Origin of the sequence: Saccharopolyspora sp. NPDC000359 (assembly GCF_040300525.1) — a bacterium.
In the GTDB taxonomy this organism is placed as follows: Bacteria; Actinomycetota; Actinomycetes; order Mycobacteriales; family Pseudonocardiaceae; genus Saccharopolyspora.
The window spans coordinates 1-56,812 of record NZ_JBEPDU010000028.1; the positions used below are offsets into that span (position 1 = coordinate 1).

General features: G+C 72.5%; 49 protein-coding genes, 2 pseudogenes and 1 riboswitch (1 of these 52 cut by a window edge). Of the genes and pseudogenes, 22 read left to right on the forward strand and 29 right to left on the reverse strand.

Annotated elements, in window-relative coordinates:
• The 4 genes from ABT324_RS18730 to nac form a co-directional block, all read right to left on the reverse strand.
• On the reverse strand, positions 1–584 hold a 584-nt coding region (locus ABT324_RS18730), incomplete at its 3' end, for an alcohol dehydrogenase catalytic domain-containing protein (protein ID WP_351178705.1).
• A 16-nt stretch (positions 585–600) separates the two neighbouring features.
• Entirely contained in the window at positions 601–1,371 is a 771-nt protein-coding gene (locus ABT324_RS18735; protein WP_150068717.1) for an SDR family oxidoreductase, read from the reverse strand.
• Positions 1,368–2,366 (reverse strand): 2-hydroxyacid dehydrogenase, encoded by a 999-nt coding sequence (locus tag ABT324_RS18740; protein ID WP_351178708.1) that lies wholly within the window; start codon positions 2,364–2,366, stop codon positions 1,368–1,370. Before ABT324_RS18740 ends, ABT324_RS18735 begins: the two co-directional genes overlap by 4 nt.
• A 137-nt stretch (positions 2,367–2,503) precedes the next feature.
• Positions 2,504–3,409, reverse strand: a complete 906-nt coding sequence (gene nac / locus ABT324_RS18745) for a nitrogen assimilation transcriptional regulator NAC (protein WP_350942414.1) — start codon at positions 3,407–3,409, stop codon at positions 2,504–2,506.
• Positions 3,410–3,719: 310 nt separating this feature from the next.
• Here nac and ABT324_RS18750 point away from each other — a divergent pair, with 310 nt between their 5' ends.
• From ABT324_RS18750 to ABT324_RS18780, 7 genes are read left to right on the forward strand one after another with little or no spacing between them, the layout of a single operon-like run.
• On the forward strand, positions 3,720–4,505 hold the full coding sequence (locus tag ABT324_RS18750) for a LamB/YcsF family protein (protein ID WP_150068715.1): 786 nt from the start codon (positions 3,720–3,722) through the stop codon (positions 4,503–4,505).
• Between the two features lies 1 nt (position 4,506).
• Positions 4,507–5,217: a 5-oxoprolinase subunit B family protein gene (locus tag ABT324_RS18755; protein WP_150068714.1), complete on the forward strand. Its 711-nt coding sequence runs from the start codon at positions 4,507–4,509 to the stop codon at positions 5,215–5,217.
• Entirely contained in the window at positions 5,210–6,214 is a 1,005-nt protein-coding gene (locus ABT324_RS18760; protein ID WP_351178712.1) for a 5-oxoprolinase subunit C family protein, read from the forward strand. Before ABT324_RS18755 ends, ABT324_RS18760 begins: the two co-directional genes overlap by 8 nt.
• Positions 6,211–7,521 (forward strand): MFS transporter, encoded by a 1,311-nt coding sequence (locus ABT324_RS18765; RefSeq protein ID WP_150068712.1) that lies wholly within the window; start codon positions 6,211–6,213, stop codon positions 7,519–7,521. The genes ABT324_RS18760 and ABT324_RS18765 overlap by 4 nt, the downstream gene beginning before the upstream one ends.
• Positions 7,522–7,567: 46 nt before the next feature.
• Positions 7,568–8,311, forward strand: a complete 744-nt coding sequence (locus ABT324_RS18770) for an SDR family oxidoreductase (RefSeq protein WP_150068711.1) — start codon at positions 7,568–7,570, stop codon at positions 8,309–8,311.
• A 14-nt stretch (positions 8,312–8,325) separates the two neighbouring features.
• Complete coding sequence (locus ABT324_RS18775) at positions 8,326–9,534, forward strand: aspartate transaminase (protein ID WP_351178715.1); 1,209 nt, start codon at positions 8,326–8,328, stop codon at positions 9,532–9,534.
• Between the two features lie 22 nt (positions 9,535–9,556).
• Positions 9,557–10,228 (forward strand): 4-carboxy-4-hydroxy-2-oxoadipate aldolase/oxaloacetate decarboxylase, encoded by a 672-nt coding sequence (locus tag ABT324_RS18780; RefSeq protein ID WP_350942403.1) that lies wholly within the window; start codon positions 9,557–9,559, stop codon positions 10,226–10,228.
• A gap of 43 nt (positions 10,229–10,271) precedes the next feature.
• On the opposite strand, the gene ABT324_RS18785 is transcribed toward ABT324_RS18780, so the two are convergent.
• From ABT324_RS18785 to ABT324_RS18795, 3 genes are all read right to left on the reverse strand, one after another.
• Positions 10,272–11,786 (reverse strand): MFS transporter, encoded by a 1,515-nt coding sequence (locus ABT324_RS18785; RefSeq protein ID WP_351178718.1) that lies wholly within the window; start codon positions 11,784–11,786, stop codon positions 10,272–10,274.
• Positions 11,787–12,106: 320 nt separating this feature from the next.
• Entirely contained in the window at positions 12,107–12,952 is an 846-nt protein-coding gene (locus tag ABT324_RS18790; protein ID WP_351178721.1) for a metallophosphoesterase family protein, read from the reverse strand.
• A gap of 45 nt (positions 12,953–12,997) precedes the next feature.
• Positions 12,998–13,270, reverse strand: coding sequence for a nucleotide disphospho-sugar-binding domain-containing protein (locus ABT324_RS18795; RefSeq protein WP_502949763.1), 273 nt, complete (start codon positions 13,268–13,270; stop codon positions 12,998–13,000).
• A 484-nt stretch (positions 13,271–13,754) separates the two neighbouring features.
• Between ABT324_RS18795 and ABT324_RS18800 the strand changes: the two genes are divergently transcribed.
• Genes ABT324_RS18800 through ABT324_RS18820 form a run of 5 tightly spaced genes read left to right on the forward strand, consistent with a single transcriptional unit; the run spans position 13,755 to position 20,923 of the window.
• Positions 13,755–14,261, forward strand: coding sequence for a hypothetical protein (locus ABT324_RS18800; protein WP_351178724.1), 507 nt, complete (start codon positions 13,755–13,757; stop codon positions 14,259–14,261).
• On the forward strand, positions 14,231–15,640 hold the full coding sequence (locus ABT324_RS18805; protein ID WP_351178727.1) for a hypothetical protein: 1,410 nt from the start codon (positions 14,231–14,233) through the stop codon (positions 15,638–15,640). The genes ABT324_RS18800 and ABT324_RS18805 overlap by 31 nt, the downstream gene beginning before the upstream one ends.
• Entirely contained in the window at positions 15,637–16,998 is a 1,362-nt protein-coding gene (locus tag ABT324_RS18810) for a VWA domain-containing protein (RefSeq protein WP_351178730.1), read from the forward strand. The genes ABT324_RS18805 and ABT324_RS18810 overlap by 4 nt, the downstream gene beginning before the upstream one ends.
• A gap of 50 nt (positions 16,999–17,048) precedes the next feature.
• A complete protein-coding gene (locus tag ABT324_RS18815; RefSeq protein WP_351178733.1) occupies positions 17,049–18,161 on the forward strand; it encodes an ATP-binding protein in 1,113 nt (370 codons plus the stop codon).
• Positions 18,162–18,166: 5 nt separating this feature from the next.
• The gene (locus ABT324_RS18820) at positions 18,167–20,923 is read left to right on the forward strand and encodes a DUF5682 family protein (protein WP_351178736.1); all 2,757 of its coding nucleotides are present in this window, start codon (positions 18,167–18,169) and stop codon (positions 20,921–20,923) included.
• 45 nt (positions 20,924–20,968) lie between these two features.
• Here ABT324_RS18820 and ABT324_RS18825 read toward each other — a convergent pair whose 3' ends face one another.
• The 7 genes from ABT324_RS18825 to ABT324_RS18855 form a co-directional block, all read right to left on the reverse strand.
• A complete protein-coding gene (locus ABT324_RS18825) occupies positions 20,969–22,117 on the reverse strand; it encodes an esterase-like activity of phytase family protein (RefSeq protein ID WP_351178739.1) in 1,149 nt (382 codons plus the stop codon).
• Positions 22,118–22,195: 78 nt separating this feature from the next.
• Positions 22,196–22,381: a hypothetical protein gene (locus ABT324_RS18830; RefSeq protein WP_351178742.1), complete on the reverse strand. Its 186-nt coding sequence runs from the start codon at positions 22,379–22,381 to the stop codon at positions 22,196–22,198.
• Between the two features lie 175 nt (positions 22,382–22,556).
• Positions 22,557–22,961, reverse strand: a complete 405-nt coding sequence (locus tag ABT324_RS18835; protein ID WP_351178745.1) for a VOC family protein — start codon at positions 22,959–22,961, stop codon at positions 22,557–22,559.
• A 22-nt stretch (positions 22,962–22,983) separates the two neighbouring features.
• Positions 22,984–23,964: a LysR family transcriptional regulator gene (locus tag ABT324_RS18840; RefSeq protein ID WP_351178748.1), complete on the reverse strand. Its 981-nt coding sequence runs from the start codon at positions 23,962–23,964 to the stop codon at positions 22,984–22,986.
• A gap of 25 nt (positions 23,965–23,989) precedes the next feature.
• On the reverse strand, positions 23,990–25,186 hold the full coding sequence (locus tag ABT324_RS18845; protein WP_351178751.1) for an acyl-CoA dehydrogenase family protein: 1,197 nt from the start codon (positions 25,184–25,186) through the stop codon (positions 23,990–23,992).
• Positions 25,183–26,394: a CaiB/BaiF CoA transferase family protein gene (locus tag ABT324_RS18850; protein ID WP_351178754.1), complete on the reverse strand. Its 1,212-nt coding sequence runs from the start codon at positions 26,392–26,394 to the stop codon at positions 25,183–25,185. The genes ABT324_RS18845 and ABT324_RS18850 overlap by 4 nt, the downstream gene beginning before the upstream one ends.
• Positions 26,391–27,722, reverse strand: coding sequence for an MFS transporter (locus ABT324_RS18855; protein ID WP_351178757.1), 1,332 nt, complete (start codon positions 27,720–27,722; stop codon positions 26,391–26,393). Before ABT324_RS18855 ends, ABT324_RS18850 begins: the two co-directional genes overlap by 4 nt.
• 225 nt (positions 27,723–27,947) lie before the next feature.
• Here ABT324_RS18855 and ABT324_RS18860 point away from each other — a divergent pair, with 225 nt between their 5' ends.
• Positions 27,948–29,375: a phytoene desaturase family protein gene (locus tag ABT324_RS18860; protein WP_351178912.1), complete on the forward strand. Its 1,428-nt coding sequence runs from the start codon at positions 27,948–27,950 to the stop codon at positions 29,373–29,375.
• An 81-nt stretch (positions 29,376–29,456) separates the two neighbouring features.
• Here ABT324_RS18860 and ABT324_RS18865 read toward each other — a convergent pair whose 3' ends face one another.
• On the reverse strand, positions 29,457–31,025 hold the full coding sequence (locus ABT324_RS18865; RefSeq protein ID WP_351178760.1) for an alkaline phosphatase D family protein: 1,569 nt from the start codon (positions 31,023–31,025) through the stop codon (positions 29,457–29,459).
• Between the two features lie 525 nt (positions 31,026–31,550).
• On the opposite strand from ABT324_RS18865, the gene ABT324_RS18870 reads away from it, so the two are divergent.
• Both ABT324_RS18870 and ABT324_RS18875 read left to right on the forward strand, forming a co-directional pair.
• On the forward strand, positions 31,551–33,413 hold the full coding sequence (locus ABT324_RS18870) for an HSP90 family protein (RefSeq protein WP_351178763.1): 1,863 nt from the start codon (positions 31,551–31,553) through the stop codon (positions 33,411–33,413).
• Between the two features lie 36 nt (positions 33,414–33,449).
• Positions 33,450–36,239 carry a tetratricopeptide repeat protein gene (locus ABT324_RS18875; protein ID WP_351178766.1) on the forward strand — a complete coding sequence of 930 codons (2,790 nt, stop codon included), beginning with the start codon at positions 33,450–33,452 and terminating at the stop codon, positions 36,237–36,239.
• Between the two features lie 134 nt (positions 36,240–36,373).
• On the opposite strand, the pseudogene ABT324_RS18880 reads toward ABT324_RS18875, so the two are convergent.
• Positions 36,374–36,658, reverse strand: a pseudogene (locus ABT324_RS18880) (class I SAM-dependent methyltransferase); the annotation flags it as partial.
• A gap of 423 nt (positions 36,659–37,081) precedes the next feature.
• Here ABT324_RS18880 and ABT324_RS18885 point away from each other — a divergent pair.
• Together ABT324_RS18885 and ABT324_RS18890 are read left to right on the forward strand one after the other, a co-directional pair.
• The gene (locus ABT324_RS18885; RefSeq protein WP_351178769.1) at positions 37,082–39,763 is read left to right on the forward strand and encodes a sugar-binding protein; all 2,682 of its coding nucleotides are present in this window, start codon (positions 37,082–37,084) and stop codon (positions 39,761–39,763) included.
• Between the two features lie 102 nt (positions 39,764–39,865).
• Entirely contained in the window at positions 39,866–40,984 is a 1,119-nt protein-coding gene (locus ABT324_RS18890; protein WP_351178772.1) for an ROK family transcriptional regulator, read from the forward strand.
• Positions 40,985–41,738: 754 nt separating this feature from the next.
• Here ABT324_RS18890 and ABT324_RS18895 read toward each other — a convergent pair.
• A complete protein-coding gene (locus tag ABT324_RS18895) occupies positions 41,739–42,317 on the reverse strand; it encodes a TetR/AcrR family transcriptional regulator (protein WP_351178914.1) in 579 nt (192 codons plus the stop codon).
• 108 nt (positions 42,318–42,425) lie between these two features.
• Between ABT324_RS18895 and ABT324_RS18900 the strand changes: the two genes are divergently transcribed.
• On the forward strand, positions 42,426–43,091 hold the full coding sequence (locus ABT324_RS18900) for a nitroreductase (protein WP_351178775.1): 666 nt from the start codon (positions 42,426–42,428) through the stop codon (positions 43,089–43,091).
• Positions 43,092–43,239: 148 nt separating this feature from the next.
• Here the strand turns inward: ABT324_RS18900 and ABT324_RS18905 are convergent, their stop codons facing one another.
• Both ABT324_RS18905 and ABT324_RS18910 read right to left on the reverse strand, forming a co-directional pair.
• On the reverse strand, positions 43,240–44,298 hold the full coding sequence (locus tag ABT324_RS18905; RefSeq protein WP_351178778.1) for a polyprenyl synthetase family protein: 1,059 nt from the start codon (positions 44,296–44,298) through the stop codon (positions 43,240–43,242).
• A gap of 370 nt (positions 44,299–44,668) precedes the next feature.
• A complete protein-coding gene (locus ABT324_RS18910) occupies positions 44,669–45,211 on the reverse strand; it encodes a GNAT family N-acetyltransferase (RefSeq protein WP_351178781.1) in 543 nt (180 codons plus the stop codon).
• Between the two features lie 170 nt (positions 45,212–45,381).
• Here ABT324_RS18910 and ABT324_RS18915 point away from each other — a divergent pair, with 170 nt between their 5' ends.
• A complete protein-coding gene (locus tag ABT324_RS18915; protein WP_351178784.1) occupies positions 45,382–45,714 on the forward strand; it encodes a putative quinol monooxygenase in 333 nt (110 codons plus the stop codon).
• A 57-nt stretch (positions 45,715–45,771) separates the two neighbouring features.
• On the opposite strand, the gene ABT324_RS18920 is transcribed toward ABT324_RS18915, so the two are convergent.
• Together ABT324_RS18920 and ABT324_RS18925 are read right to left on the reverse strand one after the other, a co-directional pair.
• The gene (locus ABT324_RS18920) at positions 45,772–45,996 is read right to left on the reverse strand and encodes a helix-turn-helix domain-containing protein (protein ID WP_351178787.1); all 225 of its coding nucleotides are present in this window, start codon (positions 45,994–45,996) and stop codon (positions 45,772–45,774) included.
• A 57-nt stretch (positions 45,997–46,053) separates the two neighbouring features.
• Positions 46,054–47,010, reverse strand: a complete 957-nt coding sequence (locus tag ABT324_RS18925) for a helix-turn-helix transcriptional regulator (protein ID WP_351178790.1) — start codon at positions 47,008–47,010, stop codon at positions 46,054–46,056.
• 60 nt (positions 47,011–47,070) lie between these two features.
• Between ABT324_RS18925 and ABT324_RS18930 the strand changes: the two genes are divergently transcribed.
• Positions 47,071–49,299, forward strand: a complete 2,229-nt coding sequence (locus ABT324_RS18930; RefSeq protein WP_351178793.1) for an ATP-binding cassette domain-containing protein — start codon at positions 47,071–47,073, stop codon at positions 49,297–49,299.
• Here ABT324_RS18930 and ABT324_RS18935 read toward each other — a convergent pair.
• Together ABT324_RS18935 and ABT324_RS18940 are read right to left on the reverse strand one after the other, a co-directional pair.
• On the reverse strand, positions 49,296–50,015 hold the full coding sequence (locus ABT324_RS18935; protein ID WP_351178917.1) for an alpha/beta fold hydrolase: 720 nt from the start codon (positions 50,013–50,015) through the stop codon (positions 49,296–49,298). The two genes, ABT324_RS18930 and ABT324_RS18935, sit on opposite strands and share 4 nt — an antisense overlap.
• A gap of 93 nt (positions 50,016–50,108) precedes the next feature.
• Positions 50,109–50,342: pseudogene (locus ABT324_RS18940) on the reverse strand (QsdR family transcriptional regulator); the annotation flags it as partial.
• 32 nt (positions 50,343–50,374) lie between these two features.
• Here ABT324_RS18940 and ABT324_RS18945 point away from each other — a divergent pair.
• Positions 50,375–50,881 carry a Rossmann-fold NAD(P)-binding domain-containing protein gene (locus ABT324_RS18945; protein ID WP_351178796.1) on the forward strand — a complete coding sequence of 169 codons (507 nt, stop codon included), beginning with the start codon at positions 50,375–50,377 and terminating at the stop codon, positions 50,879–50,881.
• Between the two features lie 13 nt (positions 50,882–50,894).
• On the opposite strand, the gene ABT324_RS18950 is transcribed toward ABT324_RS18945, so the two are convergent.
• The 5 genes from ABT324_RS18950 to ABT324_RS18970 form a co-directional block, all read right to left on the reverse strand.
• Positions 50,895–51,524 carry a transglycosylase SLT domain-containing protein gene (locus ABT324_RS18950; RefSeq protein WP_351178799.1) on the reverse strand — a complete coding sequence of 210 codons (630 nt, stop codon included), beginning with the start codon at positions 51,522–51,524 and terminating at the stop codon, positions 50,895–50,897.
• A 72-nt stretch (positions 51,525–51,596) separates the two neighbouring features.
• A complete protein-coding gene (locus ABT324_RS18955) occupies positions 51,597–52,301 on the reverse strand; it encodes an energy-coupling factor transporter transmembrane component T family protein (protein ID WP_351178802.1) in 705 nt (234 codons plus the stop codon).
• Positions 52,298–53,737, reverse strand: a complete 1,440-nt coding sequence (locus ABT324_RS18960) for an ABC transporter ATP-binding protein (RefSeq protein ID WP_351178805.1) — start codon at positions 53,735–53,737, stop codon at positions 52,298–52,300. The genes ABT324_RS18955 and ABT324_RS18960 overlap by 4 nt, the downstream gene beginning before the upstream one ends.
• Positions 53,734–54,330: an ECF transporter S component gene (locus ABT324_RS18965; RefSeq protein WP_351178808.1), complete on the reverse strand. Its 597-nt coding sequence runs from the start codon at positions 54,328–54,330 to the stop codon at positions 53,734–53,736. The genes ABT324_RS18960 and ABT324_RS18965 overlap by 4 nt, the downstream gene beginning before the upstream one ends.
• Positions 54,323–54,435, reverse strand: a riboswitch (TPP riboswitch). (Overlaps the previous gene by 8 nt.)
• A 159-nt stretch (positions 54,436–54,594) precedes the next feature.
• Positions 54,595–55,287: a helix-turn-helix transcriptional regulator gene (locus ABT324_RS18970; protein ID WP_351178811.1), complete on the reverse strand. Its 693-nt coding sequence runs from the start codon at positions 55,285–55,287 to the stop codon at positions 54,595–54,597.
• A 177-nt stretch (positions 55,288–55,464) separates the two neighbouring features.
• Between ABT324_RS18970 and folE the strand changes: the two genes are divergently transcribed.
• Complete coding sequence (gene folE, locus ABT324_RS18975; protein WP_351178814.1) at positions 55,465–56,064, forward strand: GTP cyclohydrolase I FolE; 600 nt, start codon at positions 55,465–55,467, stop codon at positions 56,062–56,064.
• A gap of 10 nt (positions 56,065–56,074) precedes the next feature.
• Here folE and ABT324_RS18980 read toward each other — a convergent pair whose 3' ends face one another.
• A protein-coding gene (locus ABT324_RS18980; protein WP_351178817.1) for an ATP-binding protein crosses the window boundary here: on the reverse strand, positions 56,075–56,812 show its 3' end. Its footprint extends 2,496 nt past the window's final position; only the last 738 of its 3,234 coding nucleotides appear in the window; its start codon lies beyond the right edge, outside the window; the stop codon is at positions 56,075–56,077.

A 56,812-nucleotide genomic window follows, 5' to 3' on the forward strand; every position in this document is an offset into this window, starting at 1 on the left:
GCCCCGGCGCTCTTCAGCGCCGCCGCCGTCAGGCACCCGATCGGCCCCGCGCCGGTGACCAGGACTCGTCGACCGGTCACCTCGCCCGCGCGGCGCACGGCGTGCAGGGCGACCGACAGCGGCTCGGCGAGGACGGCCCGGCGCAGGTCCAGCCCGGCGGGCAGCGGGCGGACCTGCGCCGCGGGCACGACGATGCGCTGCGCGAACCCGCCCTGCACGTGCGGGGTGCGGGCCGCGCTGCCGAGGTAGCGGCTGTGCGCGCACACGTTGCGGTGGTCGCGGGTGCACTCCGGGCAGGCGCCGCACGGCGTCGCCGGGTGGACGGCGACCGGCGTGCCGATCTCCAGACCGTCCACATCGGATCCGGTGGCGGCCACCCGGCCGACCACCTCGTGGCCCAGCACCATCGGTTCGCGGACGTGGAAGTCGCCGACCGAACCGCGGTGGTAGTAGTGCAGGTCCGATCCGCAGATCCCGCCCAGCGCCACCGAGATCTCGACGTCGCCGGGACCCGGCGCCGCCGGTTCGCGCTCCTCGATGCGGAGATCGCCTGCTCCGTGCACGACGCACGCGCGTGTGGACATCGCCCCTCCCACGGGATCAGAGAACGGAGGTCATGCCGCCGTCGACGTGCAGCAGCTGGCCGTTGACGAAGTCGGAGGCCGGGGAGGCCAGGAAGAGCAGGGCGCCGACCAGGTCCGGCACCCGCCCCCACCGGCCCGCCGGGGTGCGACCGCGCACCCAGCGGCTGAACTCCTCGTCGGCGACCAGTGCGGCGGTCAGCTCGGTCTCGAAGTAGCCGGGCGCCAACCCGTTGACCTGGATGCCGGACGGGCCGAGGTCGGCGCACATGCCCTTGGTCAGCTGCTTGAGACCGCCCTTGGTGGCCGAGTACGGGGCGATGCCGGGGCGCACCAGCTCGCTCTGCACCGAGCAGATGTTGACGATCTTGCCGCTGCCGCGGGGCACCATCCGCCGGGCGACCTCCCGCCCGACGAGGAAGGCGCTGGTGAGGTTGGTGTCGAGCAGCCGGTACCAGTCGGCGTCGGCGAACTCGGTGACCGGCGCGCGGTGCTGCACCCCGGTGTTGTTGACCAGGACGTCGATCGGGCCCGCCAGCTCCTCGGCGCGGGCGATGCCCTCGGCGACGGCAGCCGGATCGGTCACGTCGAAGGCGAGCCCGTGCACGGTCCCGCCGGTTCGCCCGGCCAGTTCGTCGCGCGCTTCGGCCAACCTGGACTCGTCGCGCCCGTTGAGCACGACCGTGCACCCGGCTTCGAGCAGGCCTTGGGCCAGGGCGTGGCCGATGCCCCTGCTGGAGCCGGTGACGACGGCGACGCGTCCGCTGACGTCGAAGACCGGGTGGCTCATCGCGCGACCTCCGCGGCGCCCGGAACCGCTGCGGTGCCGGGCAGCGGGGTGCGGGCGGGGCGACCGGACAGCACCGCGAGGATGTTGTCCACGGCCAGGTCGACCATCGCCGCGCGGGTCGCCTCGGTGGCCGAACCGACGTGCGGCAGCGCCACCAAGCGGGACTGCTCGACGAGGTCGGCGACGTCGGCACCGCGCGGCTCGCGCTCGAACACGTCCAGCCCGGCGGAGTGGATCACCCCGTCGCGCAGCGCGGCCAGCAGCGCCGCCTCGTCGACGACGCCGCCGCGCGACGTGTTGACCACCGTCGCGGTCGGCTTCATCGCGCGCAGCTCGTCGGCGCCGATGAGACCGCGGGTGGACTCGGTGAGCGGCACGTGCAGCGAGACGATGTCGGACTCGGCGAGCAGCGTGCCGAAGTCGACCGCCCAGGACAGGTTGTCGTCCTCCGGCGCCAGCGGGTCGTGGTGCAGCACGCGCATCCCGAACCCGGCCGCCCGCCGGGCCACCGCGCGGCCGATCTGGCCGTAGCCGACCAGGCCCAGCGTCGCGCCGAACACGTCCAACCCGAGGTCGTCGTGCATCCGGAAGACGTCCCACTGCCCGGCGTGCAGCCGGTCGAGGGCCGCGCCGAGGCGGCGCCGCGCCATCAGCACCAGGGAGAACGCCAGGTCGGCGGTGGTCTCGGCCAGCACCCCGGGGGTGTGGGTGACCACCACGCCGCGCTCCGCGGCGGCCCGCCGGTCGACCGCGTCGAACCCCATGCTCGCCAGGCCCACCACGCGCAGCGACGGCCCGGCCGCGGCCAGCAGCTCGGCGTCGACGGAATCGTTGCCCAGGGCCAGGATCGCGCTGACCCCGGTGGCGAGCTCGGCCAGCTCGGCCGGTTGCGGTCTGCCCGCGCCGGTCCAGCGGACGAGTTCCACTTCGGACCCCAAGCGGGCCAAGCCGTCGCCGGGGAGTTCCCCGCGGGTGCTGAGCACGCGATGCCTCATCATTCGCTCCTCGTCGAGACCGGTCGCGGTCCGCGACCAGCTCGCGGCACCGCCCGGCCAGAACGCTAGGCAGCGCGGCGGGGGAGCGACAAATACCGGATTCGCGTGACGCTATCGGCGGCGGGAATGCTTGCCGGTCAGGCCGCGAATTCCGCGATCAGCTCGTGGAACAGGTCCTGCACCGCCAGGGCCGGTTCGGACAGCGGCTGGTGGTCGGAGGTGCACAGCGAGAGCTTGACCTCGATCTCGGGTTCGACGATCCGCCGCGCCACCAGGTTCTGCACGTCGATGATCGCGCTGGCCGCCGACCACGGCAGCACGGTCGCCCCGACACCCGCGCGCACCGCGCTGACCAGCGTCGGCGCCGACTCGATCTCGCCCACCACCTTCGGCTCCAGCCCGGCCTGCTGGAAGGCGGTGTCGACGACCTGGCGGATGGTGTGGATCCCGCTGGGCAGCAGCAGCTCCACCTCGCGCAGCTCGGCGACCGCGACCTCCTCCCCGGCGGTGTCCGGGGCGATCGACGGGGCGGCGATGAGGAACAGGTCCTCGGTGCGCATCGGCTCGAACCGCACCCCGCGGATCGGGCGGCCCGCGTCGTAGATGAACGCCATGTCCATCCGCCCGGTCATGATCGCCTCGCTGATGACGCCGCCGAAGTTCTCGTTGATGTGCAGCAGGATGTTCGGGTAGCGCTCGCGCACGGCGCGCAGCAGCGGCAGCGCCAGCGCCGCGCCCGCGCTGTAGGGGGCGATGCCGACCGACACGCTGCCCGCCGGGGCGTGCCCGGACACCGAGACCGCGGCGTGGGCCTGGTCGACCTGGCGCAGGATGAGCTGCGCGTGGCGGTAGAGCGCGCGCCCCGCTTCGGTCGGCGCCACGCCGCGCTTGCTGCGGATCAGCAACTGCTGCTTGAACTGGGTTTCCAGCGCCGAGACCTGCTGGCTGAGCGCCGGTTGGGCGATGCGCAGGATGTCGGCGGCTCGGGTGATGCTCCCGGCGTCGACGATCTTGACGAACGAATAGAGGCGCCTGGTGTCCATCTGCCGCCCTTTCCAGCCCGGGAGCGACACATCATACGTCCGGCGCGCGAAGTCGCTGAGCTGTGGAGATACCGGTGACGCGGGGGATCGGCGCGACTACCGGGCGCAGCGGTCATAAGGAATCGCGATCACGTCACGCGCAACGCGTATTTGTCCGCCGCGGCGGGACCGGATTAGGTTCGCTGAAACGCAGCGCGGCGAAGCGGTGATTTCGAAATCACCGCGGCGAATTGCGGAATTGCCGATCGATTCGCCGAAATTCGCCGACGGCCGCTGACGAAGAATTCGGTGGACGCCCCGGGAGGACGAAATGACGCACCTGGTCGATCTCGTCGCCGACCTCGGCGAGGGGTTCGGCGCCTACACCGCGGGCGACGACGAGGCGCTGCTGGACGTCTTGACCTCGGCGAACATCGCCTGCGGCTTCCACGCCGGGGACCCGCGCACCATGGACGCCACGGTCCGGTCCTGCGCGCGGCGCGGCATCTCCCCGGGCGCGCACCCCAGCTTCCCCGACCTGGTCGGGTTCGGTCGGCGCGCGATGGAGCTGACCGCCGACGAGGTTCGCACCGATGTCCTCTACCAGATCGGTGCCCTGCAGGCCTTCGCCGCCGCGCACGGCACCCGGGTCAACCACGTGGCCCCGCACGGCAGGCTGGGCAACCTCGTCGCCACGCGGGCCGATTACGCCGCGGCGGTGGCCGACGCGGTCGCCGCCGTGGACCCGGGGCTGATCGTGCTGGCGCAGGACGGAGAGCTGGCGGAGGCGGCCCGGGCCCGCGGCTTGCCGGTGGGCATCGTCGGGATCGCCGACCGCGCCTACGCCGACGACGGAACACTGGTGCCCCGGGCGCAGCCCGGCGCGGTGCTGCACGATGCGGCCGAGATCGCCGAGCGCACGGTCCGCATGGTGACCGAAGGCGTCATCGACAGCGTCGGTGGCGAGGCGATCCCGGTGGAGTGCGACACCGTGCTGCTGCACGGGGACAGCCCCGGTGCGGTCGCCGTGGCGCGCACCGTGCGCGAGCAGCTGCTCGCAGCCGGGGTGACCATCGCGCCGCTGCCCGAGGTGCTCGACCGCAAGAGGGGTTCCTGACATGCGGCAGCACGTGGCGATCCTCGACTGCGGCGACTCGGCCGTGGTCGTCAAAGCGGTGCACGACGACGCGGACCACCGCTGGCGGGCCGTGCACGCGCTGGCCGACGCGCTAGAGGAGGCCGACCTGGCGGGGGTGCACGGGCTCGTGCCCACCTACGACTCGCTGCTGGTGGAGTTCGACTGCGCCGACACCGACCACCGCAGCGTGCGCCGGTCGCTGGAGGCCGCGCTCGACCGGCTCGGCGAAACCCCGGAGGAGCGGCCGTCGAAGCTGTTCGAAGTCCCCGTCGTCTACGGCGGCGAGCACGGCCCCGACCTGCCCGCGGTCGCCGACCAGCTCGGGCTGACCGAGCAGGACGTGATCGACCTGCACAGCGGCGCCGAGCTGACGGTGCGCTGCCTCGGCGCGCCCGTCGGCGCACCGATGATGGACGGCCCGGCGTTCCCCGCACCGGTCGCCCGGCTGTCCTCGCCCCGGACGAGCGTGCCGCCCGGCTCCGTCGCGGTCGCCGGGAAGCAGGCGGTGATCTGCCCGATGCGCTCTCCGGGCGGGTGGCCGCTGCTCGGCCGCACCCCGCTGCGGGTGCTCGACCTGCACTCCGAGCGCCTGGCCCCGTACCGGCCGGGCGACCGCTTCCGCTTCGTGCCGATCCGCCCCGAGCAGTGGGGCGAGCACGCCGGTGCACCGCTGGGGGCCGCCGATGGCTGACCACCTCGTGATCCACCGGGCGGGCATCTCCGCGGTGCAGGACCTCGGCCGGTTCGGGCGTTCGCGGTTCGGGCTGCCGGTCAACGGCGCGCTCGACCAGTTCTCGGCGCGCGCGGCCAACGTGCTGGTCGGCAACGGGGAGGGCGACCCGCTGGTGGAGGTCGCGATGCTGGACTTCAGCTGCACGCCGAGCACCGACGTCCTGCTCGCCGTCACCGGCGCGCCCGCCGACCTCACCGTCGGCGGTGTCCCGCGCCCGCAGTGGGAGCCCACCGCGGTCCGCGCTGGCGAGACCGTCCGCATCGCGGGCATCCGCCGGGGCGCGCGGGTCTACCTCGCGCTGCACGGCTCGGTCGAAGCACCGTCGCTGCTCGGCAGCTGCGCACCGGACACTATCCTCGGGTTCGGCCGGTCGCTGCGCGACGAGGACGAACTGGCGATCGGCCGCGGCATCGCACCGATCGACCACCCGGTCCTGCGCCACCCGGTGTTCCGGCTCGGCGTGCCGGTCCCGCCCTTCCCGGAGGAGTGGACGATCGACGTCACCGACGGCCCGGACATCGCCGAGTTCGGCACCTCGGCGGCCAAGCTGTTCGACGCCGAGTACACCGTGAGCCCGCAGAGCAACCACATCGGCCTGCGCATGCGCGGCGACGTGCCGCAGCGGGAGGCCCGCGGCGAGGTGCTCTCGCGCGGCGTCCCGGTCGGCGCGGTCGAAGTGCCGGCGGGCGAGGAGCTGCTGGTGCTGCACCGCGGCCGCGGGGTCACCGCCGGGTACCCGGTGCTGGCCGTGGTCACCGCCACCGGGCTCTCGGCGCTCGGCCAGGTGCGGCCCGGACAGCGCGTCCGGTTCCGCAAGCGCAGCGTCGAGGAAGCGGTGGCCGCCTACCGGGCTCAGCGCAACACCTTGCGCGCACTCCGAAAACGCGTGTCGACGGTGTTCGACGCGCTCCGCATCCCCACCACCACGCCCGCCCCAGCAACGGAGGCACTATGAGAACCGTGGCCGCCAAGGCCGTGCCCAACCAGGTCGACGCCCGCACCGCACGGCGCATCACCCTCGCCGGGTGCGTCGGGATCTTCGCCGAGCTCTACGACAACGGCATCTTCGGCTTCATGGCCGGGACGCTGGCCCTGGTGTTCTTCCCGGACTCGCAGAACGCGGTGCTGCTGGTGTTCGTGGGGTACGCGATCTCGTTCTTCTTCCGGCCGCTGGGCGGCATCATCTGCGGCCACCTCGGCGACCGCATCGGCAGGCAGCGGATGCTGGTGTTCGTCATCATGCTGATCAGCGTCGCCACCGCGGCCATCGGCATGCTGCCGACCTACGCGGCGATCGGCGTCGCGGCACCGTGCCTGCTGATCCTGATGCGGATCCTGCAGGGCTTCTCGGTCGGCGGTGAGGCCGCGGGCGCGATGACCTTCCTCGCCGAGCACGCCCCGGAGGGCAAGCGCGGCCTCTACACCAGCTACGCGCAGATCGCCTCCTTCCTCTCGCTGCTGACCGGCACGCTGATCGCCGCGGCCATGACCAGCGGCCTCGGCCCGGAGCGGATGGAGTCCTTCGGCTGGCGCATCCCGTTCCTGCTGGCCATCCCGCTGGGCATCACCGGCATCTACATCCGCCGCAAGATCACCGACACGCCCAACTTCACCCGCCTCAAGGAGGAGGGCGGGCTGTCGAAGAACCCGCTCAAGGAGGCCTTCGCCTCCGCCGAGCACCGCCGGGCGATGTGGTTGGCGCTGCTCATCCCGCTGATGAACGGTTCCGGCTACTACGTGCTGTTCGCCTACATGCCCACCTTCATGTCCACCGAGCTGAAGTTCAGCACCGTCGACGGGCTGCTGGTCACCGCGGCCAGCCTGGTGGCGATCTCCGTCGCGATCCCGTTCATGGGCGCGCTGTCGGACCGCATCGGGCGCAAGCGGGTGATCGCGGGCGCCGCGGTGGCCATGGCGATCGCCGGGATCCCGTGCTACGCGCTGATCAGCACCGGCAACGTGGGGCTGGCCGCGCTCGGCGCCAGCATCATGGCCGTGGTGTTCGCCGGGCACACCGGCGTCATCCACATCCTGCTGGTGGAGCTGTTCCCCACCCGCGTCCGCTACTCCGCCTACGGCCTGGGCTACAACATCTCCTCGGCCGTCTTCGGCGGCACCGCCCCGCTGCTGATGACCTTCCTCATCGGACAGACCGGCAACACCTACATGCCCGCGTTCTACGCGGTGGTCACCGCCCTGTGCACGCTCGCCGCGGTCTCCCGGGTGACCGACCGGGCCCACCTGCCGCTGCAGGACGCGTAGCCGGAACACCGGCAAAGCACCACGAACTCTCTAGGAGCGAACGAAGATGCCCTTCTCCGACTACAGGACTGCGCTGGTCACCGGCGCGTCGACCGGGATCGGCGCGGTCGTCGTCGAGCGGCTGGCCAAGCAGGGCCTGCAGGTCCACGCGGTGGCGCGCAACGCCGAGCGGCTCGCCGAACTGGCCGAGCGCACCGGGTGCACGCCGCACGCGGTCGACATCACCGACACCGCCGCGCTGACCCGGACGCTGGACGGGCTGGAGATCGACGTGCTGGTGAACAACGCCGGGGTCTCCCGGTCCGGCAACATCCTCGACGCCGACGAGTTCGGCATCGACGAGCAGATCGCGGTGAACATCCAGGCGGTGCTGCACCTGGTGCGGCTGATCATGCCGGGCATGGTCGAGCGCGACCGCGGGCACATCGTGAACATCTCCTCGATCGCCGCGATCTACAACTTCGGCGGCAACACCATGTACCACGCGACGAAGTCCGCCGTGCACACGCTGTCCCGGCAGCTGCGCGTCGACGCCTACGGCCGCCGGGTCCGCGTCACCGAGATCTGCCCGGGCCGGGTGGAGACCGAGATCTTCGGGCGGCTGCTGGGCGACATGGAGGAGGCGCAGCGCCGCTTCTACGACGGCTACGAGTCGCTCAAGCCGGAGGACATCGCCGACGCCATCGAGTACGCGATCGGCACGCCGCGGCACGTCAACATCGGGCACGTGGAGATCCTGCCGACCTTCCAGGTGCCCGGCGGGCTCAACTTCGAGCGCCGCGCCGACTGAACCCGGGAGCAGGGATGAGCGCGACACCGACCGCCCGGCGGGTCGACCGGATCCAACCCTCGCCGAGCACCGCAGCCGCCCAGCGGGTGCGCGAGCTCAAGGCCGACGGCCACGAGATCCTGGACCTGACCGTCGGCGAACCGGACTTCGACACCCCCGAGCACATCAAGCTCGCCGCGATCGAGGCGATCGAGCGCGGCGAGACCAAGTACACGCCGGTCAACGGCACCCCCGAGCTGCGCGAGGCGATCGCGGCGAAGCTCGCCCAGCGCCACGGCGCGCACTACTCGCACGCCCGGATCGCGGTCGGCGGCGGGGCGAAGCAGGTCATCTTCCTCGCCCTGATGGCCACTGTGGACACCGGGGACGAGGTGATAGTGCCCGCGCCGTACTGGGTGTCCTACCCGGACATGGTGCTGGCCAACGACGGCACCCCGGTCGTGGTGGAGTGCGGGGAGGACAGCGGGTTCAAGCTCACCGCGCAGCAGCTGGAATCCGCGATCACGGCGCGGACGCGGTGGCTGATCCTCAACGCGCCGAGCAACCCCACCGGCGCCGCCTACACCGAGGCAGAGCTCCGGTCGCTGGCCGACGTCCTGCTGGCCCACCCGCACGTCCGGGTGCTGACCGACGAGATCTACGACGAGATCTGGTACGGGACGGGGCAGGCGCCGACCCTCGTCGGCGTGGAGCCGCGGCTGCAGGAGCGTGTGCTGATCACCAACGGCGTCTCCAAGACCTATGCGATGACCGGTTGGCGCATCGGCTACGGCGCCGGTCCTGCGGACCTGATCGGGGCGATCAACAAGCTGCAGTCGCAGATCTCGTCGTGCCCGTCCTCGGTGAGCCAGGCGGCCGCGGTCGCCGCGCTCACCGGCAAGCAGGACTTCATCGCCGAGATGGTCGAGACCTACCGGGGCCGCCGCGACGAGCTCCTGCGGGCGCTCGACGGCGTCCCCGGGATCTCCTGCACCACCCCGCAGGGCGGCTTCTACCTGTTCGTCAACTGCACCGGGCTGCTCGGCAGGCGCACCCCGCAGGGCGCGGAGATCAGCACCGACGAGGAGTTCTGCCGGTACCTGCTGGAGTCCCAGCAGGTCGCGGTGATCCACGGCGCGGCCTACGGCTCACCGGGCCACTTCCGGATCTCGTTCGCCACCTCGAACGCGGTCCTGCGGGAAGCCGCCGCGCGCGTCGCCCGGGCCTGCGCCGAACTGTCCTGACCGCGAGAAGGAGGAGCGCAGCATGCGCGTCACCACCAAGATCGACCGCCCGGACCCCGAGCTGGTCGAGCAGCTGAGCCGGTACTCGTCGGCGACGATCCACGAAGCGCAGGGCAGGCTCGGCGCGCTGAGCTCGCGGATCAAGCCGGTCGACCGGGACATGTCGTTGTGCGGACCGGCGTTCACGGTGTCCTGCGCGCCGCGGGACAACCTGATGCTCCAGGTCGCCATCGCCCACGCCCGGCCCGGCGACGTGCTCGTCGTGTCGGCGGGGGACTACACCGAGGCCGGGCAGTTCGGCGACGTGCTGGCCAACGCCTGCCAGGCCAAGGGGATCGCCGGGCTGGTCACCGACACCGGGGTCCGCGACACGCAGGAGCTGCGCAAGCTGGGCCTGCCGGTGTTCTCCCGCAGCGTGTCGATCAAGGGCACGGTCAAGGAGACCCTCGGCCCGCTCAACGAACCGGTGCTGATCGGCGGCGAGATCGTCCGGCCCGGCGATGTGGTCCGCGGTGACGCGGACGGCGTCGTGGTGGTCCGCCGCGAGGACCTGGCCGAGGCGATCCGCAAGTCCGGTGAGCGGGAGGCGGCGGAGGCCGCCTACATCGCCGACTACCGGGCGGGCAAGAGCGTCATCGAGGTCAGCGGCCTCGCGGCCAAGCTGGAGGCGAAGGGCCTGGTCGTCGAGGACTGACACGGGGGCGTCGCCGGAAACGGTCCCGGCGACGCCCCCGCTGCTAGTTCGCCCGGCGGCGCAGGAACACGACGGCGAGAACGGCCAGGACGGTCGTGGTGATGGCCGCTGCGGTCGAGACCGCGTTCAGCCCGGTGGTGTGCGCCTCGCGCGCGAGGGCGAGCAGCTCAGCTGCGAGGCCGCTCGGCAGGTGTTCGGCCGTCGTGAGCGCGCCCGCCATGGTGTCGCCAGCGCGTTCGGCCAGCTCGGGCGGAACGCCGTCGGACATCTCGCTGCGATAGGTGAGCGCGCCGAGGCTGCCCAGTCCCGCCGTTCCGACGGCGACACCGAGTTCGGTCGTGGTCTCCGACATCGAGGCCGCCGACCCGGCTTTCTCCGGTGGGGCCGACGAGATCGCCAGGTCGGTGCCGAGCACGTCGGCGGGCCCGCTGCCGAAGTAGGCGATGGTCAGGCCCAGCACCACCAGGGCTGCGCCACCGACCTGCGCCAGGACCGCGAACCCGGCCGCCGACACCAGCAACCCCGCGCCGACGACGCAACCAGGCCCGACCCACCGGGCAGCCGCGGGCGCCAGCATCGAACTCGCGACCAGTGCTGCGGCCGCGGGCAGCAACCACAGCGCGGCGTTCAGCGGCGAGAGCCCGACCGCCATCTGCAGGTGCTGGCTGACGAACATCGTGATGCCGCTCGTGGTCGCCGCCGCGAGCAGCAGGACGAGCAGCGCGGTGCGGAAGGACCGGTCGCCGAACAGCCGGAGGTCGAACAGCGGGTCCGCCGACCTCAGCTGCCGCCGCGCGAACACCGCCCCGGCGAGCAGCCCGGCCAGCAGGGCGAGCACCGAGGTCACGACGTCGCCGCCCCTGGTCAGCTCCTTGAGGGCGTAGACCGGCGGCAGGACGGTGGCCAGCGACAGCCCGACGCTGATCAGGTCCAGCCGACCGGCCGCGGCGGCGTGCTGCTCGGGAAGCAGCACCGGGCCGGTCACCAGCAGCAGCGCCATCACCGGCACCGCGGGCAGGAACACCGAGCCCCACCAGAACACCTCCAGCAGCACGCCGCCGACGACCGGGCCGACGGCGATGCCCGCCATGAAGGTGCTCGACCACCCGGCGACGGCGATCGTGCGCTGCCGGGGATCGCGGAACATCTTGCTGATCAGGGCCAACGTGGTGGGCATCAGGGTCGAGGCGACCGCCCCTTGGAGAGCCCGCGCGGCGATGAGCGCTCCGGCGTGCGCGGAGAAGGCGGCCAGCACCGAGGTGGCGCCGAAGCCCGCGGCGCCGATCAGCAGCAAGCGGCGGTGACCGATCCGGTCGCCCAGGTTTCCCGCGGTGAGCAGGAAACCGGCGATCGCGAAGCTGTAGCTGTCGGTCACCCACAGCAGTTCGACGCTAGTGGCGTCCAGATCCGCGGCCAGGTGGGGGAGCGCCAGGTACAGCACGCTCATGTCCAGCGCGACCAGCAGGGTGGGCAGGCTCAGCACGGCCAGCCCGAGCCATTCGCGCAGGCCTGCCCGGGGTGCGGGCGTGGTTGAGGTGTTCGTGGAAGCAGACGACATGCGTACTCCGTCGAAGCGGTGGCGCGCAGCGGCGCCACGCGGACCAGGCCAGGTGGTTCCAGCGGAACCACCGCGCGGTGCTTCGACATCGGCAGCGGACGCGTGGGATCACCGGCCCGTTCGGCCGGTGCGGGCGACGCCTCGCGGCGTCAGCTCAGCAGGCGCTCCGCGCCAGGTGCGGAAGCACAGGTCAGAGCCATGCCGTTGACCACGAACGCCAAGGTCGTCCTCTCCTCACGAGTGACAGCTGCCGACGCCAAGGTGGCACGACCGAGCTCAGGGGCGCAACGGGTTTTCCGCGCACCACCGGACCGGCCGGGTCACGCGGTGCCCTCCGGGAAGACCGGGCGCAGCACGTCGTCGGGCAGGCCGCGGCGCTTCCACTCCCGGGGGTAACCGACCGAGACCTCCTCGAAGCGGACCCCGTCGTGCACGGTCGTGCGGGGGATGTGCAGGTGCCCGTAGACCACCGCCGCCGCGCGGTGGCGCACGTGCCAGTCCGCCGTGCGCACGGTCCCGCACCACTGCGCGAACTCTGGGTACCACAGGACGTCCGTGGGCTCGCGCACCAGCGGGTAGTGGTTGACCAGCACTGTCGGCAGCTCCGGGTCGCACTCGGCCAGCCGCCGCTCGCTGTACTCCAGCCGGGCCCGGCACCACGCGTCGCGGGTCGGGTGCGGGTCGGGGTGCAGCAGGTACTCGTCGGTGCACACCACGCCCGCCTGGCGGGCGATGTCGAGCGCTTCCTCCTTGCTCGTCGCGCCCTTCGGGAAGAACGTGTAGTCGTAGAGCACGAACAGCGGGACGACGGTGACCGGCCCGCCGCGCCCGGTCCAGACCGGGAACTCGTCCTCCGGGGTGACGACACCGAGGTCGCGGCAGCGCCGCACCAGCTCGCGGTAGCGCGCTTCACCGCGCAGCTGCAGCGGGTCCTTGGCCGTGGTCCACAGGTCGTGGTTGCCCGGCACCCACACGACCTTCGCGAAGCGCTCGGCGAGCAGGCCCAGCGCCCACTCGATCTCGTCGGCGCGTTCGGCGACGTCCCCGGCCACCAGCAGCCAGTCCTGGTCGGAGTGGGGACGCAGCTTCCGGACGATGTCGGCGTTCTCGCTCATCGCCACGTGCAGGTCGCTGATGGCCAGGAGCTCACCGGATGAAGGACGCATGTGTCCGGACCGTAGCCGATCTTGCCCGGCTGCGGTGAGCGGGTTTCAGGATGTGGCCGCCAGGTCGGCGAGCTGCCGGGCGGCGACCAGGGGCCCGTCGGTGCGCACCGCGGCTGCGGTCGAGGCGGCGCGTTCGGCGACACCGGGTTCCAGCGCGCGGCTGAGCGCGGTGGTCAGCTCGCCCTGCGCGGCGCCGATCCCGAGCTGGCTGACCCGCTCGGCCCAGTAGTACTGGTCGTGGACCTGCGGGAGCACGACCTGGGGCGCACCGGCCCGGGCGGCGGTGGTGGTGGTCCCGGCACCTCCGTGGTGCACCACCGCCGCGACCGCTGGAACAGCGCCCGGTGGTTGGTCTCGCCGATCGAGGTGCAGTCCGCCCCGTCGTCGGGCAGCGACAGCTCGGCCCAACCGCGGGAGACGATCGCGCGGCGGCCGTGTGCGCGGGCCGCGGCGACCACCGCCTGCTCGATCGCCCGCAGCAGGTTCTCGTGCTCCTGCGGCCGGACCAGGCACACCATCGGCAGGTCGGCGCGGTCGCGCGGCCCGCGCACACCGTCGAACGACGGCAGCTCACCGCTGTCGCGCCTGGTCCCGCACCTACTCGTGCGCATGGGCTGCCGCAGCGTAGCTGCCCGTGGTCGGGCAGCGGCCTGGATCCGGGCCAACACCCACCGCGCGGAGCAGCGGCCGGGGCGGGGTGTCCACTGTGCTCGGCGGGGTGATCAAGGTTGTCAGGGGTCGCCGGTACGGTCCGCACGTCCGGTCGCCGAGGCTGGACGTCCCCCGGTTCACAGGAGATCGTGTGTTGCGAGATCAGGAGCGGTCGAGCACGGCGCGGGTGGTTCTGCCCGCCCGGCCCCGCAAGCTGGCCAAGGTCCCGTTCGTGGAGCTGGCCGACGGCCGCCTGCAGGGCGTGGTGTCCAGCGGCTCGGACATCGCGCGGGTCTACGTCTCGTCGGTGTCCGCCGGCAGCTACGCGTTCACGTGCAGCACCAACAACAACCGGCCCTGCGGGGGCGCGCGGGGATCCTCCTGCAAGCACATCGGCGCCCTGCTCACCGAGGCGGTGCTGCAGTACGGCGGGGAGCGGGTCGCCCGCTACCTGGAGGTCGAGGTCTCCGCCGAAGAGCTGACCGCGCAAGCCATCGCCGACGCCATGACCGCGACCAACCCGCCGCAGGGCGACGCGCACACGGCCGCGCCGGTGTTCAGCCGGTTCCTGCGCCACCTGGCCTACCTGGAGCTGCCGCCGACCACCGAGCCGCTGCCGGAGATGCAGTGGTTCCCGCCGACCAGGGCGGTGGTGTGATGCGCGCGGACCTGCTCGCCGAACCCGTCGCGGGCCTGGCCGAGGCGCTGGCGGCCGTCGAGGCCTTCGACCGCGCCCTGACCAGCGGGCTGCTCCGCCCCGACGCCGCTGACCTGGCCGAGCTGGCCGGGGCCGTGGCTGCGACCCCGCTGGCCGGAGCGGTCGCGGAAGCGGCCGACAAAGCGGTGGCCGGAGCCGCCGGCGAAGACCACTTCACCGCCCTCGCCGCCGCCCGCACCGCGGTGCTCGGTGCCGTCCACGACGCGCTGGTGAACCGCATCGCAGAGGCCACCGGGCAACCCGCCATCGGCGAGAACACCGACACCCCAGGCGGTGCGTACGCGGTGAACCTGCTGGCGGCAGCCCGCTCCTGGCTCTGCGACCTGGCGCGGTCGGGGTGGCGGGGCATCGACCACGACCTGGTTTCCGGGGCGTCGCAGGTGGTCTCGGCGATGCTGCCGGACCCGGCGCTGCGCCGCCTGGCGGTGCTGCTCGACGGCTTCGCGGCCGAACTCGCCGCGTCCTGCCCCGGCTCCGCGCTGGAGCGCGTCCCGGTGCGCCGCTGGGCGGACCTGTGGACGCGGGGGATGCTGCTGGCGGTGCCCGGGGCCGCGGCCACGCCGGTGACCGGCACGGCGACCGGTCGCCTGCTGCCGCTGGGCGTCGACGTGCAGGAGCACGCGACCGCGGTGCAGGCCCAGGTCCACGCGGTGCTCGAACCCGCTGGCCGCGGCGAACCCCGCCTGGTGCGGGCCAGCGCGTCGGTGCCCAAGCCGGACACCGTGGTCGGAGCCGGTCTGTGGCAGCTGCTCCGCCCGCACCTGTCGCTGCTGTCCGCCGCAGGCGAAGGCCTGTCGATGGAGCTCACCGGCATGCCGATCACCGCCGAGGGTGACCTGGTCTGGAGCGACGAGCACGCCCGCCCGGGCGAACCAGCAGAGGCCTTCACCACCGCCCGGGTGGTGCTGCCGTCGGCGACCGCACCGGCAACCGCGCCCCTGGACCGGCACCCGGCGCGCATCGCCGTGCCGGTGTTCCTGGAGGGCTACACCGCGCGGTCCGACGACGACGGGCTGACCTTCACCGCCACCGGGCACGACCTGGCCGTCGACGCCGACCGCATCCCCGCCGCGAGCCCGCTCACCGCCGAAGCGGTCGCGGCGTCCCACGCCTGCATCGGCCTGCTGCGGTGGGACGCCGGGAGCTTCCACCTGCAGCCGCTGGCGGTGGAGACCACCAAGCGCAAGAAGGCGGTCGCGGTGCACGCCGGGGCGTGGGCCGGGGGCACCACCGACAAAGCCGGTGCCAAGGCGGAGAAAGCCGCCACCGATGCCACGACCGCGCTCAGCGAGCGCGCGGGGAGGTTGTTGCGGGGATGAGCGGCGAGACCTCCCACGACAACCGCCGCCAGGTGCTGTACTGGCGGCTGCTGGCCCGGCTCTTCGACCGCGAGGAGCAGGCGGGCCTGGAGTCGGCGAGCCTGGCCGTCGTCGAGGACGTCGGCCTGCCGCCCGCCCTGCTGGACCCGCGGACCTCGGTCGACTCGATCGCGCAACGCCACCCCGAGCTGGCTGCCGAGTTCGACGGCCTGATGATCCCGGAGTCCACATCGGACGAGCCGCGGGACCGGGCCGCCGAGGTGCGGCGCGCGGCGCTGGTGTCGAAGGTGCTGCTCAACGTCTTCGACTCCGGCTCCGGTGCGGTCACCGCCGAGCAGCTCTCCCGCTGGCAGTCCGACGCGGGCTGGTTGGAGCGGGCGCTGGGGTGCCCGCCGGGCGGCCTGCGCGGCGGCCGAGGCGCGAGCCCGTCCGGCGGCGGCACGACGCCCGACCTCGGGCGGCTGGTTCCGGAGATCGGCCCCGAACTCGGTGCCATCGAAGCGGACCTGGTGGACCGGATGCAGCTGCGCGAGGTGCTGGCCGACCCCGACCTCGCCGCCCAGCTGACCCCGAGCATGTCGCTGGTCGAGCAGCTGCTGCGGGACAAGGACAACCTGTCCGGGGTGGCGCTGGCCAACGCCAAGGACCTCATCCGCCGGTTCGTCGACGAGGTCGCCGAGGTGCTGCGCACCCAGGTGGCGCAGGCGCAGGTGGGGGAGCTGGACCGGTCGGTGCCGCCGAAGCGGGTGTTCCGCAACCTCGACCTCGACCGCACCATCTGGAAGAACCTCACCAACTGGGACCCGGAGGAGGAGCGGCTGCTCGTCGACCGCCTCTTCTACCGGCGCACCGCCCGCAGGACGACGCCGCAGCGGCTGGTCGTGGTGGTCGACCAGTCCGGCTCGATGGTCGACTCGATGGTGAACTGCACCATCCTCGCGTCGATCTTCGCCGGGCTGCCGAAGGTGGACGTGCACCTGATCGCCTACGACACGCGGGCACTGGACCTCACGCCGTGGGTGCACGACCCGTTCGAAACGCTGCTGCGCACCCAGCTCGGCGGTGGCACCAACGGCGAGGTCGCGATGGCGCTGGCCCGGCCCAAGATCACCGAACCGCGAAGCACCGCGGTGGTGTGGATCTCCGACTTCTACGAGTGGTCGGCCGAAGCGCTGTTCGCCAGCATGGCCGCCCTGCACCGCTCCGGCACCAAGTTCATCCCGGTCGGCTCGGTCACCAGCTCCGGTCGCGGCAGCGTCAACCCGTGGTTCCGCCAACGCTTCAAGGACCTGGGCACACCGGTGATCTCCGGCCACATCCGCAAGCTCGTCGCGGAGCTCAAGACGTTCCTGGCGTGAAAGCCAGCCACACCACCAGACCACCAGCACCACCGAGAAAGGCCCTGAGCATGTCCGACCTGCTGCGCGCGCCCGCCGAGATCAAGTACGCCGAGGAGCTGGACTGGCTGGAATCCATCGACGACGGCCCCAAGCCGTTCGCCTGGCGGCTGTCGCCGAAGATGGTCCGGCTGTTCATCCTCGGCTCCGAGCGCGCCGACGGCCTCGACCGCGAGGTCGCGCAGAAGTGGTTCGGCGACCGCAGCTTCGTCGAGCGGGCCATCGTCACGCTGGCCTCCGACCGCGGCCTGCTGCTGATCGGCGACCCCGGCACCGGCAAGAGCTGGCTGGCCGAGCTGCTGGCCGCCGCGATCTCCCGGAACTCCACGCTGGTCGTGCAGGGCACGGCGGGCACCACCGAGGACCAGATCAAGTACTCGTGGAACGTGTCCATGGTCATCGCCAAGGGCCAGTCGCGGGAGTCGATGATCCCCTCGCCGATCATGACCGCGATGGAGACCGGCGCCATCGGCCGGTTCGAGGAGCTGACCCGCTCCACCAGCGACGTGCAGGACGCGCTGATCTCGATCCTGTCCGAGAAGTACATCTCGGTGCCGGAGCTCGACGACGACAACATCGTCTTCGCCAAGCCGGGGTTCTCCGTCATCGCCACCGCCAACAGCCGCGACCGCGGCGTCAACGACCTGTCCTCGGCGCTCAAGCGCCGCTTCAACTTCGTGCGCATCCCGGTGGTGACGAACAAGAAGAGCGAAGCCGAGATCGTCCGGTTCCGCACCGAGGAACTGCTGCGCCGCCACCAGATCGAGCTCGACGTGCCGCCGACGCTGCTGGACGTGCTGCTGCGCAGCTTCGCCGACCTGCGCGACTCCGCGGCCGCGGCGGGCAGCGACGACGAGAAGCTGGAGTCCGCGCTGTCCACCGCCGAGCAGATCGGTGTGCTCGAGGACGCGGTCCTGCACAGCAACTTCTTCGGCGAGCGCGAGCTGACCGCCCGGACCCTGGCGTCCTCGCTGGTCGGCTCGCTGGCGCGGCGCGAACCGGAGGACCTGGCCATCCTGAACAAGTACCTGCACGGCGTCGTCGAGCCGCGCAGCAAGGAGGAGGGCGGATCCTGGCCGGAGTTCCTGGAGGGCGGCCGCGACGCGATTGCCACCCTGTCGTGAGCGGCGTGGACGAGAGCGTCTTCGCGGCGCTGCGGGCGCAGCTGCAGGAGGCCGCCGCGACGTTCGCCGACGGGCCCGGCGCGCTGGAGGGCATCTTGCTGGGCATCGTCGACGACGTCGACCGCGCGACCCGGGAACCGCTGGAGGTCTTCCCGGTCTGCCACCACTCCCCGGCGTCGGCGATCGCGATGGCGCGGCGGCTGCGGCAGAAGCAGCCGGAGGTGGTCTACCTGGAGCTGTGCGAGGACATGGCCCCGCTGCTGACCGAACTGCGCACCTGCACGCTCCCGGTGGCGGTGCAGGCCTTCGCCACCGAGGTCGACGGCTTCCCGCTGGAGTGGTCGCCGCTGTCGGTGGTCGCCCCGATCACCGAGGCCTCGGCCGAGTACCAGGCGATCGCCTACGCGCTGGACACCCCGGGCGTGGAGCTGGTGCTGGTCGACCGCTCCTCGGACCACGTCTTCCAGTGGGACGCGCGCCGGGAGCAGCCCGCGGGGGCGCCGGAAGAGCCCGAAGGCGCGCTGCACGGTGACGCGGTCGGCGTGGAAATCGGCGACCTGCGGCCCCGCTTCGCCGAACTGGAGGAGCACCTGCTGCACCACGGCAAGGTGCGGCACTGGTCGGAGTGGTGGCACCAGTACGTCGAGCTGCCGCTCGGTGACAGCGACCACGACACCTACCGGCAGGTGATGCTGCTGATCGGCAGCCTGTTCCGGCGGCTGGCACCGGGCGACCCGCACCGGGTGCGGGTGGACGAGGACCGCGAGCGGTACATGTGGACCAGGATCCGCGAGCACCTGGCCGCGACCGGCACCGACCCCGCGGACTGCCTGTACGTCTGCGGTGCGTTCCACGCGGCCAGCCGCGTCAAGGAGTTCGGCGTGCACGGCACCAGCACCTTCGAGATCAGCCCGCGCACCGCCAGCAAGTGGCAGCACGGCCTGATCCCCTCCAGCCACACCGCGATCGAGGCGCAGTTCGGCCTGGCACCCGGGTCGGTGTCGATCGCCGCGGCGGAGTGGGCGAAGAACCTCAAGCGCACCCGCGTGCGACCGTTCCGGCTGGCCGGGCAGGCCGGGGGCGCGAAGCGGACCAAGCCGCTGCCCGCCGCCGAACCCCCGGTCGCGACCGTGGACAAGCTCTCGGGCTTCCTGCAGCGCCCACCAGTCCTGGACCGCGTGGACGAGGCGGAGCTGCTGGGCTGGTCGGTGGACATCGTGCGCGCCGCGCGCCGCAACGGCTACCTGGCCTCCACCGCCGACGCCATCGCGGTGTTCGAGACGTCGATCCTGCTGGCGGGGATGCGTGACCGGGCCAAGCCCACGCCCTACGACTTCCAGGACGCCGCGATCACCTGCATCGAGAAGGACGTCGTGCCGGGCCGCCGCGACGTGCGCCGCCTCGTGGAGATCATGATGGGCGGCGACCGCATCGGCCGGGTCGGCTACGAGTCGCTGCCGCCGCTGGCGCGCGACGTCCACGACCGCCTCGCACCGCTGAACCTCAAGCTCGACAAGCGCGGCGTGCAGCGCGCGCTGCTGGACATCGCCGCCCGACCGGAACTGGCGCACTGCTCCGAGGTCCTGTGGAGGCTGCACCGCCTGATGCCGCGCGGCGCGGCGCGGCCGATCATGGGGGAGCGGCGGTTGGGGGAGCAGCCGATCCAGGAGTCGTGGGACCTGGCGCTCGGCACGCACCAGCGGGCGCTCATCGAGCTCGGCTACGAGGGCGTCAGCATCGAGCAGGTCCTGGAGCAGCGGCTGCGCGCCGCGGCCCACGCCCCGCGCGCGACGACGGCGTCCGTGCTGGAGGCGGTCGAGGACGCGACGCTGTACCTGCGCAGCCACCGGCTCGCCAACGAGCTGGGCACGCGGGCGCTGGAAGTCCTGTCCACGGAGCGCAGCGTCGACGGTGCCCCGGAGGTCCTGCGCCGGGTGCGTCGGCTGCTGGCCTTCTACCGCACCAGCGAACCGGTGCTGCCGCCGTGGATCGAGTCGTTCGTCAAGACCGGCTACGCCCACTACTGCACGTTGCTGCCGACGGCGTTCACCGACGAGGACGCCACCGTCGACCAGGTCGCGGCGATGCTGGGCTTCCTGTTCAGCATGGAGAGCCTGGCGCTGTCGCTGGGCTGCGACCGCACCCAGCTGGAGCTGGCGTTCGCCCAGTCCCACCCCGAGGAACCGGAGAAGCTGGCGCTGCTGTGGGCCACCCAGGTGCACCTGGGGCGGCTCTCCCGGGAGGAGTTGCGGCAGCGCTGCGCCGACCTGCTGGGCAACCCGCTGGTGGTGCCCGCCTACCCGCGCTACCTCAGCGGGTTCCTGCACGCCCTGGAGCCGGTGCCGAGCCTGGTGGACTTCGTGGTGGAGGCGGTGTCCAACGCCTTCAGCAGGCTGCCGGACCCGGTGCTGCTCCCGTGGCTGCCGAGGCTGATCACCACCCTCCGGGCGAACGGGGCGGAGCTGGCGCCGAAGCTGATCCGCGAAGCGGGCCGCGTCTTCCCGGCCAGCCTCCCCGCGCTGGACGAGTGGACCCCGCCGTGGCGGGCCGAACCCGCCCGGCAACCGGCGCACCCGCTCCGGCCCGCCCACCGCGGCGTCGAGCTGCTCGCGACCCACCCGGACACCTGCAACGCGGTGGCGGGCCTCCTGGGCTGCACAGGGCAGTGGGTGGCAGCCGTCCCCGAACCGCGCGGAGCGGAGTTGCTCGCCCAGTACCCGGACACGGCGCAGGCCCTCCACCTGCTGCTGACCGGGCAGTGACCCGCGCGGTGGCCCCGCCGACCGGCCGCGGGGGCACCGGTGGGGTCAACTCTGGTCGGCCAGGGCGAGCGCGATGACCTGGGTGATTTCCTGGGGGTGGAAGTTGTCGTCGCTGACCAGCACGAGCGTGCGCTCACCGCTGGGCAGCCGCGGACCCCAGGTCATGCCCTCCATGTTGTCCACAGTGGACAATCCAAGGTCGCCGAAGTCGGCCAGCAGCCGCTTGCGCATCGGCTGGACCGGCTGGGCCTGGAGGGAGTGCAGGTGCTGGACGTCGGTGGCGCCGTCGGTCGTGGCCTCGAACAACCGCACCGCGAACCCGGTGCCGTCGACGAAGGTGCGCTCCAGCACGAGGAAACGGGACGGGTCCGCGGGGTCGGCCAGGATGGTGGACACCCCGGTGTCGGCCCGGCCACCCGGTCGGGGAGCGGTGAACACCGGCTCCAGCGGGTAGGAGTGCTGGCCGAGCACCTCGCCGGTGCGGGTTTGCGCGGTGACCCGGACCAGCGCGCCGTGCTCGGTGGTCGGCAGCGGGCCGTCCTGCAGCAGCGGCCCCTCCAGCACGCTGGTGAGCACCGAACCGGTCCGGTCGAAGGTGATGGCCTCGACGACCAGGTTCCGCCGCGGCCCGCGCTCGTCCTGGGTGATCTCGTAGTTCGGCGGGAGGTGGTGCTGCCCCAGGTACCGCCCGGTGGCGTCGGTCTTGAGCACCGAGGGCTGGATCACCGGGTCCGGCGAGGTCGGGGTCTTCGGCCGGTTGCCCTCCTGGGCCCACCAGTACTGGCAGGTCCGCGGGTCCACCCGGATCTCCTCGGGGTCGACCGCGTTGCCGTCGTTGGCGGTGGGCGGCGGGAAGGTGCTGCCGTCGGGCTGCCGCAGCGGTGCGGTGCCGGTGAACTCGACCGGCCCGACACCGCGCTCGTCCACCCGGAGGTCGGCGGTGTAGTGGCGCGCGGGCTGCAGGTAGGAGCGGTCGTCGCTGATCAGCACGTACTCGCCGGTGCACGGGTCGCGGTCGATGCCGGACAGCCCGCCCACCGTCGTGCCCCGGTACTCGAGCTGGTGGGGCACGACCGCCTCGCCGAGCAGCCGGAGGCCCTCCTCGGCCGGGACTGGGGCCGCGGCCGCGGAGGAGGCGATCAGCAGGGGCAGTGAGGCCAGGGACACCACGAGCGGGTGCGAACCACGGTTCATGCCGAAGATCGTCGTGGAGCCGGCTGGCCCGCGCAGGGCGTGATCGGGTTCACCACATCGCTGGATGCGGTGACAAGGTCAGCGCGGCGCCGCGGTTCCAGGGGCCTGGGCTTCGCCCAGCAGCGCCACCCGGTAGGCGGCCAGGGTGCGGTCGAGCCGGTCGCGGGCGACCCTCGCCTCCCGCTCGTCGGAGCCGATGCCGATGTGCGCGCACACGGCCTTCGCCGCGCCCGCTCGCAGGAGTACCTCGTCGACCTCGTCCATGCCTGGCATGGTGGCAGAGGCGCTGGACGGCCCGCCGACTGGCTGCCCCGAACAGGTCGCCCCGGGCGCCGTGCGGCGGCTGGGTGGCCTCGCGGACCGCCGACGGCCGCCACGCGCCACCGGACCGGAACGCCCGCACCGAACCAGGACGCCCCAACCACCGGGGCCGGGCTGGTCAGCGGGTGAGCGGGGCCGGGCCGAGTAGGTCCCAGCGGTTGCCCGCCACGTCCAGGAACACCGCGACCCGCCCGTAGGGCTCGGTGCGGGGGCGGGTCACGAACTGTACGCCCGCCGCCACCATCCGCTCGAAGGCCGCGTCGAAGTCGTCCACCCGCAGGAAGAACCCCACCCGGCCCGCGACCTGGTCGCCGACCGCGGCGGTCTGGCGAGCACCGTCGGCGCGGGCGAGCAGCACCCCCGCGCCACCACCGGGCGGCCGGACCACCACCCAGCGCTTCGGGCGCCCGTCGTTGGTCAGCGACGGGGAGTCCTCGACCAGTTCGAAGCCCAGCGCGCCGACGAAGAACTCGATGGCCTCGTCGTAGTCGGCCACCACGACGGTGACCAGATCGATCCGCACCCGCCCGAGCGTAGCGACCCGGTCAGGAGGCCCGGTGGGCGTGGAGCTCGTCGTCGGCGCGCAAGGTGGCCTCCAGCAGTGCCAGGCCCTGCGCCTGGAAGTCGGCGATCAGTTCGTTCCAGTGGGTGAGGGTGGCGCTGCTCTCGATCACCAGGCTCTGCGCCGCCGGGGTGAGGATTCCATCGCGGTGCACGATGCCGAACGGCCTGCGCACCTCCGGGCGGGTTTCCACCACCACGGCCCCGCTGCGCGCCGCCGCCGCGGCCATCCGCAGCGGGAGGAACGCGCTGGCCGCACCGTTGAGCACCAGCGTCAGCTGTGCGTGGCGGTTGGGGACTCGCGCGACGATCCGCGGTGCGACGGACTCCTGGCGCAGCACGGCAGACACGGCGTCGTTCTCGCGGTGCGCCGAGCTGCTCACCGCCAGCGGCACGTCGTCGAGCCGGGCGAGCTCGTGCGGCACCGCCGGGTCGACGCCCGTGGTGCCGGGCGGCATCACCAGCAGCAGCCGCTGGACGGCGAGGTCCACCGTGGTGAGGGTGTCGGCCGAGACCGGGAACGTGGTGAAGCCGAGCTCGCAGGTGCCCGCCGCCACCTCCTCGCACAGCTCGTCCGCGCTGCCGTGCTCCACGAGGTCGAGCCGGATTCCCGGGTGCAGCCTGGTGAACAACGCGCTCCACGCCGCGACCGCGTCGCTGGACATCTCCGGCATCGTGCCGATCGTGATCGACCCGACCTGCAGCTCCCGCGCACCGCGCATGATGTCGTGCACCGCCAGCACGTCCCGGAGCACCTTGCGCGCGGGCTCGACCAGCAGCTCACCGGCCGAGGTGGGCACCAGGTTGCGGCCCGTGCGGTGGAACAGCGGCAGCTTCAGCTCGCGCTCCAGCTGGCGGATGCTCTGCGACAGCGAGGCCTGCGCGATGTGCAGCTGCTGCGCCGCGCGGTTCACCCCGTGGTGCTCGACGACGGCGAGGAAGTACTCCAGGTGGCGGATCTCCATGCCCGCATCGTCCCCCGCGCGCGGCTCACGGCGCGCGGAACGTGTCGGGCAGCGTCCCGTCGGCCGCGACCTGCTCGACCATTGCCCGGCCCAGGTTGCGCTGGTGGATCGGCGAGGAACCTTCGTAGATGCGCAGCGCCCGCACGTCGCGCCACATGCGCGGCACCGGGTGCGGCCCGACGATGCCCGCCCCGCCCAGCAGCTGGACGCACCGGTCGGCGACCCGGCTGGCCACCTCCGAGCAGTACAGCTTGGCGGCGGCGATCCGGTGGCGGGGGATCTGCCCGCGGTCGAAGGTGCGGGCGCACTCGATGACCAGCGCCCGCCCGGCCTCCAGCTCGGCGTAGCTCTCACCCAGGGTCGAGCGCACCACGCCGAGGTCGGCCAACGGGCCGCCGAACTGCTCGCGGTCGTTGACGTGGGCGGTGGTCTCCTCCAACACCCGGGTCGCCTGGCCGACGCAGGTGGCGGCCACGTGCAGGCGGGCGTGGTTGATCCCGCGCAGCGCCATCGCCAGCCCCCGGCCCTCGACGCCACCGAGGAGCTGGCCCGCGGGAACCCGCACGCCGCGGAACTGGATCTCGCCGACCGGGGCTTCGGCGTGGCCGTTCATGTACCGGGGCAGGGCGGTGGACACGCCGGGGGAGCGGGCGTCGACGAGGAGCGCGGAGATCCCGGCCGCTCCCGGCTCGTCCGGGTCGGTGCGCGCGAACGTCAGGAACGCGTCCGCCCAGGCGGCGTTGGTGATGTAGCGCTTGCTGCCGTCGAGGACGTAGTCCGCGCCGTCGCGGATCGCCGTCGTGCGCAGGTGCGCCGCGTCCGAACCGGCCTCCTCCTCGGTGAGCGCGAAGGCCGTGACCAGCTCCCCGGCTGCCATCGCGGGAAGCACCTCCAGCCGCTGCTGCTCGGTGCCGTGGTCGAGGACCGCTTGCGAGCACAACCCGATCACCGTGGAGAAGCGGGACCGGTAGACGCACGAGGCCCGGGTGAACTCGAAGGTCAACCGGACCTGCTGCTCCATCGTCCACTCCAGACCGCCGTAGGCGCGCGGGATCGAGATCCCGAACAGCCCGAGGGCGGCCATGCGGTCGAGGATGCGCTCGGGGACGGCGCCGTTGTCGACCATCTCGGGCTCGGTCGGGATAAGCTCGTGGTTGGTGAAGTCGGCGATCGTCCGCAGGTAGGTGGGGAAGTCGGAGCTGAGCACGTCCTGGTCGATCAACGCGGAGCCCTTTCGTCAGGGCTCGTCGGCGCACCGACGACCCGGCGGGTGGTGAGGTCGGTGATCGCGTCCTCTGGGTAGCCGAGCTCCCGTAGGACTTCGGCGGTGTGGGCGCCGACTGTGGGAGCACCGGTGGAGTCGGCGCGGCGCCGCCCGTCGAGGGTGAACGCCGCACCAGGGCTGGCGGAGCGGTGACCGCGGTGGTCGGTCACGCCGATCAGGATGTTCGAGCACGCGACGTCCTCGTCCGCGGCGACCTCGTCGAGGGAGCGGACAGCCCCGCAGACGATGCCCGCCGACAGCAGCGAGGAGAGGGCCTGGTCGCGGGTCATCCCGGCGAAAGCGCTCGTCAACGCGTCCAGCATGGCGGTCCGGTTGCGCACGCGGGCGGGGTTGTCGGCGAACCTCGGATCGTCGATGAGGTCCGGTCGCCCCACCAGCCGGCACAGGGCGGCCCACTTCTCGGCGGTGTAGGCGGAGAGCACGATCGCGCCGTCGACGAGCTCGACGACGTCGGCGGCGGGTGCGGCGTTGGCCTGCCCGTTGCCCTTGCGCCGAGGGGCGGCCCCGGTCAGCACGTACTCGTTCCAGGTCGCGGCCTGCAGCGAGACCACCGCCTCCATCAAGGAGGTCTCGACGTGCGCGCCCCGACCGGTCCGCTGGCGCTCGAGGAGCGCGGCGAGCACCCCGGTGGCCAGCGCGTTCGCCGCGGTGACGTCGGCGACCGGGGTGCCGACGCGTTGCGGTTCGCCCTCGGCGGCACCGGTCGCGTGCATCAGCCCGTACTCGGCCTGGGCCGCGATGTCGAGCCCGGGCCGGTCCCGGGACGGGCCGCGGGAACCGAAACCGGTGACGTTGGCGCAGACCAGCCTCGGGAAGCGCTGGCGCAGGCTCGCGACGCCGAGCCCGAGCTGCTCCGCGGAAGCGGGACGGAAGTTGTGGACCAGCACGTCGGCGGTACCCAGCAGCCGGTGCAGCACGCGCTGCCCGTCCGGGGTGCGGAGGTCCACCGCGATGCTGCGCTTGTCCCGGTTGTAGGCCTGCACCATCGCTTCACCGAACGGGCCGATGTGCCGGGCCTGATCACCCCGCACGCTCTCGACCTTCAGCACCTCAGCGCCGAGGTCACCCAGCACCTGCGCTGCGCACGGCCCGGCGATGTACTGCCCGAGGTCCAGCACGCGGACACCCACCAGTGGCCCGTTCACGACCCACCACCCCTCATCGACAGGCGTTCCAGCTCGGACCTCGCCCGCTCCGGGTTGAGCATCGCCCCGCCGAGGACGCCCAGCGCGCACACGATGAGGCCGACGACGAAGAACCCGGTCGCGTAGCCCTGCGCCGGGGTGGGCGCCCGGTCGACGATGAGCCCCAGGCCGTAAGGGGCCAGGACCCCCGCGACGCTGTAGGCCGCGATGATGCAGCCGAAGAAGGCGACGCGCTGGCGCGCGGGCAGGAAGTCGGAAGCACCGGCGAAGGCCACCGAGAAGGCGACGCTGTTGACCGCGAAGGCCAGCACCACCAGCACCACCTGCAGCGGGCCAGCGTCCAGCAGCGTGAACGCCACCATCGAGAGCCCGCCGAGGACCAGGTAGGCGCCGGTGAGCTGGCCGCGGGCCAGGTGCGAGCTGCGGCCCCGGCGCAGCAGCCAACCGGAGAGCGCACCCGCCGACAGCAGGACGGCAACAGCCGCCGCGTACGGGATGGCGGCGAGCACCCCCACCGTGCCCGCGGGGTAGCCCAGGCCCTCGGACAGGTACGCGGGCAGCCAGGCGACCTTCAACGACGAGATGAGGTAACCGGCGAAGGAGAGCAGGACCAGTCCCCAGAAGCTGCGCAGCGCCAGCAGCCGGTGGAAGGGCACCACGAGGTGCCCGTTGGGGTCCGGCGTGGTCGCGGCGCTGCCGGATCCGGCGGGCCTGCGCAACGGCAGGCGCTCCGAGAACCAGAACCAGCAGACCGTCCACACGGCACCGGCGAGGACCAGGACCGTGAAAGCACCGTGCCACGACCAGTTCACCACGACCCAGGTCAGGGTGGGCGCGGCGATCAGCGGCCCGACCGAGGACCCCGCGTTGACCAGGGCACCAGCGGTGGCCCGGCGCTCCGGGGGGAAGCGGTCGGCGATCACCGACTGGCAGAAGGCGTGCGCGGGACCTTCGAAGAAGCCCAGCGCGACGCGCGAGGCGAGCAGCACCCCGAACGTGGTGGGCGTGGTCAGCGGCAGCATGCTCAGGATCCACGAGCACATGAGCAGCCCGGCGCCCCAGGTGTAGGAGACCTTGCGCAGCGCGGCGGTGAGCACCACGGCTCCGACCGCGAACAGCCAGAAGAACGCGCTGCTGAGCAGACCGTACTGCTCGGCGCTCAGCCCCAGCTCGGCGCGGATCCGGGTGCTGGCCAGGCCGACGGCGGCCTTGTCGGCGAAGTTCAGGGTGAAGAACAGGAAGAGGAAGAGGACGAGCCCCCAGCCCGCCGACCGGGGTGGGGCACCCGGCTCGGCTGGGCGGACGGTGCGCGGATCAGAAGTGGTCATGTCGTTCTCCTGGGCGGCTCGCATCGATCGAGCCGATCTCGAACCCCGGTGCCGGGGCGCATGGTCCACATCACACCGTCGGCCTGCGGTGTTCAACGCCCGATGTGCGGCCAGGGCGTTCGGTTCCGCCTATAGCTGCGCCGCACGCCTGGTGGTTCACTTCGCTGCTGGAGCGCTCCCCGCGTTACCGTCGGTCCGGTGGCGGAGCTCGGGGAGGGACTCGGGATGGGCACGGCGGTCGTGGTGGGCGGCGGTCCGAACGGGCTCGCCGCCGCCGTCGCCCTGGCCAGGGCCGGGGTGCGGGTGACGGTGCTGGAAGCCGCCGACGAGATCGGTGGGGGCGCTCGCACCGTCGAAGCGATCGTGCCGGGGATGCTGCACGACGAGTGCTCGGCGGTGCACCCGATGGCCGTCGGGTCGCCCTTCCTGCGCAGCCTCGACCTGGGCCGCTACGGCCTGCGGTGGCGGCTGCCCGAGATCGACTGCGCCCACCCGCTCGACGACGGCACCGCCGGGGTGCTGCACCGCTCAGTCGCCGAGACCGCGGCAGGCCTCGGTGTCGACGGCCGCCGCTGGGCGCGGCTGTTCGCCGGGCCAGCGGCGTCCTACGACGAGCTGGCGGCGGACGTGCTCGCGCCGCTGCTGCGGGTGCCACACCACCCGGTGCGCCTCGCCCGCTTCGGGGTCCCCGCGCTGGTACCAGCGTCGGCGATCGCGAAGACCTTCACCGAGGAGCGGACACGAGCGCTGTTCGGCGGGGTGGCCGCGCACGCGTTCCGCCCGCTGGACCGGCCGCTGAGCGCCAGCATCGGACTGGGCATCCTGACCGCCGGGCACCGGCACGGCTGGGCGGTGGCGGCCGGTGGCTCGCGCGCGATCACCGATGTGCTGGCCGGACTGCTGCGGGACCTGGGCGGCCAGATCGAGACCGGGGCCCGGGTGCGCTGTGCCGCGGACCTGCCGCGGGCGGAGGTGACGGTGTTCGACCTCGCCCCGACCGCGGTCGCCGACATCCTGGGCGATCGGCTGCCCGCCCGGATCTCGCGCGCCTACCGGCGGTTCCGCTACGGGCCGGGAGCGTTCAAAGTGGACTTCGCGGTCGCGGGTGGGGTGCCGTGGGTGGCTGAAGCGGCCCACCGGGCGGGAACGGTACACGTGGGCGGTTCCTTCGCCGAGATCGCCGCCGCGGAGCGGGAGGTCCACGCGGGCCGGATGCCGCGCCGCCCGTTCGTGCTCGTCGGCCAGCAGTACCTGGCCGACCCGCAGCGCTCGGTGGGCGAGGTCCACCCGGTGTGGAGCTACGCCCACGTGCCCCACGGCTACACCGGCGACGCGACTGAGGCGATCACCGCGCAGATCGAACGGTTCGCCCCCGGGTTCCGGGAGCGGATCGTCGGCACCGCGGTGCGCACCACCGCGGAAATCGCCGAGCACAACCCGAACTTCGCGGGCGGCAACATCATGACCGGCGCGAAAACCGCTCGCCAGCTCGTCCTCGGGCCCCGCTCGACGTTGACGCCCCACGACGTCGGACTGCCCGGCCACTACCTCTGCTCAGCAGCCACCCCGCCCGGCCCCGGCGCCCACGGCATGTGCGGTGCCCACGCCGCGGCCCGCGCGCTGAAGTACCTGCGCAGGACTCGTGAGCGCTGATGGTGGTTCTTACGACCATCGCCACTCACGACAACGGGGACGGGGGTGGCGGCCCCGCGCGGAACCGCCACCCCTGCCGCGTCAGACGAGCTTGGCGCCCGGGCGGCCGTCGTCGATGACGAAGCGGGCGCGGTCGCGGATCGGAGAACCGGGCTCCTCGACGTGGTCCAGGACGCGGAAGTCCGCCGTCCACGCCGAGCGCGTGATGGTGTTGCGCACGTAGCCGCGGTGCCGGTTGACGAACTTGATGTGCGGGTTCTCCGCCAGCTGCACCGCGTCGCCGGGGTTCTGCTCGACGCCGTTGCCGCCGGAGGTGATCGAGGTGCCGACCAGCTCGGTGGCCACCGTCGCCGAGGACGGGTCGTCGAAGTCGACCTTGATGTCGCAGACGTAGTTGGCGTGCACGTCACCGGTGATGACCACCGGGTTGGAGGCCCCGGCCATGCGGTCGCGCACCAGGTCGCGCTCGGCCACGTAGTTGTCCCACGCGTCGTCGCTGAAGGAGTCCTCGTCGCCGGCGGTGAAGTCGCGCTGCGAGAAGAACACCTGCTGCGCCAGGACGTTCCAGCGCGCCGTCTGGCCACCGAGGTTGCGCAGCAGCCAGTTCCGCTGCTCGGCGCCCAGGATCGTGCGCTCGGGGTCCAGCCGCTTGTCCTGGTCCTGGAAGTCGCGGTACTGGCGGGTGTCGAGCAGATGGAAGTCCACCAGGTCGCCGAACGTCAGCCGCCGGTACAGGCGCATGTTCGCGCCCCACGCGTGCTGGGTCTCGCGCAGCGGCATGTTCTCGTAGTAGGCCTGGAAGGCGTCGGTGCGGCGCTTGCGGAACACCGCCGGGTCCTGGTCGGGCTCGTCATCGGGCTGGGACCGGTCGGCGGCCCAGTTGTTCTCCAGCTCGTGGTCGTCGAAGACCACCACCCACGGGAAGGCGGCGTGCGCGGCCTGCAGGTCGGGGTCGGTCTTGTACTGGGCGTGCCGGGTGCGGTAGTCGGCCAGGTCGAAGGTCTCGTGCGCGGGCGCGTGCGGGCGGCCGATGGTGCCCTTCGCGCCGCCCTCGTAGATGTAGTCGCCGAGGAAGGCCACCAGGTCGAGGTCCTCGCGGACCATGTGCGAGTAGGCGCTGAAGTGGCCGACCGGGAAGTTCTGGCAGCTGGCGAAGGCGAAGGAGAACTGGTCGAGCTGCGCGCCGACGCGCGGCGCGGTCCTGGTGCGGCCGACCGGGCTGAGCTCGTTGCCGACGCGGAAGCGGTAGTAGTACTCGGTAGCCGGGTTGAGCGTGGTCAGCTCGACGTGCACGGAGTGCGCGGACTCCGGCCGCGCGTGCTCGGTGCCCCTGGCCACGACCTTGCGGAAGCCCTCGTCCTCGGCGACCTGCCACTGCACGGGCACGACGCGGTCGGGCATCCCGCCGAGCCCGTTCTCGGCGAGCGGGTCCACGGCCAGCCGGGTCCACAGCACCACACCGTGCGGCAGCGGGTCACCGGAGGCGACGCCGAGGGTGAACGGCGACCGCAGCGGCGCACCCGCGCCGGGCTGCGCGCTCGCCGAGGTGCCGCCGAGTCCGCCGGTGGTCAGCGCCGCCGCGCCGAGCGCCGCGGTGCCCGCTAACAGGACCTGGCGCCGGGACGGGTTCGCGCCGTGGTTCTCAGTCATGGTTCCCCTCTGCAGTTGTGCGCGGCCGGACCGCGCCGAATCGGTGGATCCGGTGCACGCTAAGACCGCGAGATGTCCGCTGGGCGAACCGGTGTTGACCCTTCGATGTACGTCGCGGGCACGTGCGCGGCGCCATCGTCCGATGTGCACCGGGCGTGCCCGAGCGAAGCACACCCGGTGCGCCTCCTCCCACAACCCCGGAACAGATCGCGGGCCCACCACTGTCCGATGTGCACGGAGCGTGTCGGGTGTCCGAACTCTTGGTTGGTGCTGGTCCGATTCCGCGAGTAATTCTGCCGACGCGTTTTTCCCAATTCATTCCCGAAGGTCCGCGTGACGAATTCGTTACCGCCCCGGGAATCGTCCGCGGGCGCGGTTCCGATCACCTCCGCAGACCGGCGGAGAGCGGTTGACCAGCTGAGATGGCGTCGTGGTGCCGATAGTTGCGAGCAGCTGGGAATCCGGGGGTGGCCAGTGGTGTCCAGTATGCTCGGTGGTGAGGTCGTGCGGAGGGGGAGAATTCTGATGGAAAGCACCGGGGGCTCGCTTGTGCGCCCGTTCCAGGTGGACCTTGGTGGCGTTGTTGATCTGCTGAGCCGGCACATCTACTCCGGTGCGCACGTCTACTTGCGGGAGCTGCTGCAGAACGGGCGCGACGCGATCGCCGCGCGCGCCAGGGCCGACGGGCAGGACGAGCGGGGGCGCATCGAGATCTGCCCGGTCGGGACGCTCCCGGGAGCGCCGGGGGAGTTCGTCTTCCGCGACACCGGGCAGGGGTTGAGCGCCGCCGAGGCGGGCGAGCTGCTGGCCACCGTGGGCAGGAGCTCCAAGCGCGACGACGTGCTGAACCTGCGCGACGAGGACTTCCTGGGCCAGTTCGGCATCGGCCTGCTGAGCTGCTTCATGGTGTCCGACCAGATCGTGGTCCGGAGCCGCTCGGTGCACGGCCACCCGCCGGTGGAGTGGACCGGTTCGGCGGACGGGACCTTCTCGGTCCGGGAGCTGCCCGAGGCGGCCGAGGTGGCGGTCGGCACCGAGGTGCGGCTGGTGCCGCGGCCCGACGACGCGGTCCTGCTCTCGGTGGAGGAGGTGCTGTCGCTGGCCCGCCGCTTCGGCCGGTACCTGCCGGTGCAGGTCCAGGTGCGGCGCGCGGACGGCACCTGGGAGGGGGTCAACGAACCGGCGGTGTTCCTGCCGCAGGACCGCCCCGCCGACGAGCGCTCGGCGACCGAGGCGCTGGAGGAGCTCGGCGCGGACCTGCTCGGGAACCGTCCACTGGAGACGATCGAGCTGTCGGTCCCGGCCACCGGGACGCGCGGGGTGGCCTACGTGCTGCCGTTCGCGCCGCCGCCCGGCTCCCGGCGCAGCGGGCGGCTCCACCTCGGCCGGATGCTGCTCGGCGAAGACCTCTCCGACCTGCTGCCGGAGTGGGCCTACTTCGTGCGCTGCGTCCTCAACACCGATGGGCTGCGGCCGACGGCCTCGCGCGAGCAGCTGGTCGCCGACGAGGCCCTGGAGTACACCCGGGAGGAGATCGGCAGGGCGCTGCGGCGCTGGATCGTCCAGCAGGCCACCACCCGACCAGCCCGCTTCGAGCGGTTCGTCGCGGTGCACCACCTGGGCCTGAAGTCGATGGCGGTGCACGACGACGACCTGGCCGCGGCGGTGCTGCCGTGGTTGACCGTGGAGACCTCGGCGGGCCGGATGACCGTCCGCGACTACCTGGACCAGTCCCGGCACGTCCGCTACGTGGAGACCGTCGACGAGTTCCGGCAGATCGCGGCGGTGGTCCCGCCCGACCAGCCGGTGATCAACGGCGGCTACACCTACGAGTCGGACCTGCTGCGGCGGCTGCCGCTGCTGGTCGAGGGCGTCACCGCGGAGCAGGTCCAGGCCAGCTCCGTCCTGGACGAGCTCGCCCCGCCGCCGATGGACGACCGCCCCAGCACGACCGCGCTGGAGCGCCGGGCGGCCGCGGTGCTGGCCGAACTCGGCTGCGACGCGCTGGTGCGGTCGTTCCGGCCGGAGGACGTGACCGCGCTGCACGTCGCCGACGCCGCCGCGATTCGCCGGATCGAGCGCACCGAGGTGCGCGACTCGGCACCGGCGGTGTGGGCCGACGTGCTGGGCGGCATCGAGTCCCTCACCGCGGGCAGGCCCGGCCACAAGCCCCGCAGCACCACGGCCCAGCTCTGCCTGAACTGGCAGAACCCGATGATCCGCCAACTGGCCGCCCTGGACGACCAGCTGGTCTTCGACCGCAGCGTCCGGCTGGTCTACATCCAGGCCCTGCTGGCCGGCCACCGGCCGCTGACCCGCGCCGACCGGATGGTGATGACCACCGCCATGAGCGACCTGATCCAGCTCAGCGTCGGCATCACCGGCTGAGCGCGACCCGAGATCTGCGAAGAAGAGGGGACCCACGTGTCTGACACCGCGACCGAGATCGAGCGCCTGCTCGACGACAGCGACATGATGGCCTACGGGCCGGAGGAATCGGCGATGGTCGCCGACGCCGTCCGGCTCGCGCAGGAGTCAGGTGAGGACGACCTGCTCTACAAGGCGCGGATGCGGCAGATCGCCAGCGCGTCGATGACCGGCGACAGCGACACCATGTTCACCGCGTTCTCCTGGTGCCTGGGCAGGCACGACGCGGACCCGGCGCGGTTCCCGCTCGAGGTCGAGAACAACGACCTGCTCTGGTACTACAAGTGGATGGCCGAGGCGGTCGCGTTGAACCCGGCGTTCCCGCAGGGCCAGGTCGACCAGGTCCTCGACGACATGGAGCGCCGCTACCGCGCGGCCGGGGTTGGGCTCTCCGGCGTCTGGCAGGCGAAGATGGCCAACGCCACCGCGGCGGGCCGCTTCGCGGAGGCAGCCGAGTTCCGGGCCGCCCGCGAGCAGCTGCCGCGCGACGACTACAGCCACTGCGAGGCCTGCGTCCGCAGCGACGACGCCGACTTCCACCGGGCCCGCGGTGACGAGGCGACGGCGCTGGAGCTGTTCGACGAGATCATCGAGAACCAGGTGCAGTGCGGGTCGGAACCGGAGCGCGCCCAGGGCAACGCCCTGCTGCCGCTGCTGCGCGCGGGCCGCTTCGAGGAGGCCAAGGCGCACCACTTCCGCAGCTACCGCGCGGCGGCGGCCAACGCCGACGGGTTCGGCATCATGGCCACCCACCTGGTCTTTCTCGCCGTCACCGGCAACACCGAGCGCGGGCTGTCGCTGCTGGAGCGGCACATCGGTGAGCTGCCCAAGGACCCGCTGGACGTGCACAAGCGGTTCCACGCGCTGGTGTCCTACGGCGTGCTGCTGGACGCGGTGACCCGCAGCGGCCACGGCGAGGTCGAGGTGCGGGGCAGCGACATGCCCGACGTGGCAGCGGTCTTCGGCCTCGAACCCCGCCTGCGCACCGTCGCGGAACTGGCCGCCGAGTCGTGGCGGGTCGCGGGCGAGATCGCCGAGGCCTTCGACGCCCGCAACGGCAACGAGCACTACGCCACCGAGATCCAGCGCGCCCGCGCGCTGGCCGACGAGCGCCACGACCTGCCGATCGAGACCCGGATGTTCGTGTCCGCCGAACTCGCCGAGCCCACCGCACCGGCGACCCCGGCCGAGCGTCTGGAGCTCGCCGAGGAGACCGCCCTGCTCAAGGACGACTACGACGCGGCGGCGCAGCTGCTGGAAGAACTGCCGGAACCGGAGCTGCTGCCCCGGTACCACAACACCGTGCTGGCGATCTGCCGAGGCCGGGAGGACCGGGACGGCGCGCTGGCGGCCATCAAGGCCCGGGCTGAAGCGCTGCGCGCACTGGGCCAGGTGCGGCAGGCCGACCAGGAGGACGAGCTCGGCCTGCTGCTGTACGGGCCGTTCAACGCTGATGAGGCAGCCGGGCTGCGCGCCGCGCTGGAACGCACCGACCTGGAGCCGGAGGTGCGGGTCAAGGCGCTGATCGCGCTCGTCGTGCTCCCGGACTCCGGCAACGACCCGGCCACCGACCTCGACCTGGTGCGGGAAGCGGCCGCGATCGCGGAGTCCGCGCAGCTGGAGCAGCTGCCGACCGTGCGCCTGGTGCTGGGTTCGGTGCTGGCGGGCGTCGGTGAGGCGGAAGCCGCGGCGGAAACCCTCGACGCGCTGCTCGCCTCCGACCTCGAACGGCGCATCCGGGTCAAGGCGCTGGAGACGCGGGCCCGGCTGGCCGGTGGCATGGGCGACTTCGAGACCGGGGTCCGCCTGGCCGACGAGCTGCTGGACCTGCACACCACGATCGGTGCCCGGTCCTGGGCGTCGAGCGCGGCGATGCTCGCGGCGCACCTGTTCGACGACCTCGGCCGCCCCGACGAGGCGGTGCACCGCGCGCAGGTCGCGGTGCGGCACGCCGAGCTCGGCGACACCGACGACCTCAACTCCAACCGCTACTGGCTGGGTCGGTTCCTGCTGCAGTCCGGGGAGCCCGACCTGGCGATGGAGTCGCTGGACGCGGCGGCCGCGGGCTTCGCCGGCAGCGAGGGCGGGGGCGCCGCTGCCCTGGAGGCGCGGTACTGGCTGGGCCTGGCCGCGCGCCACGCCCAGGAACTGGGCACCGCGTACGGGATCTTCGCCGAGGTGGCGCACTTCGCGGCGGAGGCGGGGGAGGACACGCTGGTGGAGCTGGCGGTCCGGGCCCACCTGGCGCTCGGCGACCTGCTGGTTTCGGTGGACGACCCCAACGCCGTCGACAGCTACCAGGAGGCACTCCGGCTGGCCCGCGAGCACGCGCACCTCGAGCTGGTCGCGCGGGGGCTGCACCAGCTCGGCCAGAGCAAGATCAAGTTCGGGGACGAGTTGGGGCTGGTCGACCTCGATGCGGCGATCGAGGCGGGGCAGGAAGCCGGGCAGGACTGGTTCGTCGCGGACACCACCGACACCAAGGCGCGGGCGCTGGCGTCCATGGAGCGCGGCGAGGAAGCGATCCCGCTCGCGCTGACCGCCGCCGACGGCTACGCCGCGGTCGGCGACGAGGGGTCGGCGGCGATGGCGGAGCTGCTGGCTGCGCGGGTGCTGAACGACCTGGGCCGGTCGGACGAGTCGGTCGGCATGTACCGGGCGTCGCTGCAGCGGCTGCCGGAGGGCGGCCAGGCGCACACCGGGGTGTCGCTGGAGTTCGGCGAGGTACTGGAGAAGCTCGGGCGCGCGGTCGAGGCCGCCGAGGTCCGCGCCGCGGTCACCGACTGATCGACCTGGGGTGTCCCGCCACTGCTGCGGGGCACCCCGGTCCGCAGCGGACTGGTCCGCCGCGGGCTGCCGACTGCTGGTGCGTCCCAGTGAGGTACATCGTGAGTGCCCCGGGCGGGCTCCGCCTCGAAGTCGAACGGGACGAAGGAGGCCGACGACGGCACCGCTGTCCCCGTCCCGGTCAGCACCGCCCGTTTCCAGCGCTGCGGCGCCGATTCGTCCACTTCGCACACCCGGGCCCGGTCGGTGAGGCCTGACCGGTAGGCGAACGAGGTTAACCCCGCGCGGAGGACGTCCAGCTCGACCAGCCGGTCCTCGGTGCAGCCGCTGCGGGTGACCGCCGTCGTGCGCGTGCTGGACAGGACCGGGTGGTGGCCGAGCGGCTCTTCGGCGCGGTCCCCGAGGGGAGCCTGGGTCAAGGGGCCTCAGGCGCGTAGTCGACGAAGAGGTGTGCCGCGCGAGCGGCCGCCGACCTGAGAGCTGTCTGGCTGGGATGGCCACTGTTCACCGCGACGGCGGTAACCACGCTTGCGCAAAGCGTATCACGAAGAAAACCACTTCGGAACGGATCGGAGATCTGATCCGGTGACAAATCGCGTGGCGGGTGCTCGGATGATCGTCCACTGTGGTTAGGTCGGCAATCCCGCTGGGGCAGTTGACTTCTCGTTTTCCCGTTCCCTACTATTCCTCCGCTCAAGATTCACGAGGAAGTGGTGACGGTGCCCCCGGTGCGCGTGAAGAACCGCAGTTCGGGGGCTTTCCCGGGGGACTTTGTTTCGGTTTCCGCCGATATTTTCCGGCGGTCGAGTTCCTTTTCGCCACCCCGTTGTTGTGGAGGAAGAATGCGCACATCCACGGCGATCGCCGCTGCGGTCGCGGTGCTCTCGTTGGGGGTGGTACCGGCCGCGGCCGCGGCACCACCCCCACTCGACCCGGTCGAGCTCGACGTGCTGTTCATCGGCGCGCACCCCGACGACGAGGCCAGCACGCTGTCCACGCTGGGGCAGTGGAGCGAGCAGCACCACCTCAAGGCCGGTGTCATCACGACGACCAGGGGAGAGGGTGGCGGCAACGCGGTCGGGCTGGAGGAAGGCCCGCCGCTGGGCCTGATCCGGGAGGGCGAGGAGCGCCGCGCGGTCGGCAAGGCTGGCGTCGAGCACATCTACAACCTGGACAAGCTCGACTTCTACTACACCGTCAGCGCGCCGCTGACCGCGCAGGTCTGGGACGAGCAGGACACCCTGTCGCGGGTCGTGCGGATCGTCCGGGCGACCAAGCCCAAGGTGATCGTCACGATGAACCCGTCACCGACCCCGGGCAACCACGGCAACCACCAGCAGGCGGCGCGGCTGGCCGTGGCGGCCTACCTCGGGGCCGGGGACCCGTCGGTGTTCCCGGAGCAGGTCCAGGAGGGCTTCGAGCCGTGGAGCCCCGGACGGCTCCTCCGGTCGGGCGCCCAGGGTTCGGCCGAGACCGGGCCGGACTGCGAAACCACCGGCTACCGCCCCACCGAACCCACCGACCGGGTGCTCGGCGTGTGGGCCGGGCGCACCTCCCCGGCCAACGACGGCAAGACCTGGGCCGCTGTGGAGCGCGAAGCGGAGTGGGAGTACCGGACGCAGGGCTGGGCCAGCAACCCACCCGCCCCGACCGACCCCGCGGAGATCGCCTGCGACTGGTTCACCGAGATCGACAGCCGCGCCCCGCACGGTCCGGAAGCGGCCGGGCCCACCGCGCCGCTGGACGGTGCCGCGCTCCCGGGATCCGGGGGCCTGCCGGTGGGCACCGAGCTCGCCGTCGAGTCCGAGCGCTTCGACGTCACGCCTGGTGCCGCGTTCGAGGTGTCGGTGCGGGTCGGGGCCGCTGATCGCGCCCTGCCGCAGAGCCAGGTGCGGTTGACCGCGCCGGAGGGCTGGCAGGTCACCGGGGCCGGCAGCGTCGGCACCGTCGCGCCCGGCGACCACAAGGCCGCGCGGTTCACCGTGACACCGCCGGCCGACACCGCGCCGAACACGCGGTTCCGGCTGGCCGCCCGGTTGGACACCGCGGATGGTGCGACCGGTGTGTCCTCGCGCGTGGTGCGGGTGGTCCCGGCGGTGCGGGGGACCATCGAGCCGCTGCCGCAGGTCGGCCAGTTCCGCGACTGGGCCGGGGAGATCGGCGCTGCGCAGCTGGACAACCTGATCAAGCCGGTGCTGACCCTGGGCAGCGGCAAGGCCCGCTCGGTGCGGGTGGACCTGGTCAACCACGGCACCGAGCCGGAGAGCGGGCTGGTCCGGTTGAACCTGCCCGACGGCTTCCGCGCCGACGCCCCGGAGAAGCCCTACACCGGCCTCGCACCCGGCGCGACCGGGGCGGTGACCTTCGAGGTGACCAACACCGACCCGACCCTGCCGACCTCCAACCGGGCACCCGACGACGGTGACTACCCGATCAGCGTCGAGACCACCTCGGCCAGCGGCACCGGCACCGAACCGGCGGCGCTGGAACTGGTCCCGGTGACGGTGGTGCCGAAGGCCGCGACCGCGCCGGTCGTGGACGGCGTGGAGGCAGACGGCGAGTACACCGGCCCGGAGCTGGACCTGTCCTCGCTGTGGGAGGGCACCCCGGCCGAGCCGGGCGACGTCTCCGGCACCGCGAAGGTCGGCTTCACCGACGACGCGCTGCACGTGGTGGTGCACGTGACCGACGACGTGCTGGGCTCGGTGGTCGACCCGCAGGACTGCAAGCGGCACCGCCGCACGGACTCGGTGGAGATCACCCTCGACCCGAAGGGCACCTCGGAGAACACCGCGACCGCGTTCAAGACGGGGATCTTCCCGGTCACCGCGGACCCGACCGCGGGCAACCCGCCGTGCTTCGAGCGGGACGCGGACAACCACCAGGGCCCGGGGGCGGAGACCGCGCCGGGCATGCAGGTGGCCGCCAAGCTCTCCGAGCCCTACACCGGCTACACGATCGAGGCGAAGATCCCGTTCGACGTGCTGCCGGACGCGGTCGACCCGCAGCACATGGGCCTCAACGTGCTGATCTACGACTCGGACACCCAGGACAAGACCACCCAGACCCGGGTGGGCTGGTCGACCTGGACCGGGGTCCGCGGCGACCCCTACCGCTGGGGGCTGGCCGAGCTGCCGGGCCTGCAGCCGTCGGCCGTCGGGCCCCGGGAGCCGGTGCTGCCGGACACCGCGGCCAGGAGCGTGGACTCGCCGCTGAGCATCCTGCAGGCCAGTGCTGATGGCGTGCCGCTGTCCGGCGGGCGCGAACTGCCCGCGGACGCGGTGCGGATCCGCTCGGTGCAGAGGGTGGACGCCGGGACCGCGGAGGTCCGGGTGGTCTCGACGGTGCCCGGCGCGGTCCGGTTGTTCGGCTGGGACGGCGAGCAGGTCACCGGCCGGGTCAGCCGCGAGCTCACCCCGGGCGAGGCGGTCCTGCGCCTGCCGGTCGGGAACGCGGACCGCGTGCTGATGTCCTACGACGCGGACGGGGCGGCACTCGCCCGCACCGCGCAGGTCGAGGGCTGACGCCGACGTCGGGCGGTCCGGTCACCGGGCCGCCCGACGCCTTGGCCCGGGTGGCAGCGGTTGCTAGACTTTCATCCCGACAGAAAGAAAGTCGAGGATGCCGTGATCAGAGCGACCGCCGAGCACCGGCGCAGCGAAGCGGGCAGGGCCCCGCGCGGACGGCGGGACGGTCGCGCCGCGGTGCTCCGCCAGCTGCGCGAGCGACCGCTGTCGCGGACCGACCTGGCCGAGCTGACCGGCATCAGCCAGCCGGTGATCACCCGGCTGGTCCGCGACCTGCTGGCCGACGAGGTGGTGGCCGAGATCGGGTCGGCGGGCTCCTCCGGCGGTCGCCGCCCGGTGCTGCTGGCGATCCGGTCCCGCAGCAGGTGGGTGCTGCTGGCTCGGCTGGCCCGTGGTCGCGCCGAGCTGTCACTGGCCGACCTCACCGGAACCGTGGTGACCCACCGCAGCGCGGACTACCGCGGCGACCGGATGGGGCCGGACTGGCTGGTGGCGGAGCTGGACGAGCTGTGCCGGGTCAACGGCTTGACCGCCGACGACGTGTGCGGCGTGGCCGCCGCGGTGCCGGGGGTGGTGGAGCCGCGCACGGGAGTGGTCGGCACCGCTCCTGACCTCGGGTGGACCGCGCCGGAACCGCTCGGCGAGGTCCTCGCTCGCCGGTTCGGCGACTGCGTGCTGGTGGACAACGACGTGAACCTGATGCTCACCGGCGAGCGGATGCACGGTGCGGCCCGCGGCGCCGACGACGTCGTGCTGCTCTACATCGGACGGTTCATCGGCGCCGGCATCATGCTCGGCGGGCGGGTGCTGCCGGGAGCGCACGGCGCCAGCGGGGAGATCGGCCTGCTGCCGCTGCGCGGACCGGACCGTGAGGTGACGGTGGAGCAGCGCTACGGGCTGGGCGGGCTGGTCGACGAGCTCGGTGCCGAGCCGGTGCGGGCGTTGGCCGAACGCGGCAGGCTGGACGAGGTGGTCTCGGCGTGGGGGCACCTGGTCGTGGCGTTGTCGCTGGCCGTGGACCCCGCGCTGGTGCTGGTCGGTGGGGCGGCCACCGAGCTGGGCGAGTCCGGGTTGGTGCGCCTCCGCGCCGAGCTCGGCCGCCGGGTGCCGGTGTGCCCGGAGGTCCGCTTTGCCGAGCTGGGGGACAGCGCGGTCACCCAAGGCGCGCTGGAGCGGATCCGGGACCTGGTGATCGACTCCGGGGCGATACGGCAGTGAGTTCGTCCCCCACGTGGGTGGTCGAGGCGGGGCGTGTCGGTCCGTGCCCGGCTGTGCGACGGCGTCGCGGATGGTGTTGCAGAGGTCCAGCATTACGGCGGCGGTGGGGACCAGGGTGATCAGTACCAGGTGCTCGACGCGGTCCAGCCAGCGGGCGCGGATCGGGCCGCTCGACCCCGGCCCGCGCCCGGCGCTGTGCCCGCACCCAGCGCGAGCAGCCAGTCGACATCCAATGTGGACAGTCTCGGTGGTGCCGTAGTGCGGTTCGCGGATCCTGTGCTGGGTCTCCTCTTCGTGGAACGCGCCGTCCTGGTCGAAGTAGTAGCGGACCCGTTCCGCGAGCCGCACGAGCTGGTGCGGGGCGGGGTCGCGGGCGTACCCGGCGAGCATGGTTCCGGCCTGTCTTGGCCTCACTTCCGGCGCGGTTGAGCATCGCCTGCAGCCAGGTCGCGGTCCTCCGGGCGCCCTGCGCGGTGGGGAGTCCTCGATCCTCAGCTTCGGCGATGGCGCGCAGTTGGGTCGCCATCGCGGCCCGCATCGCCGCCTCGGTCTCCTGGATGACGGCAATCAGTTCTCCCGTAGGAGCACGAAGAGGCAGAACTGTGGACTGTCATCGCCCAAGTCCGACCGCGAAACCATCGCCAGCGCATCCATGCACTCCACCATGCCGATCTCGAAAGCCAGCTTCACCGCTCGACCGGGTCGAAGAAATTTGGCTTCGAATGGGCGTGTCGTGCGCAGGATCCACCGAACCTCACCGGCCTGGCGCTGCGGCGGCGAGCAGGGCTTGCGCTGCGGCCTTGGCGTGCTCGACGCAGCTCGCGTCGTTGAGCGCCATCGAGCGGCTTGCGGCACCGTCCACGAGCACGGCCAGTTGTTCGGCCAACGCCAGTGGGTTGGCGACTCCGATGGCGGCCGTCAGCTCGGTGAGGAGCCGGACGAGGCGGCGCTTCTGCTCGGCCGCGAACTCGTGGGCCGGGCTCGTCGGATCGGGGAACTCGGCTGCCGCGTCGATGAAGGGGCAGCCGCGGATCGGGTCGTCTTCGGGTGGGTCGAACAGCGCGAGGACGCGTTCCTCCGGCGTGAGGTCATCCCGGCTGAGCGCACCTTCCAGTGTTCGACCGGTTTCGACCAGGTCCCGCAGGTGGCCGACCACCAAATCGTCCTTGGTCGGGAAGTGCGCGTACAGGGTGCGCTTGGAGACCGGCGCGGCGGCGGCCACCTGTTCCATGCTGGTCGCCGTGATGCCCTGGGTCTCGAAGAGGGTTGCGGCGGCGGCGAGGATGCGCTCGCGCCCACCTCGTCCCTTTCGGCGCTGCGGGGTCTGGTCCATCACACCGCTAAGTGTACAGGGCCGTGTACTTAAGGCGTTCCGGCGTGCTAGCGTCCTCTATGTAAACGTGACCGTGTACTTGAGGTGGAGTGGCTCGAAGTGACGTCCATGCCCGAATACGCCGAAGCACTGATCCGCGGCCGACGCGCGGTCCGCGCGTTCCGCCCGGACGCGGTGCCGGAGGAAACCCTGCGCGCGATCTTCTCCCTGGCGGGCGCGTCGCCGTCGAACTCCAACACGCAACCTTGGAGGGTCGAGGTGGTCAGCGGCGCCGCACGTGACCGGCTGAGCGACGCGCTGCTCGCTGCGCACGCGGAACAGCGGCTGTCCGTGGACTTCCCGTACGAGGACGACCTGTACAACGAGGTCCACCAGCGGCGCCGGGCGGCCTTCGGTGCCGCGATGTACGGCGCCCTGGACATCGGCCGCGGTGATCGCCAAGCACGAGACGCTTTCCAGGCCGAGAGCCTGCGCTTCTACGGTGCACCGCACGTCGCCCTCCTCCTCGCGCCGTCCAACGCGGACCAGAGGATGACCGCAGACGTGGGTATGTACGGCCAAACGCTGCTGCTGGCGATGACGGCCTACGGGGTGGCCAGCTGCCCCCAGGGGATGCTCGGGTTCTACGGCGACGTGGTGCGGGACTGCCTCGGGATCAGCGACGGCAAGGTGCTCTTCGGCGTCTCCTTCGGCTACGCGCAGGACACCGCACCCGTCAACCAGATCGACGTCGGACGAGCGGAGCTGGCCGAGACCACGCGCTTCCACGCCTGACCGAGCCCGGTTCGGTGCCGGACTGCACCGGCACCGAACCGGGATCAGTGCGAGGCCAACAGTGCCCCGACCAGGTCGAAGTCCGGCTGGTCGCTCGAGGAGGTGACCAGGCCGCCCGGCACCGCCGCGATCTCCGGGCCCCACCAGGTCATCGGTCGCGGTCCACTGCGCGGTCGGCGAGGGTGCGCAGCGCGTCGGCCACCTCGGTGGGCAGGTGCGGGGTGTCGAGCGCGGTGAGCGCGGCACGGTGGTGGTCGGCGATGAGGTTCTCCACCGCCCGGACGGTCCCGGTGGCGACCAGGATCTCCCGCACGGTCTCCACTTCGCCCTCGGTGATGTCGGGTTTGCCCCACAGCTGCGAGAGCTTCATCGCCTGCGGTGGGCTGGCGGCGGCGAGCGCGTGCGTGATGACCGTGGTGTGCTTGCCCTCCCTGGCGTCGTCGGTCACGGGTTTGCCGGTGATCAGCGGGTCGCCGAGGACGCCCAGCAGGTCGTCGCGGAGCTGGAACGCCTTGCCCACCGGCATGCCGTAGTGGTGCAGCACCCGGGTCACCTCGCGGGTGGCGTTGCCCGCGGCCGCGCCGATCGACAGCGGCCGGTACACGGTGTAGTAGGCGGTCTTGTAGCGGATGATCATCTCTGCCAGGTCCGCGTCGGCCGACCGGCCGCCCGCGGACTGCAGGTCCAGGTACTGGCCGACGGTGACCTCGTGCCGCATCTGCGCGATCTGCGGCAGCACCCGGCCGAGCTGGTCGGCGGTGAGCCGTCGGCAGGTCAGCTTGTCGGCCCAGGCCAGCGCGAGGTCGCCGAGCACGATCGCCGCGCACGTCCCGTACCACTCGCCGTCCTGCGAGGACCCGGCGCGCAGGTCGGCCATAACGCGGTGCACGGTCGGCCTGCCGCGCCGGGTGGCGGAGCGGTCCATGACGTCGTCGTGGATCAGCATGGCCGCATGGAACATCTCCAACCCGGCGGCCAGGTCGATCAGCGGCGCCCGGCAGCGGGGTTCCGGGTCGGCGGCGAGCCAGCCGAGGACGCACAGGACGGGGCGGATGCGCTTGCCGCCGGTCAGCACGAACCTCTCGATCACCTCGATCATGTCGTCGGAATGCGGTTCGATCCCACCGGCGAGCGTCGCGGGGTCGAAGAACCCCGCCAGTGCCGAGTCGACCTCGCCGCGGATCTCGTCGAGATCCACCATGCCCATGTCCGCCCCTTACGGCTGTGATTGGTGTGTGGGCCGCCTGCGCACCTCGTGCCGTCGTGGTTCCTCGGAGGTGGCACCGCGGTGGCGGGACCAGGTGCTGGGAATGCTCCGCTGGTGCAGGCGGCGGTGCTGGCTGCGATCTAGATCGATGCCAGAGTCTATGGGCCAGTCGTACGCGTAGATACAGATGAAAGGGTGACCACCGCAGCGGTACCCGTCACCCGTTTCGCCGAGTGGGCGCGGAGGTCGAATTCAACAATTCCCGCATTTTCTCGCGTTCACTCCGGTTCTGTTCGGAAATCGCGAATTCGCTGCCGAGCGGTGTCGCGGACCCCCATTTCGGGAAGGCGCGCTGAACGCCCGAAATCATTCAGCCGCGTTCGGTCTTGCGCGCAGCCGCGTGCAGCCGGGCCTTGGCCGGATCGGTGGCACGTGCTCGCGACCGCGACTGCCGAGCCCCCTCGGTGGGCGCGTGGCGGACGAACAGGGTGACGGTCACGCTGCCGGTGAAGCCGCTGCGCTGCATGAGCTGGGCGGACGCGGTGTTGCTCTGCTCGACGTCGGTGATGATCCGCGTCGCGCCCGCGGCGAACAGCGCCGCGCAGGACTCCTCCAGCAGGGTCCTGGCCAGCCCCTTGCCCTGGTGGTCGGGAGCGACTGCGAGCCACTCCACGTAGCCCCAGTCGGCCCGCTCGTCGTAGGACAGGGATCCGAGCACGAACCCGACCACCCGCCCGGCGGCCTCGGCGACCCAGCACGCGTCGGGCTGGGCGTCCAGGTGCACGGCCACGCTGGACAGCGACCACGAGGTGTAGGGCATCGCGGACACGTCGAAGACCTCGCGCCCGAGCTCGAGCACCCCGGCAAGGTGCGCCAACCCCATCGGAACCAGCTGAACATCGGCTTCGCTCATGACGCACTCGATCCTCGTCCACGAGTGCGCACGACGCCACCCGTCTCCTGTGGACCGGGCGCCAGCGCGCCGGCTCGTGATCGGGATCGCAACTCGCCCCCCGCCCGCGCGCGGGGTGGTGCGGGGCGGGGTAGAACGGGCCCGACAGGCAGTAGCAGAGGAGGAAGCAGATGATCTTCATCACCGCGAAGTTCCGCGTCAAGCCCGAGCACGCGGACCGGTGGCCCGAGATCACCCGCGCGTTCACCGAGGCCACCCGCGGCGAGGCCGGGTGCCTGTGGTTCGACTGGTCCCGCAGCGTCGAGGACCCGACCGAGTACGTACTGGTGGAGGCCTTCCGCGACGGCGAAGCCGGTGCCGCGCACGTCGGCTCGGCGCACTTCAAGGCCGCGCAGCAGGAGCTGCCGCCGCACCTCGTGGAAACCCCGCGGGTCATCAACACCACGCTCGACCAAGACGACTGGTCGCAGCTCGGCGAGATGGCGGTGCCGGAGGGCAGCTGAGCGTGAGCGGGCCTCCACGGTGGGGGCCCGCCCGCGTGGGGCGTCCACAGGGGAGCGTCACCGGGGCTGGAAGGCGCTCGGTGCCGTCCCGGTCTGCTTGCGGAACATGGTGGAGAACGCCGCGGGGGTGTCGTAGGCGAGCTCGGCCGCGACCCGGGTGACCGCCCGCCCGGCGGAGAGCAGGCGATGGCCAACCCGCTCAGCGTCCCCGTCGCGGTCGCTGGGAGCGCGGTGTACGCGGTGGCGACTACGACCGCGCCCTTCCCGGGGCAGCTCGGGCACGTCAACGTCCTCGTCGCGATGGTGATGACCGTGGTGGTCTGGCCGGGCTGCGCCGGGTCACCCCGCAGCGCGGCCGAGGCGGGTGGCCAGTTCGCGGCACCGGTCGCGGAACTCCTCGGGTTCCTCGATGGCGAAGTCCGCGTCCAGGAACGCCAGGTTGAGCACCAGCCACTCGACGGAGTCGACGAAGGTGGTGACCTGGCAGCGGTCCTCGGCCAGCGGCTCGATGGCGCAGTCGGTGAACTTCAGCGCGTCCGCGACGCGGGAGGCTGGCGCTTCTACCAGGAGCACCGCCCGATGGCGTGGCTCGGCGAGCTTCTCCCGCAGGTACTCGGCGGCGGATTCGGCCGGTAGCGGGCGTGGTGCGAACCGGGTGCCGGGGACGGTGATATCGCTGATCCGGTCGAGCCGGAAGGTGCGCCAGTCCGCCCGGTCGCGGTCCCAGGCCAGCAGGTACCAGCGCAGGTGGAGGTGCACCTGGCGGTAGGGCTCGACGCGGCGCGCGGACGTGGTGCCGTCGCGCGTGGTGTAGCTGAAGGTGGCGTGCTCGTGCCGGGCCGCGGCGGCGGCCAACGTGGCGAGCGCTTCGGCGTTGACCGGCGGTGCGGTCTGCGTGGCGGCTTCGAGCGTGGCGCGCACGGCAGTGGCACGGGAGCGCAGCCGCTTCGGCAGGAACTGGTCGATCTTGCCGAACGCGCGGTCGGCCGCCGAGCCGATGCCCCCGGCGTCCGGTGGCGCGCTGGCGGCCAGCACGCCGAGGCCGACCACGGTCGCGACCGCCTCCTCGTCGTCGAACACCATCGGCGGCAGGGCCTGACCGGCCGACAGCTGGTAGAAGCCACCGGGCCCCGGCTGGGTCCGCACCGGGTAGCCGTAGTCGCGCAGCCGCTCGACGTCGCGCCGCACCGTGCGGGGACTGGCCTCCAGCCGCGCGGCCAGCTCCGGACCGCTGAAGCGGCGCCCGGTCTGCAGGTGGCCGAGCAGTTCGAGCAGCCGCCGGGTCACATCGCTCATGCCCCCATCATCCCCCAGTTGCGGTCAGGAACCGGCCACAACTGCTCCTACGGTCGCCGTATGAGCTCAACGATCCGCATCCGGGGCGCGCGCACGCACAACCTGAAGGCCGTCGACCTCGACCTGCCGCGCGGCGAGCTGGTGGTGTTCGCCGGGGTGTCCGGGTCCGGCAAGTCCTCGCTGGTGTTCGACACGATCGCGGCCGAAGCCGGGTCCCAGGTGAACGAGAACTACCCGCCGTTCGTGCGCAACCGCCTGCCGCGGTGGAGCCGCCCCGAGGCCGATGAGCTGGCCGGGCTGTCACCGGTGGTGCTGGTCGACCAGAAGCGGTTGGGCGGCAACGCCCGCTCGACGGTCGGCACCACCACCGACGCGTTCACCTACCTGCGGCTGCTGTTCTCGCGGGTCGGCCAACCGCACGTCGGCGAGAGCAACCACTTCTCCTTCAACGACCCGGCTGGGATGTGCCCGACCTGCGCGGGGTTGGGGGAGGCGCTGACGACCGCCGTCGAGCGGTTCCTGGACCTGGACAAGTCGCTGGAGCAGGGGGCGATCGTGCTGCCCGGCTTCGGCAACGGCCAGTACTGGTACCGGCAGTACGCCGAGATCGGCGTCTTCGACCCGGCCACCCCGTTGCGAGACTGGCCGGAAACCGAACGGGAAGCGCTGCTGCACCGCGAGGCGGCGCAGCGGCTGCCGCGGCGGGTGCCGAAGGACTACGAAGGTGTGGTCGACCGCTTCGAACGCATCTACCTGCACACCTCCGACACCCTCTCCGAACAGAAGCAGGCGGTGGTGCGCCGGTTCACCCGCTCGGCGCGCTGCCCGGACTGCGGTGGTGAGCGGTTGCGCGAAGCGGCCCGCACCGCCCGCGTGCTCGGACGCACCATCGGCGAGATGAGCCGGCTGGAGATCGCTGAGCTGGCCGAGGTCGTCGCCGAGGTACGGGATCCGCGCGTCGCGCCGGTGGTGGCGGCGCTGTCGGACAAGCTCCGCGCGCTGACCCGGATCGGACTCGGCTACCTGTCGCTGGCGCGGCCGACGACCACGCTCTCCGGCGGCGAGTCGCAGCGCATCAAGGCGGTCCGGCACCTGGGCAGCAGCCTGGTCGAGATGCTGTACGTGTTCGACGAACCCACCGTCGGCCTGCACCCGCACGACGTGCAACCCCTGGTAGGACTGCTGAAGTCGTTGCGGGACAAGGGGAACACGCTGCTGGTCGTGGAGCACGACCCGGACGTGATGCGCGCTGCGGACCGGGTCGTCGAACTCGGCCCCGGCGCGGGCGGGGCGGGCGGGCAGATCGTGTTCCAAGGCGCCTTCCACGAGCTGGCGGACGCGGACACACCGACCGGGCGCGGGCTGCGTGCCACGTCCCGACCGAGAACCCCGCGAGCGCCGGCGGGCAAGCTGCGCATCGACAACGCCACCCGGAACAACCTGCGGGCAGTGACCGTGGACGTGCCGACCGGGGTGCTGACGGTGCTGACCGGCGTCGCCGGGTCCGGGAAGTCCAGCCTGGCCGCGGAATTCGTCGCGCAGCACCCGGCCACCGTCGTCGACCAGCGCCCGGTGAGCACCAACCGCCGCTCCTCGCCGCTGACCTACTGCGGCATCGCCCCCGCGGTCCGGAAGCTGTTCGCCCGGCGCAACGGGGTGAGCCCGAAGCTGTTCAGCGCCAACTCCGAAGGCGCCTGCCCGGCCTGCCAGGGCGTCGGGGTGGTCCACACCGACCTGGCGTTCATGGAGGGGCAGGAGACGGTGTGCGAGGCCTGCGCCGGTCGCCGCTTCACCGCGGCAGCCCTCGCGCACACCGTGGACGGGCTCACCATTGCCGAGGTCGACGAGCTGACTATCGCCGACGCCGTGCACCGCCTGCCCGAACCGGCGATCGGTCGGGCGCTGGGCCACCTGGTGGAGGTCGGGTTGGGCTACCTGCGCCTCGGTCAGCCGCTGACCGACCTCTCCGGTGGCGAGTGCCAGCGCCTGAAGATCGCCAAGGAGCTCTCCAACGCCACCACCGGCTCCTGCTACGTGCTCGACGAACCGACCACCGGCCTGCACCTGTCCGACGTCGAGGTCCTGCTCCGGGTCCTGGACCGGCTGGTCGAGCGGGGCAGCACGGTGCTGGTGATCGAGCACAACCTCGAGGTGGTCCGCCACGCGGACTGGGTGGTCGACCTCGGGCCGGGGCCGGGCCGCCGCGGCGGGCGCGTCCTCTTCGAGGGCACGCCGCAGCAACTGGTGACCTGCGGTGGATCAGCAACCGCGCGTGCGCTGCGTGGCTAAGCGCCACCGCCGGTGAAGGAGAGCAGCGACGCGGCGGTGCGTTGTGGATCTTCGAGCATCGGCGAGTGTCCGAGGCCGGGCAGCAGCTCGATCTGCGCGCCCGGCACGGCGCGGTAGTCCTCGGCGGAGGAGGAGCGCCAACGCCGGTCGTCCGCACCGAAGAGCACCAGCAACGGTGTGCCCAGCGGGGCGAGGCGTGCGGGGAGGGGCTGCCGCTCCAAGTAGTGGTGGTTCGCGCGCATCGTCGCGGCGAAGGTGTGGAAGGTCATGGCCCGCACGTCCGCCACCAGCTGCTGCGGGATCTCGAATCCCGCGCGGCTGAACGCGGGGCGCATGAGCTCGCGGATCTGCTCGTCGGTCAGCTCCGGCCACTGCGCGGAGTCGATGGCGAAGTCCTGGGCGGTGAGGGCGTCCAGGCCGGGGCCGGTGTTGATCAGCGCGAGCGCGACCACCAGGTCCGGTCGGCGCTCGGCCAGGGCGGTGGCGACGACGCCGCCGCTGGAGTGGCCGACGACGACGGCGCGTGCGACGCCGAGCCGGTCCAGCACCTCGCCGACCCGCCGTCCCCGCTCCGGGGTCTGGTAGACGTCCTCGGCCGGTTTGGCCGAGCGGCCGTGCCCGAGCAGGTCGACCCGGATGACGCGGTGGGTGTCGGCCAGCAGCGGGACCAGCGGATCCCACGAGCGGGCGGACGCGCCGGACCCGTGGATGAGCAGGACGCGGGTGCGTCCGGTTCGCCGTCCACCAGGACGTGGATGTCGCCGTCGCCGAGTTCGACCACCGGGTGCTCTGCCATCGTGCTGGTCCTGTCATCGGTCCTGCGGTGGGTTCAGCGCACCGGGCAGGAGTGCGTTGACGACCCGGGCCGCGCGCTCGGGGTCGGGGTGCTGGCCGGTGATGAGTCCGAGGTAGGTGTAGGACTCCATGACGCGGACCAACACGTAGGGCAGGTCCTCGGCGGGCACCGACGGGTGCAGCCGACCGGCGGCGGTCTCCTCCTCGACGACCTCGCCGACCAGCCGGATCAGCCGGGCTTCGAAGTCGGAGGCCTTGGTCGAATTTCCACCACCACGACGTGACGCGGCAGAAGGAGCTGCTGCGCGGGGCTTTTCGCGGTCTTGACGGCGAGGTGGACCGCTGGCTCGACGAACTCGGCACCACGCCCGGGTTCTACTTCGACTCGATCACCCAGCTCCGCATGGGCACCTGGTCTCGGGGGCGGGTGACGCTCGTCGGCGACGCGGGTTACTGCCCCGGCCCGGCGGTGGGCGGCAGCACCAGCCTCGCCATCGTCGGCGCCTACGTCCTGGCTGGTGAGCTGGCCCGGGCGGGCGGCGACCACGAGCGCGCCTTCGCCGCCTACGAGCGCGCGATGGCCGAGCACGTGCGCGGCAGCCGCGCGGTGGCGCTGAGCGCGGCCCGAACCCTGGTGCCCACATCCCGCTTCGGCGTGTCAGGTCTGGTCCAGGCGACCCGCCTGCTGTCGGCCCTGCCCGCGGGCCCCGGCCGTGCCTTCCTCCGCCTCACCACCAAGAGCGCGCGCGTCCACAACGCGATGGCCGTCGAGGACTACCAGCCATGACCCCGTCGCGGGGTCAGCCACCTGCGAGGGCCTTGCCCGCCTCGTCCCAGTTCTGCCGCAGCCTGTCCAGGTAGGACTGCGCCTGCGGGCCCGGGGGAGTGCCCGTCGCGAACGCGCGCATGTTCCCCGGCCCGGCGTTGTAGCCCAGCGCCAGCAGCTCCTCGGTGGTGTGCGCGGAGGACCGCTGGTCCGGCAGCATCGCGGCGAGGTCGTGCAGGTACCAGGCCGCGGCGCGGATGGCCAGGTCCGGGTCGTCGGGGAGCTCCAGCCAGTCGCGGTCGGCGAAGTCGCGGTCGGCCTTGACCTCGTCGAAGGCGACCCGGTGCATGTTCGCCACGCCCAGCGCGGCGTCCGGGTCGATCTGCAACCAGGCGCGCTCGGCGGCCGGGTCGTGCGGCTTGTAGGACTCGTTGTGGAGAATCGCCATCAGCAGCTGCGGATCGACACCGGCTTCCCGTGCTCGGGCGAGCACCTGCTCGGCGAACCGAGCCGGGTCCTGGGCGGCCGTGTCCGGTGCGGCCGAGGTCGGCGCGGCCGACTCGGCTGGAGCGGCCGGAGCGGCGTCCTGCGCAGCCGCGCATCCCGTCGTCGCCGCCACGAGCGCGCACGCGGCGAACCAGCGCCACCTGCTCCTCCTCGTCATCGCACCTCCAGTCGCATGCCCACATTCGACCAGACCACGGCACGTGCCCACCGGCCGACGCGCCGTGGTCAATCAGGCGGCGCCCAGCACCCCGGCTGCGTGGGGAACGGCGGCGAGCAGCACGCCGACCAGCAGGACGGCGGTGTCCGTCCCGGTCCAGGGGGCCGGTTCCGCCCAGGTGCGCCGCCGGGCGCGGGCGAACCCGCGGGCGTCCATCGCGATCGAGGCGCTGGTGGCCTCGCGCATGGTGCTCACCAGCAGTCCGAAGGTGACCGAGGCGGCGTGGCGGGCGCGGGAGAGCGGTCCGCGACCGGGACCGAACCCGCGTGCGCGGCGGGCCCGCGAGAGGTGCTGCCAGGTCTGGCCGAGCTGCTCGAACCGTTGCAGCGCCGCGGCGAACGACACGACGAAGCGGTGCGGCAGGCGCAGGCGCTGCCCGAGCTGGTCGGCCAGCGCCATCGGCTCGATCAGCGGCGCGACGGCCACCCCGGGCAGCGCCAGCACGACGATCCGCAACCCCGCGGTGGCGGCGACGTCGAGGTGCCCACCGCCGAGCAGCCACGTCGAGTAGGCGACCGAGAGACCGCCCAGCACGACCGTGAGGAACCGCAGTGGGTGGCCGGAGCGCGCCGGGAGCATCAGCGCCATGGCGAGCACGTAGGCGCCCGAGGTGATCAATGCGGTGGGCAGTGAGCGCACTCCGAGCGAGGCGACGAGCGCCAGCAGGCCAACCGACACCAGCACGAGAGGGTTCACCCTGGCCAGCACACCGCTCATCGCGCCAACACCCGCCCCCGGTGGAGCCGCGTCTCGCGGTCGGCCAACTCGATCAGCACCGGGTCGTGGGTGGAGGCGGCCGCGGTGGCGCCAGACCGGGCAGCGGCCCGCACCCACCCGGCGATCGCGGCCCAGGTGCGGCGGTCCTGCCCGACGGTCGGTTCGTCGAGCATCAGGGCGCCGGGCCGGTGCGCGAGCGCCGCGGCGAGCGCGACCCGGCGCTGTTCCCCGCCGGAGAGCCGGTAGGGGTTGGCCCCGGCGAGTGCGCTCAGCCCGAGCACCTCCAGGACCTCGTCGACCGCGACCGGGGCGCCCAGCCGCATCCCGGTGCGGGCGATCTCCTCGCGCACGCTGGTGGTGAGGAAGCCGTGCTCCGGGTTCTGCGGCACCCAGCCGACCGTCCGCGCGAGGTCGGCGGACCTCATCCGGTGCAGCGGCACGGGGGTGCCGTCGATGCTCCCGCGGTCGGGGCGGACCAGGCCCGCCAGCGCGGCGAGGAGGGTGGACTTGCCCGCACCGGACGCTCCGGTGAACGCCGAGACCTGGCCCGGTGAGACCGAGGTGGAGACATCATCCAGGGCGGTCACCGCAGCGGATGTCCGCATCCGGCGAGCCACCAGGTCCACGCCCAGTTTCCGCGCTTCGAGCTGCGGGCCGGGGGAGCCCGGGGCCACCAGCGCCGTCGGCACCTCTGTCGGCGCGGGCGCGGGCAGATCGGGCATCCACACCCCGGCGCGGCCGAGCTCATCGGTGAGCTGGGCCCGGCAGGTCTCGGGGTCGACGTCGTGCATGACCTGACCGGCGGAGTCGAGGACGACGACGCGGTCCACCAGCTCCAGCCACGGGCCGACCCGGTGGTCCACCACGACCAGCGAAGCGCCGGTGTTGGCCACGACGTCGGCCACCGCCGCGCGCACCCGCTCGGCGTTGTCCGGGTCGAGCATCGACGTCGGTTCGTCCAGCAGCAGCATCGACGGTCGCAGCGCCAGGACCCCGGCCAGGGCGAGCCGCTGCAGCTCACCGCCGGACAGCGCCGACGTCGGGTGGTCGGTGGGGTGGGGGAGCCCGACCAGCTCGAGGGCTTCGGCCACCCGCCGCCAGATCTCCTCCGGCGCGACCCCGGCGTTCTCCGGGCCGAAGGCGACATCGCGCCCGATCCGGTCCGCCACCAGGGCCGCCCCGGGGTTCTGCAGCACCAGCCCGATCTGGCCGTGCACCCGGACCTCGCCGCTCAGCTCGCCCGGCAGCGCCCCGCCGAGCACCCCGGCCAGGGCGTGCACGACGGTCGACTTGCCCGCCCCGCTCGGCCCGGCCAGCAGCACCCGCTCACCGGGCTGGATCCGCAGGTCCAGCCCCTGCACGGTGGGCGTGCGCCGCCCCAGCGGCCGCCAGCCGAAGCCTCGCAGCTCCGCGCGCAGGTCCGTCGAGGTCGTCACACCGCCGCCCGCTCGTGGTGCTCCCGGCCCGGCCCGAACGCGTCCAGCGCCCCGGTCGCGGCCAGCCCGCGCACCAGCGCCCAGCCGCCGAACCCGGCGATGACCACGCCGGACACCACGAAGAACCCGAGGTGCGCCAGCTGGTAGGGCAGCGCCCAGTCGGTGTAGTAGACCTGCCACTCGTAGAACGACTCGAACGCGGCGGCCACCGCAGCCGCCAGCGCGGCGACCAGCGGGCCGAACCGCTTCCACAGGAACACGGCCAGCACCAGCTCGACGCCGAACCCCTGGACGCACCCGGAGATCACCGTCGACAAGCCCCAGCTGTTGCCCAGCAGCGCCTCCACGGACGCGGCGACCACCTCGGTCAGCAGCGCGGCACCGGGCTTGCGGACCACCAGCCCGCCGATCACCCCGCCGAGCAGCCAAGCGCCGCCGAACAGCCCCGAGCTCGGCGGGAACGCGAACGCGGAGAAGGTGCTCAGCACCTGGTAGAGCTGCGCCCAGCCCCAGAACGCCACGCCGACCGCGACGCCCAGCATCGCGACGGTGACGAAGTCGATGGTCCGGTAGCGGAAGGCGGCATCGCGCACCACTAGAACTCCCTTCGCCGGTGTTAACCGGAGCAGGTTCGGAGGGTCTGCGGCTCAACCCGCACTCTCAGCGCCCTTCACCACGGCGCTCCCCTGTCATCGGCCACACACCCTACCTTCGGCGCACCACCCCGGACACCGGTGGGTGAGAGCACTCCGAGCAGGCGCACCATCCGCAGTGGATCAGCCACGGGGAGTAGTGGGCTCGTGACGCGGCGAGGCGCGTCGGCCTCGCTACGTCCACTGTGGACCTCTGGTGGGGCGTCAGGTGCTGCGCAGCTCGACGCAGCACTCACCGGCGCGCGGCTCGAGCACGGCTTCGGTCGTGCGGGCCTGGAGCCCCGCGAGGAAGCCCTGCAGGAAGGCGTGGTTCAAGCCGCACACCAGCTCCGGGGACCGCGAGGTCACCGGGTGGAACGGGCAGTTGCGCAGCCGCACGCAGCCCGGAGCCTCCCGGTCCGGTTCGAACCCGTGGTCGGCGAGCACCTCCGCCGCCCGGGTCAGCGCGCGCTCGGCGCCGAGTCGACCTGGACGGGTGCGCTCCCGCTCGGCCCTGCCGAGGTCGTGCCCGCGCTCGCGTGCCACGCGCATCACCGCTTGGGTGGCGTTCTCCCGGTCACCTTCGGTGAGTACCGCGTCCACCAGGATGTCGGCCAGCAGGTCGTGGCGCCGGGGCGGGATGCTGATCCGGATGTCGGTGCGCGCCGGTTCGTAGACCTTGGGGGTGCGGCCGACCTTGCGCACCCCGTCCAGCGGCTCGTACCGCGCGCACAGCAGGCCCGCCGCCACCAGCTTGTCGAGGTGGAAGGCGGCGAGCTTGCGGGAGATGCCGACCGCCGAGGCGGCCTCGTCGCGGCCCACCGGCCGCCGCGCGCGGCGGATGTAGTCGTACATGCCGCGCCGCAGCTCGTCGTCCAACGCGGCCACCGCGGTCATCGCCGAACCGGCCTTGTCCATGGTCCAACCCTAGCGCTCTCGGGCACATCTCAATGGGTGGAATCCAGTCAGCGGCCCGGCGACCGGGAACGTTGACCGAGGTCCCTCAATAAGACTAACGTTGATTGGCGAAATAGGGGTGGACCTGGGCCACCCGCCGCGGTCGCGAGCACCGGCCGCGTCGACCCGGAGGAAGACATGACAACCGCACCCGCCCTGCACGTCGCCAACGAGCCCGCTGGCCAGATCGACCTCGACGCCGCGGAACGGGCTGCGGGGGACCTGCTGCGGGCGCTGGGCGTCGCGACAGACTCCGAGAGCCTGCGGGGCACGCCGGGCCGGATGGCCCGCGCCTACGCCGAGCTGTTCACCCCGCGCCCGTTCGACCTGACGACCTTCCCGAACGAGGAGGGCTACGACGAGCTGGTGCTGGCGCGGTCGATCCCGGTCCGGTCGGTGTGCGAGCACCACCTGCTGCCGTTCGTCGGCACCGCGCACGTCGGCTACCTGCCGGGCGAGCGGATCCTCGGGCTGTCGAAGCTGGCGCGCGTGGTCGAGCACTTCGCCTGCCGCCCGCAGGTGCAGGAGCGGCTGACCAAGCAGGTCGCCGACTGGTTGTGCGAGCACCTGCAGCCCAAGGGCGTCGGCGTGGTCATCGAAGCCGAGCACACCTGCATGACGTTGCGCGGCGTGCAGGCCACCGGCTCCAACACCGTGACCTCCACCCTGCTGGGCACCCTGCGCCAGGACGCCCGTTCCCGGCAGGAGTTCTTCGCCCTCACCGGCGTCAACGCCTGACCCGCGCAGATCAGGTCTGGGCGGGTGCGCGAGATGCCGTGCTCCGGGCCTGCTGCGTGATCTTCGCTGCGCGGTCGCGGTGCCGTCGTGCTGCTCCGGGGTTGCCCAGCGCGGTGGCCAGCGCTGCGAGGTGCTGTGCGACGGGGCCTGCGGTGAGCAGACCGCTGCCCGCCCCCGCGAGCTCGGATTCGGCCGGTTCCAGTGCGGTGTAGGTTTCTTCGGCCAGCCTCCGGTCGGCCAGGCGGACCGCGGCGGCAGCGGTGAGGCAGAGGCGGACCTCGTGCAGGAGGTCGGGCGGTGGTGGCGGGATCTCGCGCGCTGCGGCCGCCGCAGCGCCGTGGTCGCCCGCGTCGAGCAGCGCGAGCGGGCGTACCCAGGGCAGGAACGGACCCCAGTCGTCTGCCAAGTCCACTGTGGCTGGTCGGTTGTCCTGTATCCGCGAGCACAGCAGGGCAAGCGGGAGCGTGCCGTGCTCGACCCCGTGCATCCCGGTGCCGGTCAGCTGCGCCGCCGCGGTTCGGTAGGCGGCCTCGGCTGCGGAGCTGTGACCGGTGGCAGCTGCGCGGACCGCGCCGTACCACCTGGTGAACACGGCGACGAGGGGGAGCTCGTGGTGTTCGCCCAGTTCGGCGGCGGCTGCGGCGTGCGCGTCGGCCACGTCGAACTCGGCCAGCGCGCAGTGGGCCTGGAGCAGGACCAGGTGGCCGAGCACCTCGAACGGCACGAGCTCGTTCCGGGCGGCCAGGTC

What these genes read in the sequence shown, in the direction of transcription:
- ABT324_RS18735 (WP_150068717.1), bottom strand. Translation starts at nt 1,371, where the DNA reads ATGAGCCACCCGGTCTTCGACGTCAGCGGACGCGTCGCCGTCGTCACC.
- ABT324_RS18740 (WP_351178708.1), bottom strand. Translation starts at nt 2,366, where the DNA reads ATGAGGCATCGCGTGCTCAGCACCCGCGGGGAACTCCCCGGCGACGGC.
- nac (WP_350942414.1), bottom strand. Translation starts at nt 3,409, where the DNA reads ATGGACACCAGGCGCCTCTATTCGTTCGTCAAGATCGTCGACGCCGGG.
- ABT324_RS18750 (WP_150068715.1), top strand. Translation starts at nt 3,720, where the DNA reads ATGACGCACCTGGTCGATCTCGTCGCCGACCTCGGCGAGGGGTTCGGC.
- ABT324_RS18755 (WP_150068714.1), top strand. Translation starts at nt 4,507, where the DNA reads ATGCGGCAGCACGTGGCGATCCTCGACTGCGGCGACTCGGCCGTGGTC.
- ABT324_RS18760 (WP_351178712.1), top strand. Translation starts at nt 5,210, where the DNA reads ATGGCTGACCACCTCGTGATCCACCGGGCGGGCATCTCCGCGGTGCAG.
- ABT324_RS18765 (WP_150068712.1), top strand. Translation starts at nt 6,211, where the DNA reads ATGAGAACCGTGGCCGCCAAGGCCGTGCCCAACCAGGTCGACGCCCGC.
- ABT324_RS18770 (WP_150068711.1), top strand. Translation starts at nt 7,568, where the DNA reads ATGCCCTTCTCCGACTACAGGACTGCGCTGGTCACCGGCGCGTCGACC.
- ABT324_RS18775 (WP_351178715.1), top strand. Translation starts at nt 8,326, where the DNA reads ATGAGCGCGACACCGACCGCCCGGCGGGTCGACCGGATCCAACCCTCG.
- ABT324_RS18780 (WP_350942403.1), top strand. Translation starts at nt 9,557, where the DNA reads ATGCGCGTCACCACCAAGATCGACCGCCCGGACCCCGAGCTGGTCGAG.
- ABT324_RS18785 (WP_351178718.1), bottom strand. Translation starts at nt 11,786, where the DNA reads ATGTCGTCTGCTTCCACGAACACCTCAACCACGCCCGCACCCCGGGCA.
- ABT324_RS18790 (WP_351178721.1), bottom strand. Translation starts at nt 12,952, where the DNA reads ATGCGTCCTTCATCCGGTGAGCTCCTGGCCATCAGCGACCTGCACGTG.
- ABT324_RS18810 (WP_351178730.1), top strand. Translation starts at nt 15,637, where the DNA reads ATGAGCGGCGAGACCTCCCACGACAACCGCCGCCAGGTGCTGTACTGG.
- ABT324_RS18815 (WP_351178733.1), top strand. Translation starts at nt 17,049, where the DNA reads ATGTCCGACCTGCTGCGCGCGCCCGCCGAGATCAAGTACGCCGAGGAG.
- ABT324_RS18825 (WP_351178739.1), bottom strand. Translation starts at nt 22,117, where the DNA reads ATGAACCGTGGTTCGCACCCGCTCGTGGTGTCCCTGGCCTCACTGCCC.
- ABT324_RS18830 (WP_351178742.1), bottom strand. Translation starts at nt 22,381, where the DNA reads ATGGACGAGGTCGACGAGGTACTCCTGCGAGCGGGCGCGGCGAAGGCC.
- ABT324_RS18840 (WP_351178748.1), bottom strand. Translation starts at nt 23,964, where the DNA reads ATGGAGATCCGCCACCTGGAGTACTTCCTCGCCGTCGTCGAGCACCAC.
- ABT324_RS18855 (WP_351178757.1), bottom strand. Translation starts at nt 27,722, where the DNA reads ATGACCACTTCTGATCCGCGCACCGTCCGCCCAGCCGAGCCGGGTGCC.
- ABT324_RS18860 (WP_351178912.1), top strand. Translation starts at nt 27,948, where the DNA reads ATGGGCACGGCGGTCGTGGTGGGCGGCGGTCCGAACGGGCTCGCCGCC.
- ABT324_RS18865 (WP_351178760.1), bottom strand. Translation starts at nt 31,025, where the DNA reads ATGACTGAGAACCACGGCGCGAACCCGTCCCGGCGCCAGGTCCTGTTA.
- ABT324_RS18870 (WP_351178763.1), top strand. Translation starts at nt 31,551, where the DNA reads ATGGAAAGCACCGGGGGCTCGCTTGTGCGCCCGTTCCAGGTGGACCTT.
- ABT324_RS18885 (WP_351178769.1), top strand. Translation starts at nt 37,082, where the DNA reads ATGCGCACATCCACGGCGATCGCCGCTGCGGTCGCGGTGCTCTCGTTG.
- ABT324_RS18895 (WP_351178914.1), bottom strand. Translation starts at nt 42,317, where the DNA reads ATGGACCAGACCCCGCAGCGCCGAAAGGGACGAGGTGGGCGCGAGCGC.
- ABT324_RS18900 (WP_351178775.1), top strand. Translation starts at nt 42,426, where the DNA reads ATGCCCGAATACGCCGAAGCACTGATCCGCGGCCGACGCGCGGTCCGC.
- ABT324_RS18905 (WP_351178778.1), bottom strand. Translation starts at nt 44,298, where the DNA reads ATGGGCATGGTGGATCTCGACGAGATCCGCGGCGAGGTCGACTCGGCA.
- ABT324_RS18910 (WP_351178781.1), bottom strand. Translation starts at nt 45,211, where the DNA reads ATGAGCGAAGCCGATGTTCAGCTGGTTCCGATGGGGTTGGCGCACCTT.
- ABT324_RS18915 (WP_351178784.1), top strand. Translation starts at nt 45,382, where the DNA reads ATGATCTTCATCACCGCGAAGTTCCGCGTCAAGCCCGAGCACGCGGAC.
- ABT324_RS18925 (WP_351178790.1), bottom strand. Translation starts at nt 47,010, where the DNA reads ATGAGCGATGTGACCCGGCGGCTGCTCGAACTGCTCGGCCACCTGCAG.
- ABT324_RS18930 (WP_351178793.1), top strand. Translation starts at nt 47,071, where the DNA reads ATGAGCTCAACGATCCGCATCCGGGGCGCGCGCACGCACAACCTGAAG.
- ABT324_RS18950 (WP_351178799.1), bottom strand. Translation starts at nt 51,524, where the DNA reads ATGACGAGGAGGAGCAGGTGGCGCTGGTTCGCCGCGTGCGCGCTCGTG.
- ABT324_RS18955 (WP_351178802.1), bottom strand. Translation starts at nt 52,301, where the DNA reads ATGAGCGGTGTGCTGGCCAGGGTGAACCCTCTCGTGCTGGTGTCGGTT.
- ABT324_RS18970 (WP_351178811.1), bottom strand. Translation starts at nt 55,287, where the DNA reads ATGGACAAGGCCGGTTCGGCGATGACCGCGGTGGCCGCGTTGGACGAC.
- folE (WP_351178814.1), top strand. Translation starts at nt 55,465, where the DNA reads ATGACAACCGCACCCGCCCTGCACGTCGCCAACGAGCCCGCTGGCCAG.